At 64.3% G+C, this 57,671-nt stretch carries 43 protein-coding genes, 3 pseudogenes and 2 riboswitches (2 of these 48 running past the window's edge); of the genes and pseudogenes, 21 read left to right on the plus strand and 25 right to left on the minus strand.

The genetic code is table 11. The features are described 5' to 3' along the window. Both HGK27_RS22070 and HGK27_RS22075 read left to right on the plus strand, forming a co-directional pair. Window positions 1–1,121: the 3' portion of an ATP-binding protein gene (locus HGK27_RS22070; RefSeq protein ID WP_206245000.1), read on the plus strand. It extends 472 nt beyond the left edge of the window; 1,121 of the gene's 1,593 nt are visible here — the last part of the coding sequence; the start codon falls outside the window, past its left edge; it ends in the stop codon at window positions 1,119–1,121. Further along, entirely contained in the window at window positions 1,121–3,406 is a 2,286-nt protein-coding gene (locus HGK27_RS22075) for a TonB-dependent receptor (protein WP_206245002.1), read from the plus strand. The genes HGK27_RS22070 and HGK27_RS22075 overlap by 1 nt, the downstream gene beginning before the upstream one ends. 21 nt (window positions 3,407–3,427) lie before the next feature. Here HGK27_RS22075 and HGK27_RS22080 read toward each other — a convergent pair whose 3' ends face one another. Further along, window positions 3,428–4,990 (minus strand): PAS domain-containing sensor histidine kinase, encoded by a 1,563-nt coding sequence (locus HGK27_RS22080; protein WP_206245006.1) that lies wholly within the window; start codon window positions 4,988–4,990, stop codon window positions 3,428–3,430. Between the two features lie 383 nt (window positions 4,991–5,373). Here HGK27_RS22080 and HGK27_RS22085 point away from each other — a divergent pair, with 383 nt between their 5' ends. Continuing rightward, entirely contained in the window at window positions 5,374–5,733 is a 360-nt protein-coding gene (locus tag HGK27_RS22085; protein ID WP_206245008.1) for a nuclear transport factor 2 family protein, read from the plus strand. Between the two features lie 169 nt (window positions 5,734–5,902). Then, entirely contained in the window at window positions 5,903–6,547 is a 645-nt protein-coding gene (locus HGK27_RS22090) for a response regulator transcription factor (RefSeq protein ID WP_241127739.1), read from the plus strand. Between the two features lie 68 nt (window positions 6,548–6,615). On the opposite strand, the gene HGK27_RS22095 is transcribed toward HGK27_RS22090, so the two are convergent. The 4 genes and pseudogenes from HGK27_RS22095 to HGK27_RS22110 all read right to left on the minus strand — a co-directional run bounded on the left by HGK27_RS22095 (window position 6,616) and on the right by HGK27_RS22110 (window position 10,385). Further along, window positions 6,616–7,674 carry a YeiH family protein gene (locus HGK27_RS22095; RefSeq protein ID WP_206245011.1) on the minus strand — a complete coding sequence of 353 codons (1,059 nt, stop codon included), beginning with the start codon at window positions 7,672–7,674 and terminating at the stop codon, window positions 6,616–6,618. Between the two features lie 194 nt (window positions 7,675–7,868). Continuing rightward, window positions 7,869–8,758, minus strand: a pseudogene (locus HGK27_RS22100) (LysR substrate-binding domain-containing protein). Further along, window positions 8,755–9,312: a cytochrome b gene (locus HGK27_RS22105; protein ID WP_206245013.1), complete on the minus strand. Its 558-nt coding sequence runs from the start codon at window positions 9,310–9,312 to the stop codon at window positions 8,755–8,757. The pseudogene HGK27_RS22100 and the gene HGK27_RS22105 overlap by 4 nt, the downstream one beginning before the upstream one ends. After that, complete coding sequence (locus HGK27_RS22110) at window positions 9,309–10,385, minus strand: catalase family peroxidase (RefSeq protein WP_206245015.1); 1,077 nt, start codon at window positions 10,383–10,385, stop codon at window positions 9,309–9,311. The genes HGK27_RS22105 and HGK27_RS22110 overlap by 4 nt, the downstream gene beginning before the upstream one ends. Before the next feature lie 268 nt (window positions 10,386–10,653). Here HGK27_RS22110 and wrbA point away from each other — a divergent pair, with 268 nt between their 5' ends. Continuing rightward, window positions 10,654–11,253, plus strand: coding sequence for an NAD(P)H:quinone oxidoreductase (gene wrbA / locus HGK27_RS22115; RefSeq protein WP_206245017.1), 600 nt, complete (start codon window positions 10,654–10,656; stop codon window positions 11,251–11,253). Window positions 11,254–11,492: 239 nt separating this feature from the next. Here the strand turns inward: wrbA and HGK27_RS22120 are convergent, their stop codons facing one another. Further along, window positions 11,493–11,753 (minus strand): hypothetical protein, encoded by a 261-nt coding sequence (locus tag HGK27_RS22120; protein ID WP_206245018.1) that lies wholly within the window; start codon window positions 11,751–11,753, stop codon window positions 11,493–11,495. 272 nt (window positions 11,754–12,025) lie between these two features. Next, window positions 12,026–14,842 carry a winged helix-turn-helix domain-containing protein gene (locus tag HGK27_RS22125; RefSeq protein ID WP_206245023.1) on the minus strand — a complete coding sequence of 939 codons (2,817 nt, stop codon included), beginning with the start codon at window positions 14,840–14,842 and terminating at the stop codon, window positions 12,026–12,028. 509 nt (window positions 14,843–15,351) lie between these two features. On the opposite strand from HGK27_RS22125, the gene HGK27_RS22130 reads away from it, so the two are divergent. The 6 genes from HGK27_RS22130 (at window position 15,352) to HGK27_RS22155 (ending at window position 22,581) form a co-directional block, all read left to right on the plus strand. Continuing rightward, window positions 15,352–16,194, plus strand: a complete 843-nt coding sequence (locus HGK27_RS22130; protein WP_407674694.1) for an alpha/beta fold hydrolase — start codon at window positions 15,352–15,354, stop codon at window positions 16,192–16,194. Between the two features lie 162 nt (window positions 16,195–16,356). Further along, on the plus strand, window positions 16,357–17,256 hold the full coding sequence (locus HGK27_RS22135; protein WP_206245027.1) for a CPBP family intramembrane glutamic endopeptidase: 900 nt from the start codon (window positions 16,357–16,359) through the stop codon (window positions 17,254–17,256). A gap of 74 nt (window positions 17,257–17,330) precedes the next feature. Then, window positions 17,331–17,837 carry an RNA polymerase sigma factor gene (locus tag HGK27_RS22140; RefSeq protein WP_206245029.1) on the plus strand — a complete coding sequence of 169 codons (507 nt, stop codon included), beginning with the start codon at window positions 17,331–17,333 and terminating at the stop codon, window positions 17,835–17,837. Window positions 17,838–17,924: 87 nt separating this feature from the next. Next, a complete protein-coding gene (locus HGK27_RS22145) occupies window positions 17,925–18,866 on the plus strand; it encodes a FecR family protein (RefSeq protein WP_206245035.1) in 942 nt (313 codons plus the stop codon). Window positions 18,867–18,991: 125 nt separating this feature from the next. Continuing rightward, on the plus strand, window positions 18,992–21,472 hold the full coding sequence (locus HGK27_RS22150; RefSeq protein ID WP_206245037.1) for a TonB-dependent siderophore receptor: 2,481 nt from the start codon (window positions 18,992–18,994) through the stop codon (window positions 21,470–21,472). 5 nt (window positions 21,473–21,477) lie between these two features. Beyond that, the gene (locus HGK27_RS22155) at window positions 21,478–22,581 is read left to right on the plus strand and encodes a PepSY-associated TM helix domain-containing protein (protein WP_206245039.1); all 1,104 of its coding nucleotides are present in this window, start codon (window positions 21,478–21,480) and stop codon (window positions 22,579–22,581) included. A gap of 165 nt (window positions 22,582–22,746) precedes the next feature. Here the strand turns inward: HGK27_RS22155 and HGK27_RS22160 are convergent, their stop codons facing one another. From HGK27_RS22160 to HGK27_RS22165, 3 genes and pseudogenes are all read right to left on the minus strand, one after another. Continuing rightward, on the minus strand, window positions 22,747–23,742 hold the full coding sequence (locus tag HGK27_RS22160; protein WP_241127741.1) for a TetR/AcrR family transcriptional regulator: 996 nt from the start codon (window positions 23,740–23,742) through the stop codon (window positions 22,747–22,749). Between the two features lie 105 nt (window positions 23,743–23,847). Continuing rightward, window positions 23,848–23,970 (minus strand): annotated as a pseudogene (locus HGK27_RS31460) (hypothetical protein); the annotation flags it as partial. Window positions 23,971–23,977: 7 nt separating this feature from the next. Next, window positions 23,978–25,168 carry a helix-turn-helix domain-containing protein gene (locus tag HGK27_RS22165; protein WP_206245043.1) on the minus strand — a complete coding sequence of 397 codons (1,191 nt, stop codon included), beginning with the start codon at window positions 25,166–25,168 and terminating at the stop codon, window positions 23,978–23,980. A gap of 351 nt (window positions 25,169–25,519) precedes the next feature. Here HGK27_RS22165 and HGK27_RS22170 point away from each other — a divergent pair, with 351 nt between their 5' ends. From HGK27_RS22170 to HGK27_RS22190, 5 genes and pseudogenes are all read left to right on the plus strand, one after another. After that, window positions 25,520–26,788: a metallophosphoesterase family protein gene (locus tag HGK27_RS22170; protein ID WP_206245045.1), complete on the plus strand. Its 1,269-nt coding sequence runs from the start codon at window positions 25,520–25,522 to the stop codon at window positions 26,786–26,788. Further along, window positions 26,788–28,131: a spinster family MFS transporter gene (locus HGK27_RS22175; protein ID WP_206245047.1), complete on the plus strand. Its 1,344-nt coding sequence runs from the start codon at window positions 26,788–26,790 to the stop codon at window positions 28,129–28,131. The genes HGK27_RS22170 and HGK27_RS22175 overlap by 1 nt, the downstream gene beginning before the upstream one ends. Before the next feature lie 169 nt (window positions 28,132–28,300). After that, window positions 28,301–29,752: pseudogene (locus tag HGK27_RS31465) on the plus strand (TonB-dependent receptor); the annotation flags it as partial. A gap of 124 nt (window positions 29,753–29,876) precedes the next feature. Next, window positions 29,877–30,674 carry a TonB-dependent receptor domain-containing protein gene (locus HGK27_RS31315; protein ID WP_274617189.1) on the plus strand — a complete coding sequence of 266 codons (798 nt, stop codon included), beginning with the start codon at window positions 29,877–29,879 and terminating at the stop codon, window positions 30,672–30,674. Window positions 30,675–30,694: 20 nt separating this feature from the next. Continuing rightward, window positions 30,695–31,978 (plus strand): metallophosphoesterase, encoded by a 1,284-nt coding sequence (locus HGK27_RS22190; RefSeq protein WP_206245055.1) that lies wholly within the window; start codon window positions 30,695–30,697, stop codon window positions 31,976–31,978. A gap of 307 nt (window positions 31,979–32,285) precedes the next feature. On the opposite strand, the gene HGK27_RS22195 is transcribed toward HGK27_RS22190, so the two are convergent. From HGK27_RS22195 to HGK27_RS22220, 6 genes are all read right to left on the minus strand, one after another. Continuing rightward, entirely contained in the window at window positions 32,286–33,647 is a 1,362-nt protein-coding gene (locus HGK27_RS22195) for an efflux transporter outer membrane subunit (RefSeq protein ID WP_206245057.1), read from the minus strand. A 17-nt stretch (window positions 33,648–33,664) separates the two neighbouring features. Beyond that, window positions 33,665–35,596 carry a MacB family efflux pump subunit gene (locus HGK27_RS22200; RefSeq protein WP_206245060.1) on the minus strand — a complete coding sequence of 644 codons (1,932 nt, stop codon included), beginning with the start codon at window positions 35,594–35,596 and terminating at the stop codon, window positions 33,665–33,667. A gap of 2 nt (window positions 35,597–35,598) precedes the next feature. Beyond that, window positions 35,599–36,798, minus strand: a complete 1,200-nt coding sequence (locus tag HGK27_RS22205; RefSeq protein WP_241127744.1) for an efflux RND transporter periplasmic adaptor subunit — start codon at window positions 36,796–36,798, stop codon at window positions 35,599–35,601. A gap of 334 nt (window positions 36,799–37,132) precedes the next feature. Then, window positions 37,133–39,574 carry a TonB-dependent receptor gene (locus HGK27_RS22210; RefSeq protein WP_206245062.1) on the minus strand — a complete coding sequence of 814 codons (2,442 nt, stop codon included), beginning with the start codon at window positions 39,572–39,574 and terminating at the stop codon, window positions 37,133–37,135. A gap of 153 nt (window positions 39,575–39,727) precedes the next feature. Continuing rightward, entirely contained in the window at window positions 39,728–40,678 is a 951-nt protein-coding gene (locus HGK27_RS22215) for a FecR family protein (RefSeq protein WP_206245067.1), read from the minus strand. A 94-nt stretch (window positions 40,679–40,772) separates the two neighbouring features. Continuing rightward, window positions 40,773–41,303 (minus strand): sigma-70 family RNA polymerase sigma factor, encoded by a 531-nt coding sequence (locus HGK27_RS22220; RefSeq protein WP_206245069.1) that lies wholly within the window; start codon window positions 41,301–41,303, stop codon window positions 40,773–40,775. Between the two features lie 215 nt (window positions 41,304–41,518). On the opposite strand from HGK27_RS22220, the gene HGK27_RS22225 reads away from it, so the two are divergent. Beyond that, window positions 41,519–42,376 (plus strand): class I SAM-dependent methyltransferase, encoded by an 858-nt coding sequence (locus HGK27_RS22225; protein WP_206245071.1) that lies wholly within the window; start codon window positions 41,519–41,521, stop codon window positions 42,374–42,376. 76 nt (window positions 42,377–42,452) lie between these two features. On the opposite strand, the gene HGK27_RS22230 is transcribed toward HGK27_RS22225, so the two are convergent. From HGK27_RS22230 to acnD, 6 genes are all read right to left on the minus strand, one after another. Next, on the minus strand, window positions 42,453–43,853 hold the full coding sequence (locus HGK27_RS22230; RefSeq protein WP_206245072.1) for a short-chain fatty acyl-CoA regulator family protein: 1,401 nt from the start codon (window positions 43,851–43,853) through the stop codon (window positions 42,453–42,455). Window positions 43,854–44,050: 197 nt separating this feature from the next. After that, the gene (prpB, locus tag HGK27_RS22235; RefSeq protein ID WP_206245074.1) at window positions 44,051–44,971 is read right to left on the minus strand and encodes a methylisocitrate lyase; all 921 of its coding nucleotides are present in this window, start codon (window positions 44,969–44,971) and stop codon (window positions 44,051–44,053) included. A gap of 10 nt (window positions 44,972–44,981) precedes the next feature. Beyond that, on the minus strand, window positions 44,982–46,142 hold the full coding sequence (gene prpC, locus HGK27_RS22240; protein WP_206245076.1) for a bifunctional 2-methylcitrate synthase/citrate synthase: 1,161 nt from the start codon (window positions 46,140–46,142) through the stop codon (window positions 44,982–44,984). A gap of 34 nt (window positions 46,143–46,176) precedes the next feature. Then, a complete protein-coding gene (locus tag HGK27_RS22245) occupies window positions 46,177–46,482 on the minus strand; it encodes a hypothetical protein (RefSeq protein ID WP_206245078.1) in 306 nt (101 codons plus the stop codon). Beyond that, complete coding sequence (prpF, locus tag HGK27_RS22250; RefSeq protein ID WP_206245080.1) at window positions 46,460–47,632, minus strand: 2-methylaconitate cis-trans isomerase PrpF; 1,173 nt, start codon at window positions 47,630–47,632, stop codon at window positions 46,460–46,462. The genes HGK27_RS22245 and prpF overlap by 23 nt, the downstream gene beginning before the upstream one ends. Further along, window positions 47,632–50,250, minus strand: a complete 2,619-nt coding sequence (gene acnD / locus HGK27_RS22255; protein WP_206245085.1) for a Fe/S-dependent 2-methylisocitrate dehydratase AcnD — start codon at window positions 50,248–50,250, stop codon at window positions 47,632–47,634. Before acnD ends, prpF begins: the two co-directional genes overlap by 1 nt. A 256-nt stretch (window positions 50,251–50,506) precedes the next feature. Next, a riboswitch (cobalamin riboswitch) is annotated at window positions 50,507–50,735 on the plus strand. Window positions 50,736–50,838: 103 nt separating this feature from the next. On the opposite strand from acnD, the gene HGK27_RS22260 reads away from it, so the two are divergent. From HGK27_RS22260 to HGK27_RS22270, 3 genes are all read left to right on the plus strand, one after another. Beyond that, window positions 50,839–51,513 (plus strand): epoxyqueuosine reductase QueH, encoded by a 675-nt coding sequence (locus HGK27_RS22260; protein ID WP_206245086.1) that lies wholly within the window; start codon window positions 50,839–50,841, stop codon window positions 51,511–51,513. Window positions 51,514–51,607: 94 nt separating this feature from the next. Further along, a riboswitch (cobalamin riboswitch) is annotated at window positions 51,608–51,846 on the plus strand. Window positions 51,847–52,216: 370 nt separating this feature from the next. Further along, window positions 52,217–53,203, plus strand: a complete 987-nt coding sequence (locus HGK27_RS22265) for a DUF1852 domain-containing protein (protein ID WP_206245489.1) — start codon at window positions 52,217–52,219, stop codon at window positions 53,201–53,203. A gap of 28 nt (window positions 53,204–53,231) precedes the next feature. Further along, the gene (locus HGK27_RS22270; protein WP_206245089.1) at window positions 53,232–54,260 is read left to right on the plus strand and encodes a methionine synthase; all 1,029 of its coding nucleotides are present in this window, start codon (window positions 53,232–53,234) and stop codon (window positions 54,258–54,260) included. 270 nt (window positions 54,261–54,530) lie between these two features. Here HGK27_RS22270 and HGK27_RS22275 read toward each other — a convergent pair whose 3' ends face one another. The 3 genes from HGK27_RS22275 to alr are packed head-to-tail and all read right to left on the minus strand — an operon-like array spanning window position 54,531 to window position 57,298. After that, a complete protein-coding gene (locus HGK27_RS22275) occupies window positions 54,531–54,878 on the minus strand; it encodes a RidA family protein (protein ID WP_206245090.1) in 348 nt (115 codons plus the stop codon). A 36-nt stretch (window positions 54,879–54,914) separates the two neighbouring features. After that, entirely contained in the window at window positions 54,915–56,171 is a 1,257-nt protein-coding gene (locus HGK27_RS22280; RefSeq protein ID WP_206245092.1) for a D-amino acid dehydrogenase, read from the minus strand. Next, complete coding sequence (gene alr, locus HGK27_RS22285) at window positions 56,168–57,298, minus strand: alanine racemase (protein WP_206245094.1); 1,131 nt, start codon at window positions 57,296–57,298, stop codon at window positions 56,168–56,170. The genes HGK27_RS22280 and alr overlap by 4 nt, the downstream gene beginning before the upstream one ends. Window positions 57,299–57,419: 121 nt before the next feature. Here alr and HGK27_RS22290 point away from each other — a divergent pair, with 121 nt between their 5' ends. Then, on the plus strand, window positions 57,420–57,671 hold the 5' portion of the coding sequence (locus HGK27_RS22290) for an Lrp/AsnC family transcriptional regulator (protein ID WP_206245095.1). The gene runs 216 nt beyond the window's last position; 252 of the gene's 468 nt are visible here — the first part of the coding sequence; it begins with the start codon at window positions 57,420–57,422; the stop codon falls past the right edge of the window.

Raw genomic sequence — 57,671 nt, forward strand, 5'->3', positions numbered from 1 at the left:
TGGCTGAAACGGAAAGCCCCGGCCCGGCACTCGAAACCGACGTCTCCGCCCGCAAGCGCGAGCGCGACCTGATCTGGAAAACCTCCAGCGATCTCTTCGCCATCGCGAACACCCATTACGTCCCCATCGACCTCAACCCGGCATGGACGCACATGCTCGGCTGGACCGAGCGCGACATGCGTTCACGCCACCCCATCGAGATCTGCCACGTCGATGACCGCGCGCTCAGCATCGCCGCGCTCGACAGGCTGGTGAAGGATGGTGACCGCATCAGCGTGGAAAACCGCCTGCTTCGCAAGGATGGCGGTGTCGTCTGGCTGCAGTGGGACATCTCCCGCTTCGATGACAAGATCTATGCCACCGGGCGCAACATCACCGCCCTGCGCGAGCTGATCAAGGCGCAGAACGATCTGGCCCATGCCAGCCGCATCGCCACGCTGGGCGAAATGGCCGCCTCCATCGCGCATGAGGTTAACCAGCCGCTCAGCGCGATCTGCACCAATGGCATCGGCGCCCGGCGCTGGCTGAACCGTCAGGAACCCGATCTGGGCGAGGTCAGTCAGGCGCTGGAGCGAATGGTGTCGGAGGCCAATCGCGCCTCGGAGATCATCTCGCGCATTCGCTCGCTCGCCTTGCGGGGAGAGCCCGATCGCGCGCCCTGCGATATCGCCACGCTGGTGGCCGATTGCGCCGAACTGGTGCGCGGGCAGCTGCGCACGCTGGGCGCCTCGATCGAGATCGCGCATGCGGGGGATCTCGGGCAGCTTGTCGCCGACCGGGTGCAGTTGCAGCAGGTGATCATCGTGCTGGTACTCAATGCGGCGCAGGCCATGGCCCATGCCGGTTCGCCCGAACGTCAGGTCACGCTGAGCGTGGCGGGGCAGGCACGGAGCATCGCCTTCACCGTTGCCGATACCGGCCCCGGGATCGATCCGGCGCTGGCCTGTTCTGTCTTCGATGCCTTCTTCACCACCAAGACGGACGGGATGGGCATGGGCCTGTCCATCGCCCGATCCATTGTGGAGGCCCATGGCGGCACGCTGGCGCTGGATGCCACCTGCGCGGGCGGAGCGAGCTTTTCCTTCACGGTCCCCCGGCACCCCATTCTGGCTGGCGACTGATGAAACATCTTGGATTGCTGGCCTTTTCAGCGGCATTGCTGACCGCTGGCAAAGTGCATGCCGAAACGGACACTACACCGGTGGACGACATCGTCGTCACCGCGCAAAAGCGTGAACAGGCGGCGCAGGATGTTGGCGCATCCCTCATCAGCCTGTCCGGTGAGGCCGCAAGGGAACGCGGTATCAGTTCCATTGAGGACCTCGAACGCGTGGTGCCCGGACTGACCTTTGCACGGACCACAGCCGGGCCGCCGGTGCTCACGCTGCGCGGTGTGGGGTTTTATGACTCGACCCTGTCGGCCTCCCCGGCGGTCAGCGTCTATCTGGATGAGAGCCCGCTGGCGCTGCCCAGCTATCTGCAGGTCGGCGTGATCGACATTGCGCGTGTGGAAGTGCTGCAGGGGCCGCAGGGCACGCTCTATGGCGAGAACTCTACCGGCGGTGCCATCAACTATATCGCCGCCAAGCCCACCGACAGGCTGCATGAAGGCGGGACAATCAGCTTCGGGCGCTTCAACACGCTGGAAGCCGAGGGCTATGTCAGCGGACCGCTGACCAGCACAGTGAAGGCGCGACTGGCACTCAAGACGGTTCAGGGCGGCGATTGGCAACGCAGCTACACCAGCGCGGCCACCAATGGCGCGACACGTCAGGGAGCCGCGCGCGCCATCGTGGAATGGGAGCCATCGGCGAGCGCCAAGCTGGCGCTGAACGTCAATGGCTGGATCGACCGTTCCGACACGCAGGCCGTCCAGCTGATCGAGGTGGCCTGCGCCAATGCATCGACCTGCGTGCCCGCCTTGCAGACCTATCCCACGGCGCCCAGCAATGCGCGCGCCGCCGACTGGACGCCCGGCTATCCCGCCGCGCACGACGCCTTTTTCCAGACCACCCTGCGTTCCGACATTGCGCTGAGCCATACCGTGACGCTGACAACTCTTGGCGGCTATCAGCGCTTCCATCAGGACAAGCATCTCGATGAGGATGGCACGGCGCTTCAGGCGCTGAATTTCCGCCAGCTGGGGCGCGTTGAATCCTTCAATCAGGAGGTGCGTCTGGCAGGAGAAGCAGGGCGGCTGCGCTGGCTGGCCGGAACCTATGGCGCCTGGCAGACATCAAATGAGACCTTTTTCGGCGATGTGGTCGATGGCTCACTGGCCCAGCCGCTGCCCGGCATCATGCCCCGCTTTACCACGGTGGGCGGCGCGTTCCGGTTCCACAAGCGCGATCTGGCAGCTTTCGGCAATGCCGAAGTGAGGCTGAGCGAGCATCTCACGCTGATCGGCGGGCTGCGCTACACCAATTCGCTCCAGACATTTTACGGCTGCCAGTTGAGCGGGGCCGACCCGACGCTGGGCGAAACACTTGCTTTCCTCAGCGCTGCCGCGCGTGGCACGTTGCCGCAGATCGATCCGGTGCCGCAAGATGGCTGCATCCAGATCGATGCGGCCACGCTGAAGCAGGGCGCCACCCGCAACCGCCTCGCGCAGGACAATGTCTCATGGCGCGGCAATGTGAACTACAAGACCGATGGCGGCGCGCTGCTCTATGCCAGCGTGGCAAGGGGCTACAAATCCGGCAGCTTCCCCTCGCTCAGCGTGAGCAGTTCCATCCAGTTCGCCCCCGTCACGCAGGAATCGCTGCTGGCCTATGAGGCGGGCGTGAAGGCGCCTCTGGCCGGCGGCGCCGTGCGGATCGAGGCCGCCGGCTTCTATTATGACTATCGCGACAAGCAAGTGCGCGGCCGGGTGGTCGATCCGGTTTTCGGTGTCGTGGAGGCGCTGGTCAACATCCCCAAATCGCGTGTCCTCGGCTTTGAGGGAACCGTGCGGGCGCGCCCCGCTACCGGCATCGATCTTTCAGTCTCGGCCACCTATGCCGACAGCAAGGTCCAGCGCTTCACCGGCTACGACCAGAACGGCGCGCTGAGCGATTTTGCGGGCTCTGCCTTTCCCTATTCGCCCCGCTTCCAGATGGTGGCGGATGCCGCCTATGAATGGGCCATCGGCAAAGGGCGCAGGGCGTTTCTGGGCGCCAATCTTACCCATCACAGCGCCACCAGCGCCGGTCTGGGGAACGATCCCGAACTGCGCCTGCGCTCCTACACCACGCTCGATCTGCATGGCGGCCTGCGCGCCGCTGACGACAGCTGGTCGCTGAGCCTGTTCGGCCGCAACGTGACCAACGCCTATTACTGGAACAACATGTACCGCTTTACCGACACGCTGGTGCGGATTGCGGCCAGACCGGTCACCTATGGCCTGATGCTGTCCTTACGCCACTGAGGCGGCGCTGAGGCCAGGCTTTCAGGCAATCGGCAGCTCCACCCGAAACATCGTTCCGCCTGCCACGCCCGGCAAGGCGCGGATGCTGCCGCCATGCGCCTCCACGATGCTTTTCGACACCGAAAGCCCCATGCCCATGCCATCCTTCTTGGTGGTGAAGAAGGCTTCAAACAGCTGATCGGCATCGATATCACCCAACCCCGGGCCTGTGTCGATCACCGCGATGGCGATGCCCTTCTCCAGCCTTTGCGCCGTGACGGCAATGCTGCGCGTGCCGTCGGGTTGATCCTCCATGGCCTGCGCGGCATTGACGATCAGATTGATCAGCACCTGCTGCAGCTGAATGCGATCGCCCGCCATCGTTACTGACGGGCAGGCAAGATCGCTGGTGAGAGTCGCGCCAAGATTGGCGATCTGCCGGCGGGTGATGCTCACCGCCTCCAGGATCATCTCGTGGAGGGCGAAATTGGCGCGCTCACCGGCGCTTTTCACCGCCATCCTGCGGGTGCTGGCAATGATCTCGGACGCACGCTGGCCTTCGGCCACGATGCGCCGAATGGCAGACTTGGCTTCCTCGACATCCGGCATCGGGCGGTTGAGCCAGCGCAAGGCGGCATGGCCATTGGCCACCACGGCGCTCAGCGGCTGGTTCACCTCATGGGCAATCGAGGCCACCATCTCGCCCAGCATCGAGACGCGCGCGGCATGCACCAGTTCGGCCTGCACGCGCGCCAGCGCCTGCTCCTTGGCGACGCGCTCACTGATGTCGACCAGCCCCACGACCACCAGCACCTGCTCCTCGGGCCGCTTGGGAAAGGCGGCGCTGAGGATGACATCGAGCAGGCTGTCATCCCGGCGTGAGATGACCGTCTCCTCCTCATAACTCACCGCGCGGGCGAGATAATGGAGGAAGATGTTGTTCCACGCCCCCAGGCTGGCATCGGGGCACCAGCGCCCCAGCCTTGTGCCGATCGCTTCGCGCGGTGAGGCGCCCAGCATCTGGCTGGCCTTTTCGTTAAGCCCGACAATCGGGGTGATCTCAAGCGCGCGGCGCACCACGGAAAGATCGCCGGCGATATGGGTTTTCAGATCGTCCACCCTGCTTTCCAGCTCCTCGACCAGCGCGCGCACAGGCGTCAGGTCGATTTCGAGAAAGCCGACCACCGTGCCATCGAAGACGCTGTGAAAGCGGTGCTGCTCACGCGAGAGATCGAAGACCAGAATGTGGAAGCCCTCGAAGCCCCGCGCGCCCATGCGCGGCACATAGCGGATCGCCGCCTCGCGCCAGTTGCCGGACCAATGGGGAACCTCCGCCTCGAAGGAAATGCTTTCACCGGCAGCGACCCGTTCCAGATAAGGCCGCCGCGAGGCATAGGCCTCCTCCCCCAGAAACTCCCGCATATGCAGGCCCACCAACTCGCCGGGGCCGCGCCCATACCAGTCAATATGGTGATCGTTGGCGAAGCGGCAGATGTGGTCGGCATCGAAGAAGGAGATCAGCGCCGGCACCGCATCGGCCGTCGAAATGCCATAGTCGCGGGGCGGATGGTCCTGCGGTGGATGGGCGATCAGCAGATCATCCATGGCGCCTTGCTCCATGCGATCGTTCCGCTCGGCCCTTCCCCCACGCCTGATGGCTGATGTGCCGGGCGCGGAGGATGGCATCGACGACAGACCGCATGGCTCTCCATCCTGTATGCTGGAAACGAAAAATCCGACCCGATCAGCCGCAAGGTACTTATTTTACGCCCCGCTCGCAGGCGCAGCAATTACCGGGCCGGGGGATTGCTCCACCTCCCCATTCGGGGGAGCAGCAAAGAGCAGCCGCGCGGCCATCGCAATCAGACGAGCGTATAGTCCATCGCAACCGAAGTTGGGCAGACCGCTTGTCGGCAGACAGGTAAGCATCGGCAGGCAGATAGGCTCCTTCCACCGCGCCAATCTGGCGAAGCGATCAGGAAAAACCGATGTTCGATTACGATGCCCTTCTGCAGGCCAACGTCATGCAGGTCTTCAACGAGAGGAACCATAGCCTGCGTGAGGACGCCATGGCCCGGCTCTGGACCGATGCCCCCTCCATGATCGAGGCGGAGGAGGTCCTGATCGGTCGCCATGCCATTTCTCGCCATGTCGCTGCTCTGCATGAGCGCTTGCCGGCGGGAACCCGCTTCACGCCGCTGGCGCCTGCCATCGGGCACCATGATACGGCGATCCTGCGCTGGGCCGCGGCGATCCCCGGGCAGAACCCGCATGTGTTCGGCACCGATCTGGCCCTGATCAGGGATGGCCGGATCGACCAGCTCTATGTGTTCCTGGACAGGCGCTGACCGCGCGACAGCCTCTCACGCAGCCTCTATCCCGGGCCAGCCAGCACAATTTCCGTTCCCTTGACATCATCCATTCGTTTAGGTGACGACACCGCATCGAAGGATGATAAGCCATCCTTGATGACGCGCCCTCGGCGCGGCAACAGCGATGTCCAAAACCGGGGAACCCATGCAAAGCGCACCGTCAAAAACCGATCCTCAGGCTTTGCAGGCTGTGCATGTGATCGATGACGATCAGGCCCTGCGCGTCGCGCTCGACAGCCTGTTCCGCTCGGTCGGCTATGCGGTTCACACCTTTGGCAGCGCCGCGGATTTCATGGCCTCCGATCGCGTTGCGGCGGCGGGCTGCCTGGTGCTCGATATCCGGCTGCCCGGGATCAGCGGGCTGGATTTTCAGGCCAAGCTTGCCGATGCGGGCGTCACCATGCCGGTGATCCTGATGACCGGCCATGGCGATATTCCGATGACCGTGCGCGGCATGAAGGCCGGTGCGGTGGATTTCCTGCCAAAGCCCTTCCGTGAGCAGGACATGCTCGATGCCGTGGCCACTGCCATGGCTCAGGATCAGGCCGCCCGTCTGGAACGGGAAGGGTCGCAGGACCTGCGCAGCCGCTTCGAAACGCTGTCCACCCGCGAGCGGGAGGTCATGACTCGGGTCGCGACGGGCAAGATGAACAAGCAGATCGCCTTCGACCTGAGCCTGAGCGAGATCACGATCAAGATCCACCGGGGCAATGCCATGCGCAAGATGGGCGCGAAAACTCTCGCCGATTTCGTGAAGATGGCCGAAACGCTGAAGCTCACCGTTGAATGAACATGGTTTCGGGCTGGCTACCGTATGATGCAGCCAGCCCGAAACCATGTTGCCATCTGCATATCGGCTCATGCGATATGCAGCAGATGGATCAGGCCGAGGCTGATCGCCCCCAGCGTCAGCAGTGACAGCACCACCGCTGCCGTCACCCGTCCGCCCGCCGAGGCCACGCTGCGCACATCGACACCCAGCCCCAGAGCCGCCATCGACACCACCGTCAGGAAGGTCGCGACGCTGCCCGCCGGAGCAATCAACGCATGGGGCACCAGACGGAAGGAGCGCGCCGCCAGCAGCAGCAGGAAACCGACAATGAACCAGGGCACGAGATGGTGCAGCGCGGGGCGCTCTCCGGCGACCACATGAGGCGCAGCCTCGCCACCCTCCTCACGCAGGCGGGGTGACACCACCGAAAGCAGCAGACACACCGGCCCCAGCATCAGCACGCGCACCAGCTTGACCAGCGTGCCCATCTGCACGGCACTGGCGCCCATGGGTGCCGCCGCAGCCAGCACCTGAGGCACGGCATAGACCGTCAAGCCGGCCAGCGCGCCATATTGCAGCCCGTCGAGATGCAGCGCGATCCCCAGCAAGGGCAGGCCCAGCACCACAAGCACGCCCAGCACCGCCGTAAAGCCGATCGAGGCGGCGACATCATCGCCATCCGCGCCGATCACCGGAGCCACGGCGGCAATGGCCGAATTGCCGCAGATCGAGTTGCCGCAAGCCACCAGCAACGCCATGCGCGGCGAGAGATGCAGCAGGCGCCCGATCAGGAAGCTGGCACCGATGGCCATGATCACCACGCCGGCAATGCCCAGCAGCATCCATGGCCCCGCCGCCCAGATCGTTCTGGCGCTGACCGAAACACCGAGCAGCACCACGGCTGCCTCAAGCAGGAATTTGGCGCTGAAGGTGATGCCGGGAAACCAGCGGCTGTCCGGCGTCCAGAGCGAACGCAGCGTGGTGCCGATCAGAATGGCCAGCACCAGCGCTTCCAGCCAGGCGCGACCGAAAGCGAATTCCTCCACCCGCTGCGTCGCGAAAGCCGCGCCGGTGACAGCAAGGCAGAGGGCAAGGCCGGGAAAGAGACGCCTTGCCGCAGAGCGAAGAGGAAAGATCGAAGCCATGATATTCTCCTTGGGACAAGAAGCACATGGGCCTGCCGGCACTGCCCTTCCAACGGTGGTTTCCTATGGTTCCGATCACTCTGGACGATGGTTTCCCAAGGGTGCGGATGACCGCTGAAGGGCGTGCTGGCAGGCATGGCAAAAAGCGAATTGCCGCCGTTGAACCGATCAGGCTGGCAGATGACTGGCGCCTGTCAGATCATCCGATCGGCGGACCTGTCATGGCTGCGGATGACCTCCAGCAAGGCATCGGCCGCCTTGCTGCGATAGCGTTCCTTTTGCCGGATGCCGAAGAAATCGCGTTCGGGCAGATGGAAGGGAAACACATGCAGCGCATGCGTTTCCACCGCTGAAGACACCACCTGCGCGGAAAGCACACCATAGCCCACACCCGCCCGGACGGCGGCCAGCACCGCCTCGTTGGATGGCAGGGTCAGCACGATGTTGAGTGCGGCAGGATCGAGGCCGCGATCACGGATCGCCACCTCGAAGGTGGAGCGCGTGCCAGACCCTTCCTCGCGCATGATCCATGGCGCCCTGGCCAACCATTCATGGGTCACCGCAGCGACGGGCGCCTGCCCCACCATGACCATCCGGTCCTTTGCCAAGGGCCAATGCGCCAGAGCCGGATCGTCGATGGCGCCCTCGATAAAGCCCAGTTCCGCGTCGCCATCATGCACGGCGCGGGCCGCCCCTTCCGTGTTCGCGATGGCCACCGAGAGTTCGATGGCAGGATAACGCCGATGGAAGGCGGCCAGCCTTTCGGGCAACCAATAGCCCGCAATGGTCTGGCTGGCGACCAGCCGCAGGGTGCCGCGTTTCAGCCCGCCATATTCGGCAAGAGCGCGTTCCGCGCTGCCGGCCCGCGCCAGCACGGCGCGCGCTTCACCCAGAAACATGCGCCCCGCATCGGTCAGTTCGATCCCGCGACCAACACGGTTGAAAAGCTTGACATCATGCCGTGCCTCAAGCGTGGCGATGGCGCCGCTGGCAGCCGATTGCGTCACATGGAGCACGCTGGCGGCGCGGGTGACATGCTCACGCTCAGCCACTTGACGAAGATGCGCAATTGTTCGAGTGTCATGGGTCAGCCCTGCCTGCGCGGCGATGCCCGCTGGTCATGCTGCGCAGTACGCCATCGCGGCGGATCAGGCCGTGGAACAGTGCGGCGCTCAGATGCAGCAGCACCAAAGCGAAGAACAGCAGCGCGATTACCGTGTGGGCCCAGCGCAACAGCGCGTAGATCTGCAGATCATGCGGCAGGATCGGTGGCAGCACCAGGCCGCTCACCACCACTGGGTATCCACCCGCCGACAGCATCGCCCAACCGATCAGCGGCATGCCCACCATGCTGGCATAGAGCAGCACATGCGAAGCCTTGGCCACCAGCTTCTGTGCGGGAGCCAGGTCTTCCGGCAAGGGCGGTGCCCCCGTGGCCAGCCGCAACGGCAGGCGGATCAGCACCAGCACGAGAATGGCAATCCCCACCGGTCGGTGCAGCGCCAGCAGTGCCGGATAGAGCGGACCGGCGGTCGAAACCATGCCCACGCCGATAAACATCATCGCCAGCACCATCAGCGCCATCAGCCAATGGAGCAGTCGCAGCAGCGGATGGAAATCCTGAGGGTTGCGGCTCATTGGCCTTTCTCCTTGGCCAGATCCTGCCCGGCGGCGCTGGGATGGACGCCCTCCCCGGCCCTACGGTTGAAGGAGGAGGAATAGGTCTTGGACCGCGCCCCCAGCAGCGGATCATCCGACAGGCTGATGCCGGGCGGCAGGATGGTGGGATCAAAGTTGAGATCGCGGCAGGCGCCGTTCTCTTCCGGCTGCACGCTGGTGAGCGTCAGAACACCGGCATCCACGGTGCGGTGGGCGCCGGTCCAGGCGACAGTGGCCTTGTCCGTCACATCGCCCGGATTGGCGACCACCAGCTTCAGATGCCAGCGCGATGGCCCCTTGGCCGTGCGCGCGATCATCTCCTGAAACAGGGCATCGCGTGGCAAGGCGTCGAGATGCTTCTTGTCCAACCCGCTCAAAGGCGCTTCAGGGTCGAACTGCCAGCGCACGAAGCGGGTGGTGCCTGCCGCATCGGTGAAGCGGAAAGCGCTGATGCTGTAATAGGTCGCATTGGCGAAGCTGTCAGGCAGGATCGCTGCGGCGATATAGGTCTGGAACGCCTTGACCTCGGGATGCTGCGCCAGAAACGGCTTCATCGCGGCAGGGTCCGGCTTGCCGGTTTTGGGATCGGGCTTCGTCGCGCGCTGCAGCGCGATGAAGGAGGCGACATCGGCAACGGGGAAGATCGGCGTGTGATCCATCGCCATGCGCCATTCATGCCCGTCCGGCGTGCGAAGGCGCAAGGCCATCGCATGGAAGACATTGCGCCCATCGCCCGCCAGCGGATTGCCGCCCGCCAGCGAGAAACGCCCGATCACGGGATAGGTCCCTGCGCGCAGGGCCGAGGCCCTCGACAAGGCTGTTCCGTTTCCATTGGCCTCGAAGGAGCCGCTGAAACACAGGCCCTTGGCATGGGCACGGCGATAGCCGGGATGCAGGCCGCCATTGTCCTCCAGCGCTGCCGTCACATCGCCGCCGTTGATGCGGTGCGGGCCGATCAGCCCCCCGGCCCACGCCAGGCCAAGCGGAAGTGCCAGGGCGACAGCGCCAATCACGGCCAGCGCGCCAAAGGACATGGGTTTGGTGGGGGGCATGGGTTCTATCCTGTCAACTGCATCTTCCTGACGAATGACGACCGGCCAAGCGTCCGTCCATTATACGTCGAGATGTTGCTGCAGGATGCGAGAGACGCACAATTTTCCTGGCTTTTCAATCACGTCTTACGACAAACGGGCCCTGCTTGAACCGCCTTCGTTGCCCACCCTCATCCTCAGGTATGAGACCGCCATACGGCCGACCGATTTCATGCGCCCGAGGCGGCTGTCATGACCTTGTCCGCATCCCCCATGTCGGAGAAGACTGATGAGCAAAGTCCTGGTTCTCTATTATTCCAGCTACGGCCATATCGAAACCATGGCCCATGCCATTGCCGAGGGCGCCCGCGCCGCCGGTGCCAGCGTCGATGTGAAGCGCGTGCCCGAAACGGTGCCCGATGCCATCGCCCAATCGGCGCATTTCAAGCTGGATCAGGCGGCGCCCGTGGCCACCGTCGCCGAGCTGGCCGATTATGACGCGATCGTCATCGGCACGGGCACCCGTTTTGGCCGCATGTCGAGCCAGATGGCCGCCTTCCTCGATCAAGCCGGTGGCCTCTGGATGCGCGGCGCGCTAAACGGCAAGGTGGGCGCGGCCTTCACCTCGACCGGTTCGCAGCATGGCGGACAGGAGGTGACACTCTTCTCGATCATCACCAATTTGCTGCATTTCGGCATGACCATCGTCGGCCTGCCCTACAGCCATCAGGGGCAGATGAGCGTCGATGAGATCGTGGGCGGATCACCCTATGGCGCCACCACGGTCGCCGGGCCTGACGGTTCGCGCCAGCCCACGGCGATCGATCTGGAAGGCGCTCGCCATCAGGGCGAACTGGTCGCCAGAGTTGCGAACAAGATTTTCGGCTGACGCTGATCATCTGACTGCCATGTCGGAAGGCGGCACATCTAGCCCGCCAGACTTGCCCATCCTGCGCCGGAGCGTTGCCGAGTTCCTCCCCCGCTCTATCCTCCGGCGCATCTTTTCTTTCGCGCCGGGCTGGATTGGTCAGACTTCCAAAGCCACAAAACCGGCCCGGACAATGTCCGGACCGGCTTTGCTGTATGGCTGCGCCTTCAGGTTACCGCCAAAACGGCGACCTCATCGGCCTATCGCCGTCCGTTGCCTTGCAGCCCCTGCACATTGAGCGACTTGTTTTGCTCGGCTTCAATGGCGGCCCATTCCGCTTTCGTATGGCAAATACGCTTGGCCACGATCGAGCTTGTGTCATCGTCAAGCCGGCAGGTCCGCTTTTCCTTGACGGGAGCCGCGGTCGCCGCGGCGTCCGATGCCGCAGGCTTGGCATCCTGCGCCTGCACCGCAGGGCCCATTATCAAAAGGGACGCAGCGACGATCAATCCAGATTTCATTCAGCCTACTCCTGAATACACCCGATAAGGGTAACGACCTCAAGGATCGCAAAGGGGGGGGAAATAAAAGAAAATGCGCCAGGATTTTTGTGACATCTGCCGCCCGCACCCAAATTCATGGCGTGCAGATCTGTCTCGCCACAGCTATCCCGCTGCGAAGAGAGCATAGTTGCTTCCGCAGCCGAGTATATCGGTGTAAACGTCTGCTTTACGCCCTTTTATCCATGCTCCGATCGGACACTGTGGAGCATGCGGGCGCGCCCGGCTGTTCGTCAGCGGATCTTGAACTCTATCTCTTCAGCCAGACGCCTGATGTCCGACATGCCCGGCAGATCCTCATCGGCCGGGGCGGAAGCAAGGGTGGATCGCAGAACCGTCAAAGCCTCGTCATAGCGGCCGTGAGAGCATTCGAGCCGGGCCAGATCCATCACAGCGGGAATCTCGAAAGCCAAAGTCCGGTTTGCACGCGCCACCGCGATGGACTGCCGATAGAGAGCGGCCGCCATGTCCTCTTCTTGCGGCTTTCCCAAGGCAAGAGTGCCCCGCACGCGATGCACCTGCGCGGCGATGAAGGGATCACGGTCGCTCGTTCTGCGCGCCCAGGCATCGGCCAGCGCCGCCAGCGCGCCCTCCTCGTCGCCCAGCCGCCCCCGAACCTCCGCCAGAATCGTCAGGAAAATGCCGTCCAGCGAGGCCGAAGGCACGCTGGCCGCAAAATACTGCTCAAGCAGGTCTCTTGCATCGGCATAGCGCCCCTCAAGATAGGCCAGCCCGCCACGATAGGCGCTGGCGGTGATCGCCCAGAGCGCGAACTCACGCGCATGAGCCTCAAGCAGCGCGAGATAATGGCGCAATCTCTCCCGATCACCGCAAAGAATGGCCGAACTGCAGCCACCGAAGCACAGCACCTGAAACCGGTTCTGCGGCGAACCATTCTGCTCGGTGAGGCGCAAGGCCTCCTCGATCAGCGCCGTGCCACGACGTGCATGGCCCTGTATCCAGATCAATCCGCCCAGCTCGAAGAGGGCCAATGATCCCACATCCAGCCCCAGACGAATGCTGATCGGATCGGGCAGCGCAGGTGGCGGGCTGGCAAGGGTCGCTTCGAAACAGGCCATCGCCTGCTCCCAGTCCCCGGTCTGAACCTGCGCAATCGCCACAGCCACACTCGCGAAACCGAGCAAGGCATGATTGCCGGACATCTTCGCGCGGTCATGATAGGCGCGGGCAAAGCGGAGCGCCTCACCGCCCCTATGCCGGATCAGATTGAAATAGACGCCGTGGAACAGGTTGCGCATTTCCAGAATATCGTCGCCGATCTGGCTTGCGCTCTGCACGGCGGCCCCAACCAGCTCGATCAGCCGGTCATCCGCCGTGTTGTAAAGAACGCTGTAAGCCCGGCCCGTCAACACGGATGCCGCGAGAGGACCGTCCTGCGGCGCGGCGCCAAGCGCCTCTTCCGCCCGCCGCATCCAGCGGGCATGTTCATCATAGAGCCCGAGCGCCAGCCACAGGCTCTCGGCCGCCAGCGTCAGTTCGATCCCCAGAAGGCTTGCCTGACTGTCAGCGAAGATCCGCTCCAGAGCCGCATGGACATCGCGGGCAAAGGCGGCGGGGGCGTTATCCTCGCGCAGGACCGAAAGGATATTGGGCTCCCATGCCCGCAGCGTTTCCAGCACATATCGGGCATGCCTGCGCGAGAGGTCCGATCGCTCCTCCAGATCGGTCAGGCGACCTTCGGCAAAATACCGTGTCGTCTCCAGAAGCCGATACTGGGCCCCGCCCGAAAGAATTCGACTGGATAGCAGGGATTTTTGCGCCAGAGCGGCAATCGCCCTTGTCGCGGTCGCATTATCGATCTCACCATAGGCGATCACCTTCTGCGCTGCTGTCAGCGAGAAATCCCCGGCGAAGATGCTCAGGCGGCGCAAGGCCAGCGCCTCGATCTCCCCCAGCATATCGTAGCTCCAGGTGATCGTGGCATCGAGCGTGCGATGCCGTGCCGGACCGCCACGCCGCGCGGGGGCAAGGCCAGAGATGCGCTCATCCAGGCTTTGCCGGATCTGCTGCAGCGCCAGCGTGCCCGACAGGCTGGCCGCCAGTTCGATGGCGAGCGGAATGCCATCGAGACGCCGGCAAATGTCGGCGATCAACGCCACATCGCCCCTGTCGGCAAGCAGGCCGGCAAGCGGGCCAGCGCCAGCCGATGCCGCCGCGCGCATAAAAAGCGCAAAGCCGCCGAAGCCCATCGCCTGATCGAGCGGGCAGTCTGACTCAGGCACCGCCAGCCCATCGGCATGGAGAACGAACTCTCCGGGCAGCCGCAAGGCCTCGCGGCTGGTGGCCAGCACGCTGACGCCGGGCGCATTGGCGAGAATGGCCTCGGCAAGATGCGCCACCGGCTCGATCATGCGCTCGCAGCAATCCAGCACCATCAACACGCGGCGGGTGCGCAGACAGGCGAGGATATCGGCCTGACAATGGCTCTGAACCGGGCGCTGCAAGGCCGCCGCGACGGCGGCAAGCACATCGCCCTCCTCGACCGCTGCCCCCAGATCGACAAAGCAGATGCCATCGAGGAAATCGGGATCGACCCTGCGTGCGACCTCAAGCGCCAGGGTCGTCTTGCCAATGCCCCCGGGGCCGACGATCGACACCAGCCGATGCGAAGCAAGCCCCTGTTCCAGAGCGGAGATATCACGTTCGCGACCGATCGGTGACGTCAGATTGGCAGGCGCGTAAAAGCGCTCCGTAATCTGGGCGGGGCGGGAAAGCGGCGCGAGCCGGACATCGCCCTGAAAGCTGTATCCCAGCGACTGCTCTGTCACGATGTCCTTGCCGGAGGGGCCCAGCAGGCGACGGATGTTGCCGATCTGCACCCGCAGATTGGCCGCATCGACACTGATGCCGGGCCATGCCCGCTCGAACAGTTCCGATTTGGTGACGAGGCGTCCGGGGTTCTCGACCAGCAGCGCCAGTATCGCAAAGGCGCGATGCCCGACGGGGACATGGGCATGCCCCTGCCACAGCATCTTGCGCTCAAGATCGAGGGTGAAGTCTCCGAATGTGAATTCCGGTCCCTGCGGCATGCCCCCTGTCAAACCTTCCGGATGACGGAACGACTGCCCGGCGATGTGGAGCAGAAGCTGGCATCCAGGGCTGGATCACGGGCGGAAAGGGGCAGCATGGTGTCCACAAGGCTGAAGAAGACGTGATCTCTACCATGCCGCCCCTTCCCTTGCCCATTCCCCCGATCGAGGGAGTGAGAACACCCTCCTTCGGACATCGCCGCAGGGAGCGCAGTCGCACTGAAAACAGCCGCAAGCCAGCACGAGGGATGGTGATGCACAAACCTGCGTATAGTGTCCCGGCCTGCACAGTCGGGCTAGATTTCAGCGCATGGCAAGGGGCCCTGATGCGGTTGCCCCTTCCACCAGTCCAGCACACACAGACGGGAACGCGCATGTCACACTCAGCCTTCACCCTTTCACGGCGTCATGTCATCGTGAGCGGTGCGGTTGCTGCCACCGCGCCATGGCTTCCCACGGCAGCGCTCGCCAAGGCCTCATCCCACCCCACACCTCACGGAGATACGATCATGAGCAGCGGTTTTGTGAAAACTCAGGACGGCACCGAAATCTTCTACAAGGACTGGGGCCCCAGGGACGCCCAGCCCATCGTCTTCCATCACGGCTGGCCGCTCAGCTCGGACGATTGGGACACGCAGATGCTGTTCTTCCTCGGCCATGGCTACCGGGTGGTGGCGCATGATCGCCGTGGTCATGGCCGCTCCACGCAGGTCGATACCGGCCATGACATGGATCACTACGCCGCCGATGCCGCAGCGGTGGCCGAGCATCTCGACCTGCGCAATGCCGTCCATATCGGCCATTCGACCGGTGGTGGCGAGGTGGCCCGCTATGTCGCGAAGCATGGCCAGCCGCAGGGCCGCGTGGCCAAGGCGGTGCTGGTCAGCGCCGTGCCGCCGCTGATGCTCAAGACGCCCGCCAATCCCGGCGGCACCCCGCTGGAGGTCTTCGACGGCTTCCGCGCCGCTCTGGCCGCGAACCGCGCCGAATTCTTCCACGCCGTGGCCGCAGGGCCCTTCTATGGCTTCAACCGCCCGGGCGCGAAGGTCTCCCAGCCGGTGATCGACAATTGGTGGCGGCAGGGCATGATGGGCAGCGTCCTGGCCCATTATCAGGGCATCAAGGCCTTTTCCGAAACCGACCAGACCGAGGATCTCAAGGCCATCGGCGTGCCAACCTTGGTGATGCAGGGCGATGACGATCAGGTCGTGCCCTATACCGATGCGGCGCTGCTGCAGATCAAGCTGCTGAAGAATGGCACCTCGAAGATCTACAAGGGCTTTTCCCATGGCATGCTGACCGTGAATGCCGAGACGATCAATCCCGATCTGCTCGCTTTCGTGAAGGCCTGACCTCGCCCGGAAACGGGCGACAACACGGGGTGCGGGGCAGGATGACGTGCTGCAAGGCACGGCGATTGCCCCGCAGCCACAGATACCATGCATGGCCAGCCCGTCGCGAGCACTGGCAAGCCATCCATCCAGCCGACGATGTCAAAAACAGGGGCAACGAAGATGCGCGCCGAATTGCTGGGAACAGCATGGAACCGCCAGAGCCGGATCATCCTTGGCAACAAGGGCGTTCTGCGCCCCGGCCCCTGGATGGTGCTGCGCAGCCTGCTGTGGATGATCGCCCTGTTGATCGTAACAGGCGCGATCCTTTCCCTGCAGTCGCTCGTCACCTCTCTGATCCCGCATGCCACCGTGACCGTCGCTATGGCCTTTATCTGCACCGGGCTGGGCTTTACCGCCTATATCGCCCTCGTGCGTCAGGGAGAAAAACGCTGGCCCGTCGAACTGTCCACGGTCGGCTTCCTGCGCGAGTATCTGGCCGGTTTCCTGACCGGTGGCCTGATCATCGCCATGACGATAGGCTTCCTCTGGCTTGCTGGCGGCTATGAGATCAAGCCGGGGCGCTGGACAGACTGGCCCCATGACCTTCGCGAGGCAATCGGCACCGGCCTGCTGGAAGAACTGCTGGCGCGCCTGATCATCTTCCGCCTGCTCTCGCGTGCTTTCGGCATGGCAGCCGGGCTGCTGCTTTCGGCCGCAGCCTTTGGCGCAGCACATCTCTCCAATCCGCACGCCACGCCGCTGGCTGCTTTGGCCATCGCCGTGGAAGCCGGACTGCTTTTCGCCGGTTTCTATATGCTGACAGGCCGCATCTGGATGTCGGCCGGCATTCACGCCGGCTGGAACCTGATGCTGGGCGGAATTTTCGGGGCACGCGTTTCGGGCATGGCCAGTGACGGCAGTCTGCTGGTCAGCCTGCCCAGGCACGGATCGATCGATGCCCTGACGGGAGGAGGCTTCGGACCGGAAGCCTCGCTTCCGGCTGTCATCCTCGGCTTGGGCGCCTTTGCACTCATTGTCCGATTTCTGCCGAAATGCAGGCAGCCCCCAAAAAGCGATTAACCAGTTCAAGCGCCGCCATCTTGCGATTCACTCTCAACTCAGGCTAACCGGAGCGGCTCCATCTGGACCTGCCGGTGACAACCAACGCAACTGCCCTTTCCCGCCTGCTCATCGCCGAGCGCCAGATGCTGCTGCGCGCGGTCCGGCGGATCGTGGGCAGCGAGCCTGCGGCCGAGGATGTCGCACAAAGCCTGTGGCTCAAGATCCAGCGGATCGATGACGAACCGCCCATTCGCAACCAGCGCGGCTTTCTCTATCGCCTCGCCCGCAATCTGGCGCTGGACCAGATGCGTGGCGAGAAGGTTCGCGGGGCACTCTTCCTCGCAACCGATACGCCGCCCGATGTTGCCGCCGACGCGCCCTCCGCGCTGGCCACATTGCTGGGGCAGGAAGACCTCGCCCGCGTCGATGCCGCGATCGAAACCCTGCCGCCGCGCTGCCGCCAGGCGCTCTATCTGCGCCGGATCGAGCAATTGCCTGCCCATGAGGTGGCCCAGCGCATGGGCGTCAGCCGCCAGATGGTCGCGCGCTATATCGCGCAGGCCATGGAGCATCTGATGGATGACCCCGATGATGATTGATCGCAACCCCGCGGTTTCCATGGGCGCGCCGGAAACGTCTTACCTTTCAGCAGCGGTGCTCTACCGCCTCCGGCCGGACTTGCCTGCATGACTGACGCGCCCTCCCCTTCCCGAGCCATCCGCCGACAAGCCGCGCAGTGGCTCGCCCAGCGCGAAGCCGCAAGCTGGACGCCCGAAGCCGAGGCCCGCTGCGCCGCATGGCGCGCCGCCGATCCGCGCCATGAACAGGCCTATGCCCAGGCGCAGGCCTTGTGGGACAGTCTGGACGCCACAGTGCTGACCGAAACCATCGATCCCGAAGCACCGCTCGCCCGGCATCGTTTCAGCCCGCGCAATCTGAACCTCTGGGCGGCGATGGCCGCCGCGCTGGTGCTGGCCGTGCTGGGCGCCCCCGAACTGGCCGTCAGGCTGCGCGCCGATGCCATCACCGCCGTGGGCGAGCGACGCTCGGTCGCGCTGCCGGATGGCTCGATGGCGATGCTCAACACCGACAGCGCGATTGCGGTGGACAGCGCCAACCCGCGCACCATCCGCCTGCTGCGCGGCGAGGCGGCCTTCAGCGTCGCACCCGATCGGGCCCATCCCTTCACCGTCCTGTCGGGCGGAGGCAGCACCACGGCGCTGGGCACGCGCTTTATCGTGCGGCAGGACCATGACAACACGCAGGTCACCGTCACCGAGCATGCAGTGCGTATCACACGGGAAGCCCAGACGCGCGTGCTGCATGAGGGGGCACAACTGACCTATGGGCCGCACGGCATCGGGCCCACGCAAAATGTGGAGACAGATGATGCCGACGCCTGGATGCGCGGCCATCTGCGCGTGGTCAACATGCCGCTGGGGGCTGTTGTGGCGCAGCTCAACCGCTATCATCGCGGCTATATCGGGGTCAGCGCGGATCTGGCGCAGCGCCCTGTCAGCGGGGTGTTCGATATTGACGACCCGGTCGGCGCGGTCGATGTGATCGAGCGCACGCTGGGCCTTGGCTCCACCCGGCTGACCGATCATGTGATCCTGATCCATAGCTGACGGGCGACCTTCTCGCGAAAAAATTTGAGCGGCGTGGTTTCCCTTTTTTGCCCGCCATCGTCCTGCTTGTTGAAGGCAAGTCGCATTAGCGATAGCCCACATTCAAGAGCAGGACTTCAAAGACAGTGACGCCAAACCACACGACAAACCTCCGCGCCCGCCGGTTGAGGCGCGCCCTTGCCGCCAGCCTGCTGCTCTTGCCCTGTGGCGCGGCGCTGGTTCCGGCCCCCGCCGTGGCACAGGCGGCGCGCAGCTATGACATTCCCGCAGGCGCTCTAGCCACCGCGCTCAACCGCTTTGCCGAGCAGAGCGGCGTGCAACTGCTTTACGATGCTCCCCTCGCCCGCAACCGCCAGACCCCCGGGCTGCATGGCAGCTTCGGCACCGCCGAGGGCCTGTCGCGCCTGCTCGCCGGATCGGGCCTGGCCTATCGCCAGACCGGGCCGGGCATCTTCACGCTGGAGGCGGCGCCTGCCGCCCAGTCGGGCTCCGTCCCATCGGGCACGGTCCAGCTGGGCACGGTGACCGTGGAGGGCAGCGCCATCGATGATGGCAGCACCGCGCCCCAGACCGCCACCGGCCATGTGCGCGGCTATGTCGCCACCCATGCCGCCAGCGCCACCAAGAGCGACACACCGATCCTCACCACGCCTCAGGCCATTTCTGTCGTCACCAGCGATCAGATCAGGGCGCAGGGCGCGCAAAGCGTGCCTCAGGCGCTGCGCTACAGCTCGGGCGTTCAGGCCGAGCAGCGCGGCGTCAACACCGATGGCGAGGAGTATGTCTATGGCCGGGGCTTCCGGCTGGAGGAGTATCTCGACGGGCTGATCCTGCCCGATGTCGGCTACAACATCGCCTCTTACGAGCCCTATACGCTCGAACGCATCGAAGTGCTGCACGGGCCTGCCTCGGTGCTGTATGGGCAGGCCTACCCGGGGGGCATCGTCAATCTGGTCAGCAAGCTGCCGGGTGATACGCCGGTGCATGAGGTGCAGATCGGCGGCGGCAGCTATGGCCGCATTCAGGGCGGCTTCGATCTGGGTGACAGGCTGGATAGCAATGGCGATGTCACCTATCGCGTCACGGGTCTGGCGCGCAGCAGCGGCTCGCAGATCGACCATATCCGCACCGAGCGCTATGCCATCGCCCCCAGCCTGAAGATCAAGCTGGATGCGAACACCGATCTGACCCTGCTGGCCAACGCCCAATATGATCCCAAGGCCGGTTTCTACAATTTCGTGCCCTCGCAAGGGACGGTGACGGCCAACCCCAATGGCCGCATCCCCACCAGCCTCGACGTGGGCGACCCGACCTATGATCGGCACAGCCGCATGCAATGGGGCGGCGGCTACAGGCTGGAACACCGCATCGGCGAGACATGGGTGCTGCGCCAGAACCTGCGCTACACCCATATCGAAGACAAGCTGGATGCGCTGCTGGCCTATGGGCTGGGTTCGGACAATGCGACGCTCAACCGCTATGGCTTTATCAACCACGAGAGCCTCGGCCAGATCGCGCTCGACAATCAGGCGCAGGCCAAATTCAGCACCGGGGCGCTGAGCCATACGGTGATCGTCGGGCTGGATTACCGCAAGATCAACTACACCCAGAGCTATGGCTTCAACTTTGCCGCCCCTGCGCTCAATGTCTTTGCGCCCGTCTATGGGGTCAGCCTTGCCGCGCCTGCCTATTCCGGGATCGATGTGGTCGGGCAGGACCAGCTGGGCCTCTATGCGCAGGATCAGATCCATGCCGGACGCCTCGATGTGCTGGCAGGCCTGCGGCAGGACTGGGCCGGATCGACCGATCATGAGCTGGTCGGTGCCACCACCACAAGGCAGGTCGATCAGAAGCTGACATGGCGGGTGGGCGCGGTCTACAGCCTGCCTTTCGGGCTCTCGCCCTATGTCAGCTATGCCACCAGCTTCCAGCCCACGATCGGCGTGGCGTATAATGGCGCCACCTTCAAGCCGACCACCGGCCAGCAGGTGGAGGCCGGGCTGAAGTATCAGCCGCAGGGCTTCAACGGCTTTGCCACCATCGCCCTGTTCAATCTGCGCCAGCAGAATGTCACCACCAGCGATCCCGATCCCACTCACACCGGCTTCAGCGTGCAGACCGGCGAGATCCGTTCACGCGGGGTGGAGTTTGAGCTGCATGCCAATCCGGTCAAGCAGCTCAGCCTGATCGCGGCCTACACCTATCTCGACAACCGCGTGACCAAGAGCAACGACACCACCGGCGCCTTTGCCAACAATCTGGGCACGACGCCCTATGGCGTGCCCGCCAATCAGGCCTCTGGCTGGGCCGATTACCGCTTTGATGCGGGTGCCCTTGCCGGGCTGAAGCTTGGCGCGGGGGTGCGCTATGTCGGCTCAAGCTATGGCGACAGCCTGAACGACTTCAAGGTGGGCGCCTACACGCTGGCCGATGCCATGTTCAGCTATGAGCTGGGCCATGCCATCCCGGCCATGCAGAACTGGGTGCTGAGCGCCAATGTCAGCAACCTGTTTGACAAGCGCTATGTCTCCTATTGCCAGAGCGCGGCGCTCTGCGCCTATGGGCTGCGACGCAATGTGCTGGCCACGCTGGCCTGGCGCTGGTGAGCGGCATGACGGCCAGATCGATCCGGCGTTGGGCTTTGATCCATCGCTGGTCGAGCCTGGCCTGCACGCTTTTCCTGCTGCTGCTCTGCGTGACAGGCCTGCCGCTGATCTTCCATGACGAGATCGACGCGGCCGGCGGCAGGCTGGCTCGCGCGTCCTCCACGCCGGGCAGCCCGCCCGCCCCGCTGGATCGCGTGGCATGGCGGGCGGCGCAGGCCATGGGCACGCCCGTGCAGGTGTTCTACTGGAAGGATGAGGAGCCCGGCGTGGTTCATGCCGTCACCGGCGGAGGCGCTGACCTGCCGATGGATATGCATGCCGCCCGGCCCCTGTCCCCGCCTGACCGCAAGGGCTTGGACCTGATGGGCGCCATGCTGATGCTGCACAGCCGCCTGTTTATGGGGCTGGCGGGCTATGCGCTGCTGGGTCTTGCCGGGCTGCTGACTGTGCTGGCGGTGGTGTCTGGCGTGGTGCTCTATGGCCCCTTCACCCGCGATCTGCGCTTTGGGGAGATCCGTCAGGGGCGCTCGAAACGGGTCGCATGGCTGGATCTGCACAATCTGACGGGCATCGCCACCGCCATGTGGCTGGGGGTGGTGGCGCTGACCGGTGTCGTCAACACGCTGGAAGACCCGCTGTTTTTGCTGTGGCACGCCGGGGCGCCGCCTGTCGCGACCCGGTCCGGGCCCATGATCGCCATCCAGCAGGCCTTCGAGCATGCGCGGACCGCCGCCCCGGGCATGGTCCCCAACAGCATGATCCTGCCCGGATCGCCCCTAGGCAGCGCCAATGCCTTTATCGTCTGGGTGCATGGCGACAGCCCCCTGACCGCACGGCTGTTCCAGCCGGTCTTTGTCGATGCGGCATCGGGCAAAGCGGCGCTCGATCCCGGATTTCCATGGTACCTTAGGGCGCTCAATCTGGCCCGCCCGCTGCATTTCGGGGATTACGGAGGCTGGCCGCTCAAGATCCTGTGGGCCTTGCTCGATCTGGTGACCATCATGGTGCTGTGCAGTGGGCTCTATCTGTGGTGGGGCAAGCAGCGGCGCCCCCCAAACCCGGAGCGCCAGCATCGCAATACCGCCCCGACGCTGGAAACCGCAGCGTGAACCATCCAGACGTCGGTTTTATCGGCCACCATCGCTTTGGCCATGTTGTCGTGCTCGGTCGATGCAGCAATGATGGCACAATTTCGCCAACATGGCCGACATTCGCGAGGCACTACGGGCCTTCCCTGTTAACTACCGGCCATTCACCAGACCGGCAGCGGAACCTCAAAAACCCCACCCTTTTGCAGCGTCCGCCATCGGCCGAGATCGCAGCAAGGTCCGCAACGCTGCCCATTCAGATCCGTCCCGATCGAGATCGCCCGGTTGGGACAGGTCAATCCCGGCTCGCTGCATGCCAGAAAGAAGATCGGAAAAAATGGCGGCATCCAAAGGGGAAACCGTCACCTCCATACCCAGCATGTCTTGCAAAATCCGGCCGCTCGTGCGCCCGCGCAGATAGCGCAATTGCGAGGCAAAGGATTGAGATGTGCTCTCCCGGGCAACGGCAAGCATCAACTCCTCCATGGCCAGGCGCCGCGACACATGAATTTGCCCTCTGGAAAGATCCGCCTCATGCGCCTCAAGCGGCATCACCAGCCGGCTGTAAATGGTGTCGAAAGCCAGACGCGCCAGATCGGCGCTGGTCCGAAATCGACCTGAAACCATCCCGAGCGAGACATCCGCCCGGGCCGCGACCGAGCGATGCGTCAATCCCGCCATCCCCTGATGCTCCACGACATCGGCCGCAGCCGAAGCAATCCGTCGGGCCACGTCATCATGGTCAGGCAGGTGAGGCAGGGCATCCAGCGCTCGCTGGCGCGCCCTGAAGCGCCAGGGGCCTTCGACCGTCAACCGACCAATCAGCCAGTCGGCCCAACCCTGACAAAGTTCATCGAGGCAGGCCCGGTCGAGCACGCGCCGCCCGGGCAACATGTGCAGCGCCGCCTCCCCCTCGAAAACAGAACTTGTCCAGCGAGAATATGCGCCCACGCCGCACATATCGCATATGGCCTGCCAAAAGCCGCTCCACAGGGCCTGCCATTCTGCCCCGATGCCCTGATAGCCCTTTTCGCGTTGGGACAGCAGAAGGCCTTCGCGCCAGGCAAAGGCGAGGCGCCTTTCGCTCCACACCCATTCATCGATCAGGGCTGCCATGATCCGGCCCAGCCCATCCATGTGGAACGGCTGAGAGGCCGGATCAACCAGATGGCTCAGTTGCATGCTGCACCATTGCCTTGCCTCCTCCAGCGCCCGTTCCTGAGCGCTGACGAAAAGGTCATCGAGCGAGGCAAAGTGGTTGTAGAGCGTCGAAACCGGCACCTCGGCACAGCGTGCCAGCGCCCGCGCCGATATCGCCGCATGGCCCTTTGTCTGCCACAACGACCAGACAGCGTCGATCAAGCGGAGCCGAGGCGATGCCGCTTCGCGAGATGACGGGGTTCTGGACATGTCTGCCTCAGCGGGCGAACAGCGCCTCAAGCCGGAACCATGCCGCCTGCAGCATGGCCTCCTTCCGGTCTGCAGCAGGCAGGTGCGAAACGCGCCGATGGCGGCCTGTCACCATTGAGATCCACAGATAGCCGTCCAGCCGGTCAACGGCAAAACCGAGCTGCGCCAGCAAGGCCTCGGAGCCGACACCGCGAATGGCCAGCATGCGGTCGACCACCGGGCCAAGCACCGGATGGCGCATGCCCGAGCGCATGAGGACATCCAGAGTCGTCAGCGAGGTGCTGCCCTCTGCGGCGCTCAGGCTCTCGACCATTTCGGCGCGGCTGCGTTCCCGGCCTTCGTCGGTCATGGCGCGATAGGCACGGCTGCACAATTCCTCGAAAGCCGCGCTGATCAGCTCCTGTTTGGAGCCGAAGAAATAGGTGACGGCAGACAGGGAGACGCCGGCGCGCGCGGCGACATCCCGCTGGTTGAGGCGATCGGCACCCTTTTCGGCCAGCGCGGACAAGGCGATGTCGAGGATGCGCAGCGCCGTTTCATTGTAGCGGTCGGATGAGGCGTCGAATTGGGCCGCTTCCTGCATCCTGCTGGGTATCAGCACGATACTCTGGCCGGCCAGCCGCTGCTGCAGGCGCACAGCCGCACCCACAATCCAGGCTGACCGCAGCGCGCTGGTCGAGATCGACAAGGTGGTCGAGCTGAGCGCCAGCGCCAAATCCGCCCATAAGGCCCCCTGCTCCGGGGATGCGCCGAACATGGCCGTATAATCCTGCCAGAACGCCGCTTCCGCTGCCATCTCGTCCACGATGGCGGCTGCAACATCCGGCCAGTCGCTGGCAACGGCTTCCTGTTCGAGTTCGCGCAACAGCGAGAGCAACGGGCGCCCGTCCTCGATCCGGATCTGGAGCAGGGTGGCGAAGGCTCCGGCCAGATCGAGCCAGATCGGCAATTTGACGCTGGTTTCCTCGCGATGATGGGCGCGCCAGCCTTGAGAGGCCTCAAGCGCCTGAGCGCAAACGGCGGCGATCAGCTGCTCGCGATTGCCGAAATGGTAGTTGATGGCCGAAGCGCTGCCTCCCACGCGGCTGGCCACTGCTCTGGTGCTGAGCGCGGCCAGCCCTTCTTCCAGCGCGAGGTCATAGGCGGCGGCTTTCCAGCGATCGATGGCGGGAGAGCGAGAAGATTCAGACGCGAGCATCCCTGTTCTGTCGTTCAATTTCCCGCATGGCGCAAGCAAAAATGTCACTGAACAAATGGCCTAATTTTTCAACGCCATGCGGAGAGGACCATCGGACAAAGCTGTCAGGCCGATCTAAGAAAATTTTTGTGTCTTCATTTATATAACTGATATTTATGTATTTTATTTTCCAACCCTCTGTGCATCGCAGATTTTTCCGGTCAATACCCCACCAAGATCGCGCCGCTATGTCATGGAACTGTCAAGCGCCACACCTACTGAACAATCGTTCTGTTTATCGAGTCGAACAAGCGGCACCCCCATGCATGCCGCCAGCTCGCTCGAAACCCGATCGAAAGGATAATGACGACCATGGCAGGCAACACGCGCCCCACCCCCTTCAGCGTGGCGGTCATCTGCGACACGCAGAATTACGTCGACCATAACAACCAGCGCGAAGCCGGTTTTCCGCTCAATGCCCGCGAAATGCTGTGGGATATGATGAGCCATATCGCCCGCAACGCGCGCTCCAACGGCGGCGATATCGCCTTCGTCACCGGCCTCGGCGACAATTGGCAGCACCCCAGCGTTGCGGGCCCCGACGCCAGCCACGCCACCATCGGCGCCATTGCCAACCCGGTGATCGAGCGCATTCTGCCCGCCTCGCCCGAAGCCCTGCGTGAGGTCGAAATGCCCGCGGTCCGCCGCGCGTGGGAGATCGTGGCACAGGCCATGCCCTTCTCGGTCGTGCCCGGCAATCACGATCACGACCATCTCTGGACCGACCCCAATCACCCGCCGCTGATCTCCGACGCGCAAGGCGATGTGATCGATCTGATCGACCAGATCGGCGGCCTGCATGTCGGCGAACTGAACAACTGGACGCAGGTCTTCGGCAGCGACACGCCGATGTTCCGTGACAAGCCATGGTATGTGTCCTCCTTCCGCGATGGCGCCAACAGCGCGCAGCTGTTCGAAGGCGGCGGCTATCGCTTCCTGCATCTGGGGCTGGAAATGTGCCCCGACGATGCCGTGATCGCCTGGGCGCAATCCGTGATCGACAGCCATCCCGGCCTGCCCACCATCCTGTCGATCCATGAGTTCATCAACGAGGCGGCCGAGCGCAAATCCATCGCCGCGCTGGACCTCACGCGCATGGACCCGGAGCGCAACAGCCCGCAGGATCTGTGGGCCAAGCTGATTGCCACCAACGACCAGATCCTGATCACGCTGAACGGCCATTTCCACGGCGTCAACCAGCGGATCGACAACAACGACCATGGCCACAAGGTCTATCAGTTCCTTGTCAACTATCAGTCCCGCAAGCAGGCGCTCAAGGTCTCCGCGCCCGAGGCGAAGGTTCTCGATGGCCTCGGCGATGGCTGGATCCGCCTGTTGACATTCGATCTGGCCGGCGCAACACCGCGCCTGCGGCTGCGGGCCTATTCCGCGCATTACAAGGCCTTTGCCAGCGATCTGCCCTTCTACACGCAATGGTATGGCTATGAGCACCCGGAGATGAGCCCGGCCGACTTCCTCGCTCTCGACGAGGCCGAGATCCTGCTGGACGATTTCCGCGCGCGCTTCACGCCCATCGCCGACCCGGCTGGGCATGACGCCGCGCTGCTGGTCGCAGAATAATGTTCCGCCAAGCCGATCCTGTCGCGATGCCGGTGGAAAGCCGCGCATCGCTGGCTGCCCTGCCCGCCCCGGGCATGAGGATGGCACTTTACGTGCTGCTCCTCATGTCGCTCATCTCGCTTATCGGTTCGTATGACCGCTATCTGGTCGGCATTCTGGTGGAAAGCATCAAACATGATTTGAAGGTGAGCGACGGGCAGGTCGGCCTGTTGACAGGACTCGGCTTCGCGCTGGTCTACTCCTTGCTGGCGGTGCCGGTGGCGCGTCTGTCCGATGGCGGGCGGCGCGTGCCGGTGCTGGCTTGCGCACTCATCCTGTGGTCGATCATGACGGCCCTGTGCGGGGCGGCCATCGGTTTTCCCATGCTGCTGCTCGCCCGCATGGGCGTGGGCGTGGGTGAGGCGGGTTGCGTGCCCACCACACAGGCCATCCTCTCCGACCATTTCCCCGAGCGCTGGCGCGCCACGGCGATTGCCATCGCCACTGTGGCCAGCGGCATCGGCCTGATGCTGGCCGGGGTCTGCGGCGGCTGGGTGGCGGACCATTGGGGATGGCGCGCGGCCTTTCTGGTGGGGGCGGTGCCCGGCCCCGCGCTGGCATGGCTCCTCTGGGCGACACTGCGCAAGCCGGTGGCAGGCAAGACATCGCTGGAAGCGCCCACCCTCCCCATGACCATGCCTAACGCGGTCGGCACGCTGCTGCGCGTGCGCAGTCTGCGCCTGATCTATCTGGGCTATTCTTTGGCGACCATGGCCGCCTATGCCGCCATCGGCTGGATTCCCGCTTTCCTGATGCGCAGTCAGGGGCTGTCGGCCAGTCAGGTGGGGGCAGGCTATGGCTCGATCAACGGGATCACCATGATTGTCGCCTTGTTCGCGGGCGGCCTGTTGGGCGACATGCTGGGCCGGCGTGACCGGCGCTGGGTGATCTGGCAGATGGCGGGATGCTGCATTCTGGCCTGCCCGGTCACCGTGGTCTTCCTCCTGTCTCATGACCTGCACATGATGCTGTGGCTGACCGTGCCGATGACCTTGCTGGCGATGGGCAGCGGCAGCACGGTCTATGCCACCATTCAGGATCTGGCCGGGCCCCGCCTGCGGGCCACGGGCTCGGCGCTGTTCCTGCTGTTCTTCAACCTTGCCGGTGTGGGCATCGGCCCCTCGCTGGTCGGCTGGCTGAGCGATGCCCTGCATGGCCGGTTTGGCGGCGATGCGCTGCGCATGGCGCTGGTCGGCATATCCTTTACCTATGTTCTGGGCGGGCTGATCATTCTGCTGGCCCTCCCCTCCATCCGCCGGGACATGACCGAGGCCAGCCAGCGCGGCGCCCCCTCGATCGACTGACCCGGCCCCGATTTACTCACGACCCACCCCTTCATTCCGCCCGGTGACGCCGCGTCACCGGGGTGGCCGGACGCGCGCATGGCGCACCGGCCTTCCCTCACACACCAAGGAGCAGGCCATGGCCCGCATCGCATCATTCCACAGCTTTCCCTCTTGTTGCGCTCTGGCCATGGCCGCCGCGCTGATCGCCCCGGCGGCCCATGCGGAGGATGCGGCCACACCCGCCGCGCCCGCCGCAACCCAGAGCGGCGCCATCGACGACATCGTCGTCACGGCGCGCAAGGTGAAGGAGCGCGCCGCCGATGTGCCGATTGCGATCTCCGCCATCGGCGGCGACCGCCTGAGCCAGAACCAGCATATCCGCCTTGAAGACCTCAACCAGCTGGCCCCCTCCACGGTGGTGGTCATCACCAACGGGCACCAGACCACCATGTCGATCCGTGGCATCGGCAACAATCCGGGCTCGGACGGGCTGGAAAACAGTGCAGGCGTGTTTGTCGACGGTGTGTACCTCGGGCGCCCCGGCATGGCCTCGATGGACCTGATCGATATCAAGCAGATCGAGCAGCTGCGCGGGCCGCAGGGCACGCTGTTCGGCAAGAACACCACTGCGGGCGCAATCAACATCACCACCGAACTGCCCGATTTCAAATGGGGGTTCAAGGGCGCGGCCACTTACGGCAATTATAATTACAAGCAGTTTCAGGGCTCGATCACCGGGCCGATCACCCCGCAACTGGCCTTCCGCCTGACGGGCTATTCCACCACCCGCGATGGCGATGTCTATAATGTTTCCAACGGGCAATGGGTCAACAACCTCAACCGCAACGGCGCGCGGGCGCAGCTGCTGTGGACGCCAAGCAGCGATCTGAGCCTGCGCCTGATCGGCGAATATTCAGCCGAGCAGCAGAGCACCGGCGCCCTCGCCTCCATCCCCACGCTGGGCTCGCAAGGGGCGACGCTGGCGGCCAAGCAGGCGGCCATCGGCGGCACGATCATCACCAACCCCTATGTCGGCATGATCGCCAAGGGGCTGGTGGTCGATCCCACCGGCGCTTTCACCGCAGCGGGCGGCCCCTTGCAGACCGGCACCCGCCAAGGCGCGGGCTCGGCGGAAATCAACTGGAAGTTTGGCGGTTTCACGCTCACCTCGCTGACTGCTTTCCGCTATTGGCAGTATGACTCGCGCGCCGACAGCGACAGCAGCAGCGCCGATGCCCTCTATGGCGGCTATCACATTCAGGACCGCCAATGGACGCAGGAGATGCGGCTGGCATTCCCAAGGATCGGCAATGTCGATCTGATCGCAGGCGTCTATTACTTCAACCAATACGTCAAAACCGACGCCCATACCGAATATGGCGTGGATGCGCCGGCCTATCTGTCAGGCCAGTCGAATGCGACGCTGCAGAGCGAGGCGGCGCTCTATGCCTCGAACCCCACGGCCTATGCCGCCTATGCCTCCATCCCCACCGTGCTGGGCTATGCGGGCAAGAATGTGAACACCTATGCCGATCCGCTGACCCGCTCCATCGCCGCTTTCGGGCAGGCGACATGGCATGTCATGCCGCGCTGGAACATCACCGGCGGCGTGCGCGTGACGCATGAAACCAAGCAGGAAAACGTCTGGAGCGGCACCACCAACAATGATTGGCACGTCACGCCCGGCGCCGTCTTCGTCAGGATTTCAGACACGGCGCCAAGCTGGCTGATCTCAAGCGACTATCACCCCACCCCCTCCGCTGATGACCTATTTCACCGTCTCGCACGGGGAAAAGGCCGGGGGGCTCAACACGACGCAGGCGCCCGGCACGCTGCCGCTCGACCAATATGCCGTGCGCCCGGAAACCGCGACCAATTACGAGATCGGCCTCAAAGGCGACTGGTTCCACCACAAGCTGGCAGCCACCTTCGACCTGTTCCGCATGGATATCAGCAACTATCAGGCCAATGTGACGCAGGTGGTCGCCAATCCGTCTGGCGCGGGCGGCATGTCGATCATCAACCCCATCGTCAGTGCGGGCGCCGCGCGCACGCAGGGCGCGGAATTCGAGGTCACCGCCGCCCCGATGCGCGGGCTGAGCCTCCATGGTTTCGTCGCCTATAATGACGCCAAATATCTGTCCTACACCAGCGCGCCATGCCCGATTGAAGCGCCGACCGGCTCAACGACCTGCGACCTGTCCGGCAAGCCCATCGTTGGCGCGCCAAAATGGACGATGGGGTTGAACGGCACAGCCGAAACCCCGATCGGCAAGACGCGCAACGTCTATTTCAGCCCCGAAGTGTCATGGCGCTCTCACTATTATGGATCGAACGATGATTCGATCTATTCGATCACCGGCAATTACGCGGTGGTGAACCTGCGGCTCGGCGTCCGTGATCGCGATGGGCGTTGGGATCTTTCGTTCTGGGGCCGCAATGTCGCCAACAAGCGCCGGATCAACAATTACTTCAATTACGGATCGCTGGTGCCCGGCACGCTGGTCGCCTTCTTCGGCGATCCCGCAACCTATGGCGCAACCCTGCGCGTCAATCTGTGATCTTCAAAGGAAGCCAACCGATGACATTTGCCAAAGCCCTGCTCGCGGCCTCTGCGCTGATCGCCCTCTCTCCCGTGACGACAGCGCAGGCACAGGCTGCCAGTGACCAGAGTTTCACCATCGCGGTGATCCCCGACACGCAGAACTATGTCGATTTCAACCATCAGAAAAATGCCGGTTTTGCCTTCGATGCTGCGCCGATGCTGCTGGAACAGATGCAGTTCGTCGCCGATCACGCCCGCAGTCAGGGTGGAGACATCGCCTTCGTCATGACGCTGGGCGACGCCTGGCAACATCAGACCCTGCCGATCGACCCGCACAGCCAGGCCCTTGGTCTCAAGCGCGGCAACAATCCGATGATCGACGCCTTTCTGGCCCCCACCCCCAAGGTGCTGACGATCGAAGCCCCCAAGGTGAAGGAAGCCTATGAGCTGATCAACGGCAAGGTGCCCTTCTCCGCCGTGCCGGGCAATCACGATTACGATGCGCAGTTTCCGGATTCGAACCACCCGCCCAAACCGGTGATCAAGTCGGAGGAAAACATCGGCATGCTGCATGTCGGCGGGCTGGACAATTGGCGCTCGGTCTTTTCCGACCAGTCCGACTTCTTCAAGGGCAAGCCGTGGTATGTCGCCAGCCATGATGGCGGGGCGGACAACGCCCAGATCTTCACCGCGGGCGGCTACACCTTCCTGCATATCGGCCTGCAGTTCGACGCGCCCGAGGCCTCGCTTCAATGGGCGGAGGAGATCGTGAAGCGCTACCCCGGCCTGCCCACGATCATCTCCATGCATGATTTCCTGCAAACCGGCGGCGCCCGCGAACCCAATCCCATCGTCGACAATCACGCGCTCGATCCCGATGCCAACACGCCCCAGATGATGTGGGACAAGTTCATCGCCAAGCATGACCAGATCTTCATGGTCCTGTGCGGCCATGAACATGCCCAGTGGTTCCGCACCGATCCCAACCGTTTGGGCCATCCGGTCTATCAGTTGCTCTCGGACTATCAGGGGCGCCAGCAAACCGTGATCGACGCCGGGGCCAAGAAGACGATGGAAGGCATCGGTGACGGCTGGATGCGCCTGATGACCTTCGATTTCGCGAGCAGCGTGCCCAAGGTCAAGGTCCGCACCTATTCGACCCATTACAAGAAGTTCAGCAGCGAGATCCCGGACTATGCCGCATGGTACAAGAAGCAGGAACATCCCGGGATGACGGATGCCGAATTCAACGCAATGGATGATTTCAGCTTCGACCTGACCGATTTCCGGGCCCGTTTCGGAATGCCCAAGAGTCTTTGAATCCGGTCACTCGCAAGCACAGTTCTGACTAGAGCAGCTCCATGCGACTGAAGTCGATGGAGCTGCTTTCTTGCGTTGATGCGATGGAGTCGGGAAACCTGTATTGGAGATTCCAGCTTGCTCCTTATTCTTCCGCCAACAGTCGTGCACTTTTCCAGGGCACGCCCCCGAAAGCTGGCTTCCCTTCATCGCCCGCTGGACAGGCTTAGGTGTCGCAATGCGACAGCTATCACGAACTGCCGGGTCCCTGCTCTGCCTCTGGACCATGCCTCCCGTCAGAAGTCGCTGACGGTCCATGGCGGATCGTTCATACGCGCCATCCACCACCCAGCGCCGCATCCAGCGCCACCACCTCACGCAACTGCTCCGCCCGCGCACTGGCCAGCGCATCGCGCGCGGCAAACAGCGTGCGTTGAGCGGCAAGGATGGCTGTGATGTCCTCCTTGCCCGCCGTGTATCGCAGCTTGGCTTGATCGACCGCGCTCTGTGCCTGCTCGGCAGCCTCCTGCCTTGCCGCCACCTCGCGGTCGAATTGGCGCGTCGCCTTGAGGGAACGCTCCACATCGCCCAGCGCGGTGAGCACGGCCTTGCGATAGTCAGCCTCGCGCTCGCGCCTTCGGGCGATGGCGGAATCGCGCTGCCCGGCCAGAGCGCCATGGTCGAACAAGGGCTGGGCCAGACCGGCCATCAGCGTGTAGAGCGCCTCGCTGGGCCCGGTGCCCACCTGCCCCCCGCCGCTGGCCGACAAGGTGATACGCGGCAGCATGGCGGCCCGCGCCGCAGCCACATCGGCTCCCGAAGCCGCCAGCGCGGCCTCGGCGGCGGCAACATCCGGACGCCGCGTGAGCAGCTGGGCAGGCAGGCCGGGATGGGGCAAGGTGGGCATGGTGATGGCCTCCAGACCCGCACCACGCACCGCAAAGCCCTGTGCCGGGCGGCCGAGCAGAATGGCCAGACTGACCCGCGCCTCATTCTCGGCCCGTTCCAATGCGGCCATCTGCGCCTCAACCTGCGCCACCAGAGCACGCTGGGCCGCAACATCGCCGGGCAAGGCCTCACCCGTTTTCAGCAACGCCCGGGTCTGGGCAAGCAACCCCTGCGCCGCCTCCAGATCGGCGCGCGCAAGGGCCTGCCTCTCGCGCAGTTCCATCAGGGTCAGCCACCCCTGCACCACCTGCGCGGCAACGGAGAGGCGCACCGCCTGCGCATCGAAGCGACTGACCGCCAAAGAGGCCCTTGCCGAGCGCGCCTGCGCCCGCAACCGGCCCCACAGATCGGCCTCCCAACTGGCGGCAACCTCGGCATAGGCGAAATTGCCGCTGGAGGCCCCGCTGCTGCTGTTGGCCCCTTGCCGCAACCCCTGCGCGGACAGGTTCACCGCCGGCAGCTGAGGCGCGCGCGCGATGCGCAAGGCCCCGCGCGCCTGATCGATCCGCGCCATGGCTGCAGCGATATCGGTGTTTTCGTCCAGCGCCTGAGCCACCAGACCATCCAGCTCCTCGCTGCCGAAGCCGTGCCACCATTCCGCATCGGGCCAATATGCCTCGGTTTCAGCAAGGCCGGGGGTGCCAAGGCTTACGGGCAAAGCCATGGCGGGAGGCGGTGCCTCCTGCGTGGTCGAACAGGCGGACAGGGCCAGCAGCGCCAGGCTTAAGGGAAAACGGCGCATCCTCATGTCCTCTGCCCTCATGTCCTTTGCAGTGCCACCACCGGATCGAGCCGCGCCGCGCGCCGCGCCGGGCTGTAACCGAAGACCACCCCCGCCGCCGCCGCCGAACCGAAGGCGATCAGCGCGGCATGCAGCGTGAAGATCACCCTCGTGCCGATCAGCACCGCCGCCAGCCCCACCAGATGGCCAAGCACCAGCCCGGCCACGCCGCCCACGCCTGCCAGCAACACGGCTTCGGTCAGGAACTGGCGCAGGATGTCTCCGGTGCGCGCGCCGGTGGCCATGCGGATGCCGATCTCGCGGGTGCGCTCGCTTACGGTGGTCAGCATGATGTTCATCACGCCAATGCCCCCCACCAGCAGCGAAATGGCGGCGGTGAAGCCCAGCAGCATGGTCATCGTGTCGGCGGTCTTGCTCTGGGCCTGCACGGCGGCGGCCTTGTTGAAGATGGTGAAGTCCTGAATGTGATGCTTGTCGGTCAGCACGGTGGTGATGATCTTGACCGTTTCGTCCGACTGCGCGGCATCCTCCATCAACACCGAAAGCCAGGAGACATTGGGCGTGCCGAAAATCCGCTGACTGCCAGTGGAAAAGGGGATGGCGATGGTGTCGTCATCATCGGCATCGCCCGACAGCGCGCCTTTCGACGACAGCACCCCCACCACCTGAAACGGCACATTGTTGACCAGAATAAACTGGCCCAGCGGATCGCTGCCATCGGGGAACAGCTTGTCACGCACCTTCACACCGATGGCGGTGACAGCGGCGAGGCCGCGCTCATCCTCGGGGGTGAAGAAGCGCCCCTGCCCCATCGGCCAGTTGAGGATCAGCGGATACTCGCTGGTGACGGCGGTGGCGCTGGTCTGCGCATCGATGTTGCCGTGGCGCACCGTCACATGGCCCGTCAGGTAAGGCATGGCGGCGCGGACATTCGGCAGGCCGCGAATGGCCTCGGCATCCTGCGCCGTCAGCACGCCGCCGGGACCGCGCGGATTGCTGCCGCCCGGCTCGACATAGAGGCGCGCCGTGCCGAACAGCGCCACCTGATCGACCACCGTTTGCCGCGCGCCCTGCCCGATGCCGAGCAGGGCGATCACCGCGGCCACCCCGATCACGATGCCCAAAAGCGTGAGCGCCGTGCGCGCCGGGCTGGAGGCCAGCGAGCGGCGCGCGGCTTTCAACGCTTCGGCCACATCGGCCATCAAGGGAGCATCGTGGTGATCGGAGGGAGCGGCGGCAAGGGCCTTGCCCCGCGAGGGCGCCCGGCCTGTGTCGCTCACGATGCGGCCATCCGCGATTTCGATGCGGCGGTCGGCGGCCTGGGCCACATGGGCATCATGGGTGATCAGGATCACCGTATGGCCCTGCCCGGCCAGCTCCGTCAGCAGCGCCATCACTTCGGCGCCGCTGTGGCTGTCGAGCGCGCCGGTCGGTTCGTCGGCGAGGATCACACGCCCGCCATTGATCAGCGCGCGGGCGATGGAGACGCGCTGCTGCTGCCCGCCCGAGAGCTGCGAAGGACGATGATCGGCGCGCGTCGCCAGCCCCAGCCGGGCGAGCAGGGCCTCGGCTTTCGCGGCGCGGATCTCTGGCGGGGTGCCGGCATAGATCGCCGGGGCCTCGACATTTTCGCGCGCCGTGGCGCTGGCGATCAGATTGTATTGCTGGAAGACGAAGCCGAAAGCCTCGCGCCGCAGAGCCGCCAGCGCATCACGGGAAAGATGGGCGGTATCTGCGCCCTCGAAGGCATAGGAGCCCGCGCTGGGCCGGTCGAGCAGGCCGAGGATGTTCATCAGCGTCGATTTGCCAGAGCCAGAAGCTCCGATGATCGCCACGAACTCGCCCGCATGGATTTCCAGATCGACGCCGCGCAGCACCTCCACCGCGCTGTCGCCGCTGCCATAGCTGCGGCGCAACCCGCGCAGGGCGATCAGCGATGTATCGCTCATCGTCACCAGCGCAGGCTCAGCAGGGATGGTTCGCCGCCCGGCTTGCGCCCCGTCACCACGCGCTCGCCCTCGGACAGGCCCGACAGCACCTGAGCGGTGAAGCGGTCATGCGTGCCGATGGTGATGCTGCGCGTCTCCAGCCTGCGCCCGCTGACGACCTGAGCGGTGTAGCGGCCCGGCTTGTCGGTCAAGGTCAGGGCGGTCATCGGCACGGTGGGGCGGCGATGCGCCGAGGCGGTGATGAAGAAGACCTGAGCGCTCATCTCCGGGCGCAGCAGGCCATCGCCATTGGGCACATCGAAGAGCGCCGTATAAAGCACCACATTGTTGGCCGAGGCGGCTGCGCTGGCAGGCTGGGCGCCGGCAGCATCGCTGGTGACAGGCTTGGGCGGCGCGGGCAGGATCTGGCGCAGGCGCGCGCTCCAGCGCCGCTCGCCATAGCCCAGCGTGGTGAACCACAGGCTCATACCGGGTTTCAACTGGCCGACATCGGCCTCCGAGACCTGTGTCCAGACCGTCATGGCGGAGAGATCGGCGATGCGCAGCAGCACCGGGGCGGTGTAATTGGCGTTGATCGTCTGCCCCTGCCGTACATCGACCGACACCACCGTGCCGCCCATCGGCGCATAGATGCTGGTGTAGCCAAGCTGGGCGGCATCCGACTTCAACGTCGACTCCGCCTGAACGATCTGGGCGCGGATGGCCTGCGCCTTCGCCTGCGCGGAGATGGCATCACGCCGGGCCTGATCGAAGACATCCGTGCGGGTGGCATTGGCGGCGCGCAATTGCTGCTGGCGGGCCAACTCGCCCTGCGCATAGTCAGCCTGCGCCTGCGCATCCTTCAGCGTGGCGATCAGCCGGTCACGTTCGGCGCGGTCGGACTCGAGCCGGGCGGCCTGCACCTGCGGGTCGATCTCGGCCAGCAATTGGCCCGCCTTCACCTGATCACCGGGCTGGACCAGCAGCCGCTTCAACTGCCCCGAGGCCTGAGCACCCACATCGACATAGGTGCGCGGCTGAAGCTTGCCCAGGGCCGAGACCGTCTCCTCCACATCGCCGCGCGTCACCGTGGCGGTTTCAAAACCCTCGGCGGGATCGGCCATCAACCGCGAGGCCCCCAGCCAGAGCAAGACCAGCAACCCCAACCCAAGGGCCAGCCACAGCCAGCGGCGGCGCGGGATAGAAGGAAGGAAAGCGCTCATGGCCGGGCCGCGCGGGGTTGGAGGCTGGGCAAGGAAGGTGCTCCGGCACTGTCAGTGGATAAAGAACTCGACCGGCACGACCCGTTCGAGGGTTTCGCCCGGCCTGTCCTCAGGCGGCTTGGGCAGGGCGTCCGTCCATTGCAGTCCAAGACATCATCACCTTTGTTCCATCGCGGCTGATGCGGCATCCCGGATATGAGATCGCCTCGCATTAGCCCTTCAACAATCAGACGTTTGAGCGTCGCTGATTTTCAGCATATTCGTCACGGCATGCCTGCCCGCGCGGCAAGGTGGCCGGATCGCGGGCAAACCGCTGACCCGGCCCGATCCGCCCTTAAAAGTTGAACGTCGCCGAGGCCGAGATATTGCGCGGCAGCCCCTCCATCACATAGGCGCTGCAGCAGCCGGAGGCCCAATAGCTGCGGTTGGCGATGTTCTGCACGTCCAGCCGCAAGGTCACCGGCTTGGCCAGCAGCCTGTCCAGCACATAGCGCACCCCCAGATCCACCCGCGTCCACGACGGGATGATGCGGCGGTCATAGCCGGTGTCGAGATCGAAATACTGCCAGCCGGTGTAGATGAAGCGCCCGGTCAGCGTCAGGCCATGCAGGCGGGGAACATCCCATTCCAGCGCGACATTGCTCTGCACGCCCGGCGTCATGCTGGCGGTCTTGCCATTGTCCAGCCCGTCCTGCGTCTGGGTCAGCACCGGATCGATCAGGCTGACGCCGCCGGTCACGCGCAGGCCCTTCACCGGCTCGCCGAAGATGTTCAGCTCCAACCCGCGGTTGCGCTGCTTGCCGATCAGCTTCATCGTGTTGCTGGGCGTATCGACCAGCAGGCTGGGCTGGGCCAGCTGATAGAGCGACAGGGTGGTGGCAAAACTGCCCAGATCCAGCTTGATCCCGGCCTCATACTGGCTGGTCTTGTAGGGCGGGAAGACGGTTCCGGCATTGGCATAGGGCTGAGTGACGGCCGTGCCCTGCCGCAACCCCTGAATATAGTTCACATAGAGCGAAAGCGGTTTCAGCGGCTTGACCAGCAGCCCGAAGGAGGGGCTGAAGGTGCTGCGATCATAGGACGAGCTGACCGCGCCCGTATCGTTGTCGTAATTGATCGCCTGCACGCGCTGCAGGCGGCCACCCAGCGTCAGCTGCACACGCTCGTCCAGCACCGAGAGCTTGTCGCCCACGGCCAGACTGTAAAGGCGGGTGGTGTATTGCTTGACCGCAGGCGCCTCGGGAATGTCGGGCCCGGGATAGAAGCTGGGCGCATAGATGTTGGAGGTGAGATCGGGGCCCGTATTGCCCGTCCAGCCCCAGAAGGTGGTGCCCAGCGCCGTGCCGTCGAGGCTGAGCTTGTGATGCACCGGCCCGGTGTCGACCCAGCCATTGGCCCCCGCCGCCACCGACCACGTCTTCTGTCTGCCCGGAATGTTCCATTGGTTGACGGTGACATCGCCCTGCGCATCGGTCAGCGTGTGATTGCCGTCCTCCAGATCATGCTGCTTCCAGATGTCGCCGCCCGCGGCGGCATGCAGGGTGATATGGTCGGAGAGATCCGCCTCGGCGCGCAGGGCACCGAACCAGTCCTGACTGGAAAAACGGCTCCAGGGTTGGCCGCTGTTCAGGCTGGCGCGGGGCGGCGCGGGAATGTCCTGCCCCGGATTGAGCACCAGATAGGGCGAAATGCCTCGGATCACCCGGTCCTGATAGCCCAGATCGGCGGAGAGCCGCACCGTATCGCTGCGATAGTCCAGCCCCAGCGAGGCCAGCGCCGTGCGGTCGCGGTTGTGATCAATGGCGGTGTTGCCGTCGCGATAGACGCCGTTGAAACGCACGCCGAACTGCCCCGCGTCACCAAAGCGGCGGCCCAGATCGACATGGCCGCCCAGCTGCGACTTGCCCGAGAAGCTGGCCGTCACCTGCGTGATCGGCACATCGGTGGCACGCTTGGGGACGAGATTGACCGCCCCGCCCACCGAGCCGCCCGGCGGCATGCCGGTGAGGAAAGCGGTGGGCCCTTCGAGCAGTTCGATCCGCTCGGCCAGTTCGGGCGCCACCGACCATGTCGGCAGCACGCCATAAAGCCCGCCATAGCCGATATCGCCCGAGCCGACGCTGAAGCCGCGCAGATTGACCTGACTGGCCGAGCTGCCCGCGCTGTTCCACTGGTTGCGCGCCGAGGGCGAGAGCGTGCTGAGCACATCCATCACCGTCTGCGCCGAAGGCGTGTTCTGCACCGCCTCCGTCGTATAGGTGGTGACGGTGTAGGGCGTGTCCATGATGTCCTGATTGCCCTGGATGCCCACACGCTGGCCGCGCGCCAGCATGCCCCCGGCGTAGGCGGGCGGCAGGCCGCGGATCGCTTCGAGCGGGGCGACCGAGGGGGTAGCACTGTCAGCGCCCTGCCCTTCCACCTGTACCGGCCCCAGCGCAATGGCGGAGCCCTGCGCCTGAGGTGCAGCTTCAAGGCGCACCGCATGGTCGGCCACGAAACGGAAGGTCAGGCCCGTGCCCGCCAGCAGCTGGCTGAGCGCCGCCGCCGGCGCAATCGCGCCGGAGACTGCAGCGCCGCTGCGCCCGCTCATCAGCCCGGCATCGGCGGTGACCTGCAGGCCCGATTGCTGGCTGAAGATCACGATGGCATCGGGCAGAGGCTGGGCCGGGATGGCAAAGCTTCTGGTGGCAGCGGCGGTCTGGGCCATGGCCCCGCCGGGCGTTCCGGCCAGCATGCTGCCGGCCAGCAGCCATGCCGCCGTCATGGCCATTGTCATTCTGTCTCCGCGTGCAAACCCCGTCATGTGATACTCCCTGAAGAGACGCTTATTTTTGATAATGCGTCTCATGAACGTCAATTTATCAGGAAGACAAACCCCGGCGCGGCTTTTTCAAAAAAGATCGAAATTTCCTGTGGCTGGACCGAAAGCCTAATGCGCGGAGACGATCATCAGCCATGGCGTCACATGCCGCACCACGCCCCCGCGCGACAGCACCAGCGCGTCCAGCGCCACGGCCGGGGATCGGGCATCATAGACGCCATCGATCCGCTGTTGACCGAAAGCGGCATCGGTCAGGATGATCCCGCCGCCATACCAGGGGCGCAACTCCTGAATCGCCTCGGACAGGGTGCGGTTGCGGATGACGACGGTGCCGTTGCGCCATGCGCCGACCAGTCCGGGCGCCTCCTGCCCCTCGATCAGTGCGTGATCTCTGGCGATGGAGACCCATTGCCCGGCGGTGAGCGAGCGCGTGGTGGCGGGCGCCGTGCCCAGATCGAGCACGCGCACCGCGCCCTGCGCCACGGCCACGCTGGTCACCTTGCCCATGCGCCGCACATCGAAGGCCGTCCCCACATCGATAGCCGTGATGTGCCCGGCCCTGACGCGGAACGGTGCGGCGGGATCATGCTTCACCTCAAACCACGCCTGCCCTGCCAGCAGGCGCACCGTCCTGTCATGTCCCTGCCCGGGCAGGGCAAGGGCGCTTTCAGGGCCGAGCCGCACCCGACTGCCATCGGCGAGGCGCAGATCGCGCGTTTCGCCGGCGCCGGTGATCACATCGGCCTGCCAATGCAACCGCGCCCATGGCAGGATGGCGAACGCCAGACAGGCCGCCAGCGCTAGCCCCGCCGACGCCCCCACCAAGCGCCGGTTCGGCCAGCGGCGCCGGGCAGGCTCCGCAGTAGCGGCGGGGGGCGGAGGGTGATCGCCTATGGCCTCGAACACGCCCTCCACGCTGGCCCAGGCGCGGACATGCAGGGGATCGGCATCCAGCCAATGTTCGAAATGCTGGGCCAGCCCGGCATCCTCGGGCTCCTCGCGCAGCAGGATCAGCCAGTCGGCGGCCTCATGCTGGGCCTTGCGCCAGGCGTCATCCATGGGCGCGCGCCCGCAGGGTTCCGCGCAATCCTGACAGGAACAGAGCAAGGCTGGCGCGCATCATGACTCAAGGACATCCACCGAACCGCGTTTTTCAGCGATTTTTTGCGGAAAGCCGCTCCAGCCCGCAGCGCTCCGAGCAGATCGCCAGCCCTTCGGAGACCAGCAGATGGACCAGCGGGATCGACACGCCCAGATGCTCGGCGATTTCGCGCAGCTTGTGGCCGCCGAAACGGTACATCTCGATGGCCACACGCTGGCGCTCGGGCAGGGTGGCCAGCACGCCCATCACGCAGGCCAGTTCGGTCCGCGCGATCACATCGGCCTCGGGCGAAGGCGCGTCCTGAGCCACCTCCAACACCGAGGCGTCCAGCTCTTCCCCGCCGATCTTGCGCTCCCGCACCTTCCGGCGCAGCGCATTGATCGCCAGATTGCGGATGGTGCGGCGCAGATAGGCACGCGGGTCCAGCACGATCACATCGCCGCCCTGCGCCGCCAGCGCCAGCCAGGCATCCTGCACGATGTCCTCGGCCAGAGCGCGATCACCGGTGATCTGCATGGCATAATCCACCAGCATGCGGCGATGCGCGGTGTAGAAGTTCAAGGTGGCAGGCTGGTTTTTCAAGCTTGGCCTCATGCCGATCCATCAGAAGGGGCGAAGGGATCAGACATTTGCGAACCTTTCGCAACTTGCGGTAGCGGAAAGAATCCCCGGCAACAAGCGGCATAAAGGATTTTCTGCAAGAGCGACGCCCGCTGCCTCTATGCAAAAAGTAATTTACAGGCCGGGTTTGAAAACGAGCCGTTGAATCTGCGATTTGCTTGCAATAACCTTCCCCTATGACTCAGCCCACCATCTATCAGGTCTCCGACTGGAACGGCACGAGCGGTCAGCGCTGGGTCGATCATCAGACACGTCTCGACGCCATGCTGGCGCTTTTCGGAGAGGCTGCCATCACCGCCGCCGCGCCCCGGCGGGATGAGGCCATCCTCGATATCGGCTGCGGCGCAGGAACCACGACGCGCGCGCTGGCCGATCATGTCGGGCCGCAGGGGCGCGTGCTGGGGCTGGATATCTCCCAGCCGCTGATCGAGCGTGCCCGCAGCCTTACCGCCGACCAGCCCGCCATCGCCTTCGAACTGAGCGATGCGGCCCGGGCCGAGTTGCCATCGCAAGGGTTTGACCTGCTGTTCTCCCGCTTTGGCGTGATGTTTTTTGACAATCCGGCGGCCACCTTCGCCCATCTGCGCCTTGCCCTGAAAGCGGGCGGGCGGCTGGCTTTCGTCTGCTGGCGCGGCGCTGCCGAGAATGACTGGGTGCGCCTGCCGATGGGGGCGATCAAGGGTCTGGTGCCCGCCGCCCCGCCGCCCGATCCGGAGGCGCCGGGCCCCTTCTCCTTCGGCGCGGCGGATCGCATCACGCGCATCCTTGCCGCCGCCGGCTTTGCCAACATCGCCTGCGCCGCGCTCGACCATGCCATCCCCTTCGGCAAGGGTGCCTCTCGCGAGGAGGCGCTGGACGATGCCGTCCGCATGGCCTTCGAGGTCGGCCCTCTGTCGCGAGCTCTGGCCGAACAGCCGCCCGAGATTCAGGAGCAGGCAGCGGCAGCGGTGCGCAAGGCCTGCGCCACGCGGCCCGGCGATACCGCGATCATGTTCGAGGGCGCCGCCTGGGTCGTCACCGCCCGCAATCCGTAAGCGCCGGTTCAATGGCGGGAAGGCGCGTTCGCCTCATCGCGCGGCCCGGATTGCCATCATCTCCAGCCCGATCCCGTCATGCCACCGGATAAGGCGTCGCACTACTCTGGTTCTCATCGACCGCAACGGATCGGCCGATGGGCGGAAAGGCGCGCTGCAGGCAGTTGGGCCTCTCACAGACCTTGCATCCAGCACCGATCGGCGTCGCAATGCCCGGATCATTGAGATCGAGACCACGTGAATAGACCAGCCTTGAGGCATGGCGGATGTCACATCCCATGCCCACGGCGAAAGTCTTGGCGGGCATGCCATATCCCGCATTGCCGCTGCCCACCGTGCGCGCCACCCACAGATAAGTGCGCCCATCCGGCATTTGTGCCACCTGCGTCAGAACGCGTCCCGGCTGCGCGAAGGCCTCATAGACGTTCCACAAGGGGCAGGTACCGCCCACGCGCGAAAAGTGAAAATCCGTCGCCGATTGCCGCTTGGAGATGTTGCCCGCCCGGTCGACACGGATGAAGAAGAAGGGCACGCCCCGCGCCTCGGGCCGTTGCAATGTCGAGAGGCGGTGACAGATCGTCTCGAAACCGACACCGAAGCGGCGCCCCAGCCTTTCGATATCATAGGCCTCCGCCTCGGCGGCGGCCAGAAAGGGGCCATAGGGCAGGATCAGCGCGCCCGCGAAGTAATTCGCCAGTCCGATGCGGGCGAGCTTGCGCGCCTCCTCGCCTGCCAGAATGGGATTGTTGGCAAGACGGTCGATCTCATCCGCCAGTTCCAGAAAGGCCAGTTGCGTGGCCATCTGGAAGGTCTGCTGCCCCGGCTTGAGCCCGGCCGAAACATGAAGCGTGCGGCTGTGCGGATCGTAGCGCCGGGGTGCTGCGCCATCATCAAGGCGCAGCACCGTGACGTCATGCCGATGTTTCAGCCAGGCGATCACCCCCTCCTGAAGACCGCGCGGTGAGAGATTGGCCTCGCGATAAAGCCGCTCGGCAGCTTCATCCAGCTCTTCGACGTGATTGTGGCGTGCATAGAAGAAGTCGCGCACCTGCTCAAAGGGCATGCGCGGCGGCCCGCCCGCAATCCATGCATCGCCCAGCTGCGCGGCCATCGCCTCGGACCGTTCGACCACCTCGCGATAGCGGCGGTGCAGAGCGGTGAGCGTGCGGCCCACGGCAGGCATGTTCATCGCCAGCTCGCGCACCTCGGCCAGCGAGATCGCCTCGGCCCCATCGGACAGAGCATCGCGCAGATCGGTGATGAGGCGCGCTTCCTCATCCTCGGAGAAGAGCTGCACGTCGATGCCGAAGACCGCATTGATCTTCACCAGCACCGGCACGGTGAGCGGGCGCTGGTTCTGCTCAAGCTGATTGAGATAGCTGGCCGAGATGCCCAGCGCCTGCGCCAGTTCGATCTGCTTGAGGTTGCGTTCCTCACGCAGTCGGCGCAGCCGCACGCCCATGAATGCCTTGCGCATCGCTCACCCTCATCTTCGCAAAGTTTGCAAATTCTGCGAAAAACCTTCACAGAATTTCACAAATCCTTGCCTATTCAGTGATTAGGCTAATGCGGATTTTGCGAAAAGTCGAGATGAAGATGTGAACGGCCTCCCGATGCGCAGATGCGGGAGGCCGTTCGGGCCGACGGACCTTGACAGAGGAGGTCAGCCCCGGATCAGCCCTGTGGGATCGCCTCGGGCACGATGGTCTTGACGATCGAGGCATCGAGCGCCTCGTAATCATGCAGGCCGATGGTGTCGTAAAGCTCGGCGCGGGTCTGCATGGCGTCGACCATGTTGTGCGCCCCGCCATCCTTCGCGATGGCGGCATAAAGTTTGGCCTGAGCCTTGTTGGCGACCCGCAGCGAAGACACCGGCCAGATCACCATCTTGTAGCCCATCGCCGCGAATTCATCGGCGGTGTAGAAGGGCGTCTTGCCGAATTCGGTCATATTGGCCAGCAGCGGCACGCCCGGCAGAGCCTGCGCGAACTTCTCGAACATCTCGCGCGTGTTGAGCGCCTCGGGAAAGATCGCATCGGCCCCAGCTTCCACATAGAGCTTCGCGCGCTCCACGGCGGCATCGAAGCCTTCCACGCCCGCCGCATCGGTGCGCGCCACGATCACGATGTCGCGCGCGGCCTTCTTCGCGGCGGCCACCTTGGCGGCCATATCATGCGCGCTCACCAGCGCCTTGCCGTTCAAATGCCCGCATTTCTTGGGCAGGATCTGGTCTTCCAGATGGACCGCGCCTGCCCCGGCGTCCTCAAAGGTGCGGACCATATGCATGACGTTGAGCGCCTCGCCATAGCCGGTGTCGCCATCGACCAGCAGCGGCAGGCCGGAGGAACGCACGACCTGGCGGATGAAGAAGGCCACCTCATCCACGGTGATGATGCCCAGATCGGGCAGGCCCATCGAGGCGGTCATCGCCGCGCCCGAAAGATAGAGGCCATCGAAGCCCGCTGCTCTGGCCTGCAGCGCCGCCTGGCCATTATGCGCGCCGGGCAGCCGATAGATGCCGGGAGCAGACAGCCTTTCGCGAAAGCGCTGGCCGGCGGGAACGCGGGGCAGATCGTCGGCGATGAGATAGGGCATGGTCACTCCTTTACGCAATCCGGGCTTCGCCGCGCTGGTCGAGCGGTACGAATGTCAGGTTTTCGGGGCCGGTGTAGTTGGCGGATGGTCGGATGATCTTGTTGTCCTGCCGCTGCTCGATCACATGCGCGGCCCAGCCCGAGGTGCGGGCGATCACGAAAAGCGGGGTGAACATGGCGGTGGGCACGCCCATCAGATTGTAGGACACCGCCGAGAACCAGTCGAGATTGGGGAACATCTTCTTGGCATCCCACATCACGCTCTCGATCCGCTCGGCTACGGCGAACTGGCGGCGGGCGCCCGCTTCCTCGGCCAGAGCATGCGCTACGCGCTTGATCACCACATTGCGCGGGTCCGAAACGGTGTAGACGGGATGGCCGAAGCCGATCACCACCTCCTTCGCCTCCACGCGGCGGCGGATATCGGCCTCGGCCTCATCGGGCGTGGCGTAGCGCTTCTGGATATCATAGGCGACCTCGTTGGCGCCGCCATGCTTGGGCCCGCGCAGCGCGCCGATGGCCCCGGCAATCGCCGAATACATGTCCGACCCCGTGCCCGCGATCACCCGCGCGGCGAAGGTGGAGGCGTTGAACTCATGTTCGGCATAGAGGATCAGTGAGGTGTGCATGGCCCTCACCCAGCTTTCGGGTGCAGGCTTGCCATGCAGCAAATGCAGGAAATGGCCGCCGATGGTATCATCATCGGTCTCCACCTCGATGCGGCGGCCATGATGGGCGAAGTGATACCAGTAAAGCAGGATCGACCCCAGCGAAGCCATCAGCCGGTCGGCGATGTCACGCGCATCGGGCAGATTGTGGTCATGGGTTTCAGGCAGCACACAGCCCAGCGCCGAGACGCCCGAGCGCATCACATCCATCGGATGGGCGGCGGCAGGGATCGCCTCAAGCGCGGCCTTCACCGAATGCGGCAGACCGCGTAGCGTCCGCAGCTTCGCCTTGTAGGCGGTGAGTTGCGCCGGTGTCGGCAATTCGCCATGGACCAGCAGATGGGCGATCTCCTCGAATTCGCTCTTTTCGGCGAAATCCAGAATGTCATAGCCACGATAATGCAGGTCGTTGCCGGTGCGGCCCACCGTGCAGAGCGCGGTGTTCCCGGCGGCGACGCCTGACAGCGCGACCGACTTCTTGGGCTTGAAAGCGATGTCGTTCATGCAAATCCCCTCGCACGGATGGGGCGGGTGCGCGTCAGGCGCCTGTGTCCCGCCGGTGAGACAGAGTGGTGAAGGTGAAGCGCCCGGTGGCGGCGGTGGCATGGCCGCCTTCGCCGCGAGGCGCGGTCGCGAAAACCGAGATGGTGATGGTGTGCCGATCCTGCCGGACGGGCCATGTCTCGATGCTCACATCGGGGGCGGCAAAACCCTCGTTGAGCTGCACCTGCTCGCAGCGGGCCAGACGCAGAGCGCCGGGGAGATCGCCGCGGGCGCGGTTTGCGGCGGCATCCACCATGGCGCCCAGCAGATCGGGGCCTTCAGAAGGCATCGTGGGGGACATGGACCCGGCCCTCCATCAGGATGCGCGCGCTGCGGCTCATGATTGCCTTGGTCGCGGTCCAGCGTCCATCGACCAGTTTGGTTTCGGCTCCGACGCGCAAAGTGCCCGAGGGATGGCCGAAGCGCGCCGACTGGCGCGCGCCGCCCCCCGCAGCCTCGTTGACCAGCGTGCCCGGCACGGCGGCGGCTGTGGCGATGGCGACCGAGGCGGTGCCCATCATCGCGTGATGCAGCTTGCCCATCGAAAGCGCGCGCACCAGCAGATCGACATCCTGCGCGGCAATCGGCTTGCCGCTGGCGGCGGTGTAATCCCGAGGCGGCGCGACAAAGGCGATCTTGGGCGTATGCTGGCGGGTGGCGGCCTCCTCGGGCCGGGCGATCAGGCCCATGCGCAGGGCGCCGATGGTGCGCAGCGCCTCGAAACGGGCGAGCGCGGCGGGATCGGTGTTGATGGCTTCGCGCAGTTCGGTGCCCGTGTAGCCGAGGTCTGCGGCGCGCACGAAGATCGTCGGAATGCCGGCATCGATCAACGTGGCCTGCAGCAGCCCGCCGGAAACCAGCGCCTCGGGCACTTCAAGCTCGTCCACCAGATGGCCGGTGGGGAACATTGCGCCCTCTCCATCGGAAGGATCGAGGAATTCCAGCACGATCTCGGCGGCGGGGAAGGTCACGCCATCCAGTTCGAAGGTGCCCGTTTCCAGCACAGCGCCATCCTTGACGGGCACATGGGCGATGATCGTCTTGCCGATGTTGGCCTGCCAGATGCGGACAGTTTTCACGCCATCGGCCCCGGCCTGCACATAGCCCGCATGGATGGCGAAGGCGCCCGCCGCCGTGGAGAGATTGCCGCAATTGCCCGACCAGTCGACAAAATCACTGTCGATGGAAACCTGCCCGTAGAGATAGTCCACATCATGGCCCGGCTGTATCGAGGGTGAGATGATCACCCCCTTGCTGGTGCTGGAGGTGGCGCCGCCCATGCCGTCGATCTGCGCGCCATAGGGGTCGGGACTGCCGATCACGCGCTGGAACAGCTCGTTGCGCGCCTCGCCGGGCATGCGGCAACGCTCGGGCAGGTCTTCCAGACGGAAGAATACGCCCTTGCTGGTGCCGCCGCGCATATAGGTGGCCGGGATGCGGATCTGGGCCATCAGGCGTTCTCCACCGTCGAGGCGAGGAAATCCTGAGCGAAGCGTTGCAACACGCCGCCCGCCTCATAGATCGAGACATCCTCGGCAGTGTCGAGGCGGCAGGTGACGGGCACCTGTGTGACGGCGCCATCCTTGTGATGCACCATCAAAGTCAGCTTCGCGCGGGGGTGGCGTTCCCCGATGACGTCGAAGGTCTCGGTGCCGTCCAGACCCAGTGTCAGGCGGGTGGTGCCGGGCTGAAATTCCAGCGGCAGCACGCCCATGCCCACCAGATTGGTGCGATGGATGCGCTCGAAACCCTCGGCGACGATGGCCTCCACGCCCGCCAGACGCACGCCCTTGGCGGCCCAGTCGCGCGAGGAGCCCTGACCGTAATCGGCCCCGGCGATGATGATCAGCGGCTGCGCGCGGGTGAGATAGGTCTCGATGGCTTCCCACATGCGGGTGACCTTGCCCTCGGGCTCGACGCGGGCCAGCGAACCCTTCTTCACCGCACCATCGACCACCGCCATTTCATTGACCAATTGCGGGTTGGCGAAAGTGGCGCGCATGGCGGTGAGATGGTCGCCGCGATGGGTGGCATAGGAGTTGAAGTCCTCCTCGGGCAGGCCCATGTGCGCCAGATATTCGCCCGCCGCCGAACTGGCCAGAATGGCGTTCGAGGGCGAGAGGTGGTCGGTGGTGATGTTGTCCGGCAGGATCGCCAGCGGACGCATGGCCTTCAAACGGCGCGGATGGGCGGCCAGTGCGCCGATGCCCTGCGTGTCCCAATAGGGCGGGCGGCGGATATAGGTCGATTGCGGGCGCCAGTCATACAGCGGGCTCGCCTCCGAGCGCAGTTGCGGCGCGAACATCGGATCATAGACCTGCCGGAACTGATCGGGCGTCACCGAGGCGGCGACGATAGCGTCGATCTCTTCGTCGCTCGGCCACAGATCGGCGAGGCGGATCTCCCTGCCCTCCACCACGCCCAGCACATCCTTTTCGATGTCGAAGCGGATCGTGCCCGCCAGTGCATAGGCCACCACCAGCGGCGGCGAGGCGAGAAAGGCCTGCTTGGCATAGGGATGGATGCGCCCGTCGAAATTGCGGTTCCCCGACAGCACGGCGGTGGCATAGAGGTCGCGGTCGATGATCTCCTGCTGGATCGTCGGATCGAGCGCGCCGGACATGCCGTTGCAGGTGGTGCAGGCATAGGCGACGATGCCGAAGCCGAGCCTTTCCAGCTCGGGCAACAGCCCGGATTGCTCCAAATAGAGCCGCGCGACCTTCGATCCCGGCGCGAAGGAGGTCTTTACCCAAGGCTTGCGCGTCAGCCCCAGCGCATTGGCCTTCTTGGCCAGCAACGCGGCGGCCACCACATTGCGTGGGTTCGATGTGTTGGTGCAACTGGTGATAGCGGCGATGATCACTGCGCCATCGGGCAGCAAGCCTTCGCGTTCCTCGGCCTGAGCCTTGGCCAGACCGACGGCGATGCCGCGTTCCTCCAAAGCTGCCGTGGGCAGGCGGCGATGCGGGTTTGACGGCCCCGCCATGGTGCGATCCACCGTGGAGAGATCGAACGCCAGCACCCGCTCATATTCGGCGGTCTTCAGCGCATCGGCCCATAGGCCGGCTTCCTTCGCATAGGTCTCGACCAGCGCGACCTGCTCAGATGAGCGCCCGGTCAGCAGCAGATAGTCAATGGTTTGCTGGTCGATATGGAACATGGCGGCAGTGGCGCCATATTCGGGGCACATGTTCGAGATGGTGGCGCGGTCACCGATCGAGAGGCTGTCGGCGCCCTCACCGAAGAATTCCACCCATGCGCCGACCACACGTTCGCGGCGCAGGAATTCGGTCAGGGCGAGCACGATGTCGGTGGCGGTGATGCCCGGCGCCCGATGGCCGGTAAGGCGCACACCCACGATATCGGGCAAGCGCATCATCGTGGGGCGGCCCAGCATCACCGTCTCGGCCTCCAGCCCGCCCACGCCGATGGCGATCACCCCCAGCGCGTCGACATGCGGGGTATGGCTGTCGGTGCCCACACAGGTGTCGGGAAAGGCCAAACCATCGCGCAGCTGGATCACCGGAGACATCTTCTCCAGATTGATCTGATGCATGATGCCATTGCCCGCCGGGATCACATCGACATTCTCGAAGGCGCTCTTCGTCCATTCGATGAAATGGAAGCGGTCCTCGTTGCGGCGGTCCTCGATGGCGCGGTTCTTGTCGAAGGCTTGCGGGTCAAAGCCACCATATTCCACCGCCAGCGAATGATCGACGATCAGCTGCGTGGGCACCACCGGATTGACCCGCGCCGGATCGCCGCCCTGATCGGCGATGGCATCGCGCAGCCCGGCCAGATCGACCAGCGCCGTCTGGCCCAGAATATCGTGGCAGACCACGCGGGCCGGATACCAGGGGAAATCCAGATCGCGCTTGCGCTCGATGATCTGGGTCAGCGCATCGGTGAGCAGCGCAGGATCGCAGCGGCGCACCAATTGTTCGGCCAGCACGCGCGAGACATAGGGCAGCCCATCATAGGCGCCGGGGCGGATCGCCTCGATGGCGGCGTACGTGTCGATGTAGTCGACAGTGCTGCCGGGCAAGGATTTGCGAAAAGCATTGGTCATCGCTGTTGTGCTCTATGCTGGCGTTACGCCCCGGGAGGGCATCCGCCTTATTCGCCAGCATAGGCTCAGAGAAAACGGCTGAAATGGCGAGCCTTTGCGAAGAAAAACCTGCAAATCTGCGAAGTTTGCAAATTGGCGAGCGGCAGGAAACGGGTCCGACAGTGCCTCGCTGTACAGGGCAACGGCAATCACAGGCATCGCCAAGGCCCTCTGCCACCTTTCACAGCAAAGCGATTGACAAGCGCCGAGAGGTGGCGCTGAGAAAAAGCGTCAAGGTTCCCTGCTCGCATGCCATGAAAAGCGGGTGGCAGGGCTAAGACGGGAAGCCGGTGATGCCTGAGAAGGCAGAATCCGGCGCTGCCCCCGCAACTGTAAGCGGTGAGCGGTGACTCCATCCCGTGTCACTGGCCTCTCAAAGGCCGGGAAGACCGGAGTCGCCGTGATGACCCGCAAGCCAGGAGACCTGCCTTCGACATCATAACGTGCTTCCGGCGGGGTGTCCGGTGGGCCGCATCATCATGCGCTCGGCCTTGCCGGGCGTAACGGTCATGCGTTCCGTCAACCCGCTCTTTTCGATGTGGGTGACCCATGAACAATGATGCGACCAGACCGGCCATAAACCGCCCCATTCTCACCCCGCCCGAGGGGCAGAAGAAAGTGCTGCTGCACAGTTGCTGCGCGCCCTGCTCTGGCGAGGTGATGGAGGCCATGACCGCCAGCGGCATCGACTACACGATCTTCTTCTACAATCCCAACATTCACCCGAGGGAGGAGCATCTGCTGCGCAAGGAAGAGAACATCCGCTTTGCCGAGCAGCACGGCATCCCATTCGTCGATGCCGATTACGACACGGCCAACTGGTTCAAGCGCGCACGCGGCATGGAACAGGAGCCCGAACGCGGGATCCGCTGCACCATGTGCTTCGACATGCGTTTCGAGCGCACCGCGCTTTACGCTCATGAGCATAGCTTTCCGGTGATCACCTCCTCGTTGGGCATCTCGCGCTGGAAGAACATGGAGCAGATCAACGGCCGTGGTGAGCGCGCGGCAGCCCGTTACCCCGGGATCAGCTACTGGACCTTCAACTGGCGCAAGGGTGGCGGCGCGGCGCGCATGATCGAGATCTCCAAGCGCGAGCGTTTTTACCAGCAGGAATATTGCGGCTGCGTCTATTCGTTGCGCGACGCCAATGCCCATCGCGTCAGCCAGGGCCGCCCCGAGATCGACCCCGGCAAGCTGTTCTATGGCGACGAGCCTGCCTGACAGGCACGGCACCCCGGCCACCATGCGCGCGCCCTGCCCAAAGCATCATATAACGATATCTTTATATGATGCTTGACAGCGGCCTTCCAATGGTGTTGATAGACCCTGTCGAGGTTCCCCGCCTCAGGCGTGACGGCGGGGCTAAGACGGGAAGCCGGTGGTGCCTGCGCAATGTTCGCATTGGGAGGCAGAGTCCGGCGCTGCCCCCGCAACTGTAAGCGGCGAGTGGCGGTTCCATGTTGTGCCACTGATGCCCCGCAAGGGCATTGGGAAGGCCGGAACCACCGCGATGACCCGCAAGCCAGGAGACCTGCCTTCGGCGCCATAACGTTCCTCGGACGGGGGTTCCTCCGGTGGATCGCGCTTGCAGCAAGGCACGGGGCTTATGCGCCATCCGGGCCTGTTTAAGCCATGCGCGCTCTTCCTTCGGCCCTTACGCCCGGCAAAAGCAGGTGATCGGTCGATGTTTTCAGCCCTGTTCCATTCCGTCCCGCAGCGACGAATGCGTGAGCGCGCCGTGCTGCCGGGGCTGATCCCCGCCTGACGCGGCGCGCGCCAACCAACCCATCACCTCGACCATCATGACGGACCAGCAAACACGCTGGCCCGAAGGAGACTTCGCATGCCCGCAACCGGCGCCAGCCTCGCCCTCCCCCGTATCCGCCCCGACCGCGATCCGGGAACCGCTCAAGGACAGCAGGTCATGACCAGAAACGACCTTACCTTTTCGATCAAAAGCATCCGCTTTGATGAGCATTACCGCCCTGCGGACAACACCCGCATCACCACCAACTTCGCCAATCTGGCCAGAGGGGAGAGCCGCCAGGACAATCTGCGCAAGGCTCTGACGATGATCGACAATCGCTTCAATGCGCTGGCTGATTGGGACAATCCCGAGGGGGATCGCTATGCCCTCGAACTGGATATCATCTCCATCGAGATGACCATCGGCAAGGACGGCAGCAGCGAAGCTTTCCCGATGATCGAGGTGCTCAGCACCACCATCATCGACAAGCAAACCGGTGCGCGCCTTGAGGGCATCGTCGGCAACAATTTCTCTTCCTATGTGCGGGATTATGACTTCAGCGTCCTGCTGCCCGAACACAACAAGGGACAATCCGGCTTCAGCCTTCCCGATCATTTCGGCGACCTGCACGGGAAGATTTTCAAGCATGTCCTAAAGTCCGATGCTTATCAGGCAAAGTTCAACAAGCCGCCGGTCATCTGCCTGAGCGTCTCAAGCAGCAGGACCTATCACCGGACAGGAAATAAGCATCCCATTCTGGGCATCGAATACCGGCAGGATGAATTTTCCTCGACCGATGAGTATTTCAAGAAAATGGGCCTGCAAGTGCGCTATTTCATGCCGCGAGGCAGCGTTGCGCCTTTCGCCTTCTATTTCACCGGAGATCTGCTGAGCGATTACAGCAATCTTGAGCTGATCGGTACCATCAGCACGATGGAAACCTTCCAGAAAATCTATCGCCCCGAAATCTACAACGCCAATTCGCAGGCCGGTCATTGCTATCAACCCAGCCTGAAGCATCAGGACTATTCCTCGACCCAGATCGTCTACGATCGTGAGGAACGCAGCCGTCTGGCCGTCGAACAGGGCAAGTTCGCCGAGGAGCATTTCATGAAGCCCTACAGGGCTGTCCTCGAACAATGGTCCGCCGCTTACGCCTTTTGACCCTCCCCCAAGATCAAGGTTCTCCATCATGAAGACATTGTTGCCAACCTCAACCGCCGGCAGTCTGCCCAAACCCTCCTGGCTCGCGCAGCCCGAGACACTCTGGTCACCCTGGAAACTGGAAGACGAGGGTTTGATCGAGGGCAAGCAGGATGCCCTGCGCCTGTCGCTGGACGATCAGCGTCAGGCAGGCATCGATATTGTCAGCGACGGCGAGCAGACGCGCCAGCACTTCGTCACGACCTTTATCGAGCATCTCGATGGCGTCGATTTCGAGAAGCGCGAAACCATCCGAATCCGTGACCGCTATGATGCGAGCGTGCCGACAGTCGTCGGCGCCGTCACCCGCCCCAGGTCAGTCTTTGTCGAAGACGCCAAATTCCTGCGCCAACAGACCGATAAGCCGATCAAATGGGCGCTGCCCGGACCCATGACCATGATCGATACGCTCTATGACGACCATTACAAGAGCCGGGAAAAGCTGGCCTGGGAGTTTGCCAAAATACTCAATGAAGAGGCCAGGGAACTGGAGGCAGCCGGCGTCGACATCATCCAGTTTGACGAACCTGCGTTCAACGTCTTCTTCGACGAGGTCAACGACTGGGGCGTCGCCACGCTGGAACGGGCCGCCGAAGGGCTGAAATGCGAAACGGCTGTTCACATCTGCTATGGCTATGGCATCAAAGCCAACACGGACTGGAAAAAGACCCTCGGTTCGGAGTGGCGGCAGTATGAGGAAGCTTTCCCCAAGTTGCGGACATCCAGCATCGATATCATTTCGCTGGAATGCCACAATTCTCATGTGCCGATGGACCTCATCGAACTCATTCGCGGAAAAAAGGTGATGGTGGGCGCCATCGACGTGGCGAGCAACACCGTCGAAACGCCGGACGAGGTGGCCGATACGCTGCGGAAGGCCCTGCAGTTTGTGGATGCCGACAAGCTCTATCCCAGCACCAACTGCGGCATGGCGCCCCTGTCCCGTCGCGTGGCGCGAGGCAAGCTCAACGCTTTGGCTGCGGGTGCCGAAATCGTGCGAAAGGAACTCTCGGCTTAACAGCTGAAGGCAGGAATGGCAGCGATCCACAATCTCCATGCGGAAAGCTGCCGTTCCGGATCGCCTAGGGAACGTGAAGCTCAGATCGCTGAAGTCTTCTCGTTTGGCTGACAACTCCCGGCCCACGGGACGAACGGTCCTGGACTGGACCTTGCCCACAAAAACCAGGGGCAGATAATTTCTGCGATGATTTTTGTCGGTCCCGTAACCCTGAACCTCACCTTGAGATCCGCAGAAAACCACGGATCTCAAAATGGCTGTAACGCACACTCAGGCTTTGGCCGCGATCATGATAATTTCAACTTTATAACCCGGGTCCGCCAACCTGGCCTCGCCCGTTGCGCGGGTGGGCGGCGGGCAATCAGCGACCCATTCGTCCCACGCCGCATTCATCTCTTCGAAATCAGCCATATCGGCCAGCCAGATCGTGGCCTGAAGCAGATGGTTCTTGCTGCTTCCGGTGCGCGCCAGCAAGGCCTCGATCTCGGCGAGGGCCTCCCGGGTCTGCGCGCCGACGCTCTCGCCGGGTGTGCCGACCTGCCCGGCAAGATAGATCGTGTCGCCATGGATAACGGCCTCGCTCAAACGCGGGCCCTGGTCGATGCGGGTGATGGTCATTGCCTATCCTTGATTTGAGGGGCGCTGAAGCGGGGCCTATGCCCGATAACGGCTGATCGCAAGGTCGGCGGTTTCGATGGCCGGGCGGCGCCCGCTCATCAGATCGGCGATCACATGGGCCGATCCGCAGGCCATCGTCCAGCCCAGCGTGCCATGGCCGGTGTTGAGGAACAGGTTGGGGATTTTCGTCGCCCCGATCACCGGCGTGCTGTCGGGCGTCATCGGGCGCAGGCCGGACCAGAAGCTGGCCCCTGCAAGATCGCCCGCTCCCGGGAACAGCGTGCCGCAGCTGTGTTCCAGCGTGGCGCGGCGCGCTTCGGGCAGGCTGTTGTTGAAGCCGGAGATTTCCGCCATGCCGCCCACGCGGATACGGTCGCCCAGACGGGTGATCGCCACCTTGTAGCTTTCATCCAGCAGGGTCGAGACCGGCGCGCGCTCCGCATCGACAATCGGCACGGTCAGCGAATAGCCCTTCACCGGATAGACCGGCAGGCGCAGCCCCAGCGGCGCCACCACTTGCGGCGAGAAGCTGCCCATGGCGACCAGAAAGGCATCGGCGGCAACATCGCCCTTGCCGGTGCGGACATGGGTGAGGCGCCCGCCCTGCTCGACCAGACCGTGAATATCCGTGCCATACTCGAAACGCACGCCCTGCGCTTCGGCCAGTGTCGCCAGCGCATTGGTGAATTTGAAGCAGTCTCCGGTTTCGTCATTGGGCAGGCGCAGCCCCCCCGCGATGGTCGAGGCGCTGGCGGCCAGACCCGGTTCCGCCGCGATGCAGCCCGCGCGATCCAGCACCTCGAAGGGCACGCCATCCTGCTTGAGGACCGCAATATCCTTGGCCATGCCATCCAGCTGCTTTTCCTCGCGGAACAGTTGCAGCGTGCCCTGGCTGCGCTCGTCATAGGCGATGCCCTGATCCTGACGCAGCGCGATCAGGCAATCGCGGCTGAATTCGGCAAGGCGCACCATGCGGCTCTTGTTGATGGCATAGTCGCGCGCGTTGCAATTGCCCAGCATGGCGGTCAGCCAGCGCAGCATCGCCATATCCAGCTTGGGGCGCAGGATCAGCGGGGCATGCTCCATCATCAGCCAGCGCAGCGCCTTCATCGGAATGCCCGGCGCGGCCCAGGGCGAGGCATAGCCCGGCGAAATCTCGCCCGCATTGGCGAAGCTGGTTTCCAGCGCGGGGCCGCTCTGGCGGTCGATCACCACCACCTCATGCCCGGCCTGAGAAAGATACCAGGCCGAGGTGACGCCGATCACCCCGCTTCCAAGGATGGCGATTTTCATGGGGCGATGCTCCGGGTGATGGTGTCGTCAGAGAGAGGGCTGGCTGCGGGAAGCAGAACCCGCTGATAGCGGCGGCCAAGCTGGGTGAGGATTTCGTAGGAAATGGTGCCGGCGTCCGCCGCCAGCTGGTCCAGGCTCTGATGCGGCCCGATCAGCTCGACCGTCGCGCCGGGATAGAGCGCTTCTTCCGGCACATCGGTGACATCGAGCGTGATGCTGTCCATCGAGACGCGCCCGACCATCGGCACACGCACGCCCGCGATCCATGCCGCGCCCTTGTTGCCAAGGCAGCGCGGCAGGCCATCGGCGTAACCGACGGGGATGGTGGCGATGGTCGTGGCGCGCTCGGCATGGAAGGTCAGGCCGTAACCGACGCCCGCGCCGGCAGGGATGGTCCGCAATTGGGCAATGGCCGCTTCCAGCGCGATGACCGGGCGCATCGGGTTGCGTCCATCGTGAGGCGCACCGCCATAAAGCGCGATCCCCGCGCGCACGAGATCGAAATGCTGGCGCGCATGGAAAGCCCCGCCGCTGTTGTCCAGCGCGAGCGGCAGGCCGGGAAAGCGCCGGGCGATCTCGTGAAAGCATGCGGCCTGCATGGCATTGGCCGGATCGTCGGCCTCATCGGCGCAGGCCAGATGGCTGATGAGCAATGTGGGCTCGATGCCGTCGAGCAGGGCGGGGTCAGCCAGCAGCCTGTTCAGCTCATCGGCGGGCAGGCCCATGCGTGACATGCCGGTATCGACCTGCAACACGGCGGGCAGGCGGCGGCCCAGCACGGCGGCCTGCGCCGACCAGCGCGCGATCTGATCGAGCGAATTGAGCACCGGAATGGCCCCCAGCAACGCGCAATGCGCCTCCGTGCCCGGCATCAATCCGTTAAGGACATAGAGGCTGATGCCGTCAGCCAGATCAGGCACCAGGGCTTCAGCCTCGCCCAGCACGGCCACGAAGATATGGCGGCAGCCTTGCGCGATCAGAACCTGCGCAACCTCGCTGGCCCCCAGCCCATAGCCATTGGCCTTGACCACCCCGCCGACATCCGCCGGGGCAACCGCATCGCGGATCAGACGATAATTCGCCGCAAGCGCTTCCAGATCGATCGTCAGACGTGCCCCGCCAATCATATCCTCATCCCCTTCCGGGGGTGATTTTATCGCACATCCCTTCAAATAAGTTGCGAAACAAGCGCATGATCGACTAAAAATGACCTTATAACACACCAATCAAGCGAGCTTTCCGCAGATCATGCCATCCACACTCGACGACCTCGACCGCGCGATCCTGCGAATCCTGCGCATGGATGGCCGCCGCCCCAATGCCGAAATCGCGCAGGCCGTCTCCCTGTCGCCCTCAGCCTGCCTGCGCCGCATCAGGATGATGGAGAGCCGCGGGGTCATCGCCGGCTATACCGTGGTGATGGGCCGTGAGGAGGAGGAGGACCGGGGTGTCGATGTCGTGGTCCAGGTCACGCTCGACCGGCAGACCGAGGACTATCTC

Origin of the sequence: Novosphingobium terrae, from assembly GCF_017163935.1 — a bacterium.
GTDB classification, from domain to species: domain Bacteria; phylum Pseudomonadota; class Alphaproteobacteria; order Sphingomonadales; family Sphingomonadaceae; genus Novosphingobium; species Novosphingobium terrae.

What these genes read in the sequence shown, in the direction of transcription:
- HGK27_RS22075 (WP_206245002.1), top strand. Translation starts at nt 1,121, where the DNA reads ATGAAACATCTTGGATTGCTGGCCTTTTCAGCGGCATTGCTGACCGCT.
- HGK27_RS22080 (WP_206245006.1), bottom strand. Translation starts at nt 4,990, where the DNA reads ATGGATGATCTGCTGATCGCCCATCCACCGCAGGACCATCCGCCCCGC.
- HGK27_RS22085 (WP_206245008.1), top strand. Translation starts at nt 5,374, where the DNA reads ATGTTCGATTACGATGCCCTTCTGCAGGCCAACGTCATGCAGGTCTTC.
- HGK27_RS22090 (WP_241127739.1), top strand. Translation starts at nt 5,903, where the DNA reads ATGCAAAGCGCACCGTCAAAAACCGATCCTCAGGCTTTGCAGGCTGTG.
- HGK27_RS22095 (WP_206245011.1), bottom strand. Translation starts at nt 7,674, where the DNA reads ATGGCTTCGATCTTTCCTCTTCGCTCTGCGGCAAGGCGTCTCTTTCCC.
- HGK27_RS22105 (WP_206245013.1), bottom strand. Translation starts at nt 9,312, where the DNA reads ATGAGCCGCAACCCTCAGGATTTCCATCCGCTGCTGCGACTGCTCCAT.
- HGK27_RS22110 (WP_206245015.1), bottom strand. Translation starts at nt 10,385, where the DNA reads ATGCCCCCCACCAAACCCATGTCCTTTGGCGCGCTGGCCGTGATTGGC.
- wrbA (WP_206245017.1), top strand. Translation starts at nt 10,654, where the DNA reads ATGAGCAAAGTCCTGGTTCTCTATTATTCCAGCTACGGCCATATCGAA.
- HGK27_RS22120 (WP_206245018.1), bottom strand. Translation starts at nt 11,753, where the DNA reads ATGAAATCTGGATTGATCGTCGCTGCGTCCCTTTTGATAATGGGCCCT.
- HGK27_RS22125 (WP_206245023.1), bottom strand. Translation starts at nt 14,842, where the DNA reads ATGCCGCAGGGACCGGAATTCACATTCGGAGACTTCACCCTCGATCTT.
- HGK27_RS22130 (WP_407674694.1), top strand. Translation starts at nt 15,352, where the DNA reads ATGAGCAGCGGTTTTGTGAAAACTCAGGACGGCACCGAAATCTTCTAC.
- HGK27_RS22135 (WP_206245027.1), top strand. Translation starts at nt 16,357, where the DNA reads ATGCGCGCCGAATTGCTGGGAACAGCATGGAACCGCCAGAGCCGGATC.
- HGK27_RS22145 (WP_206245035.1), top strand. Translation starts at nt 17,925, where the DNA reads ATGACTGACGCGCCCTCCCCTTCCCGAGCCATCCGCCGACAAGCCGCG.
- HGK27_RS22155 (WP_206245039.1), top strand. Translation starts at nt 21,478, where the DNA reads ATGACGGCCAGATCGATCCGGCGTTGGGCTTTGATCCATCGCTGGTCG.
- HGK27_RS22160 (WP_241127741.1), bottom strand. Translation starts at nt 23,742, where the DNA reads ATGCAACTGAGCCATCTGGTTGATCCGGCCTCTCAGCCGTTCCACATG.
- HGK27_RS22165 (WP_206245043.1), bottom strand. Translation starts at nt 25,168, where the DNA reads ATGCTCGCGTCTGAATCTTCTCGCTCTCCCGCCATCGATCGCTGGAAA.
- HGK27_RS22170 (WP_206245045.1), top strand. Translation starts at nt 25,520, where the DNA reads ATGGCAGGCAACACGCGCCCCACCCCCTTCAGCGTGGCGGTCATCTGC.
- HGK27_RS22175 (WP_206245047.1), top strand. Translation starts at nt 26,788, where the DNA reads ATGTTCCGCCAAGCCGATCCTGTCGCGATGCCGGTGGAAAGCCGCGCA.
- HGK27_RS31315 (WP_274617189.1), top strand. Translation starts at nt 29,877, where the DNA reads ATGACCTATTTCACCGTCTCGCACGGGGAAAAGGCCGGGGGGCTCAAC.
- HGK27_RS22190 (WP_206245055.1), top strand. Translation starts at nt 30,695, where the DNA reads ATGACATTTGCCAAAGCCCTGCTCGCGGCCTCTGCGCTGATCGCCCTC.
- HGK27_RS22195 (WP_206245057.1), bottom strand. Translation starts at nt 33,647, where the DNA reads ATGCGCCGTTTTCCCTTAAGCCTGGCGCTGCTGGCCCTGTCCGCCTGT.
- HGK27_RS22200 (WP_206245060.1), bottom strand. Translation starts at nt 35,596, where the DNA reads ATGAGCGATACATCGCTGATCGCCCTGCGCGGGTTGCGCCGCAGCTAT.
- HGK27_RS22205 (WP_241127744.1), bottom strand. Translation starts at nt 36,798, where the DNA reads ATGAGCGCTTTCCTTCCTTCTATCCCGCGCCGCCGCTGGCTGTGGCTG.
- HGK27_RS22210 (WP_206245062.1), bottom strand. Translation starts at nt 39,574, where the DNA reads ATGACAATGGCCATGACGGCGGCATGGCTGCTGGCCGGCAGCATGCTG.
- HGK27_RS22215 (WP_206245067.1), bottom strand. Translation starts at nt 40,678, where the DNA reads ATGGATGACGCCTGGCGCAAGGCCCAGCATGAGGCCGCCGACTGGCTG.
- HGK27_RS22225 (WP_206245071.1), top strand. Translation starts at nt 41,519, where the DNA reads ATGACTCAGCCCACCATCTATCAGGTCTCCGACTGGAACGGCACGAGC.
- HGK27_RS22230 (WP_206245072.1), bottom strand. Translation starts at nt 43,853, where the DNA reads ATGCGCAAGGCATTCATGGGCGTGCGGCTGCGCCGACTGCGTGAGGAA.
- prpB (WP_206245074.1), bottom strand. Translation starts at nt 44,971, where the DNA reads ATGCCCTATCTCATCGCCGACGATCTGCCCCGCGTTCCCGCCGGCCAG.
- prpC (WP_206245076.1), bottom strand. Translation starts at nt 46,142, where the DNA reads ATGAACGACATCGCTTTCAAGCCCAAGAAGTCGGTCGCGCTGTCAGGC.
- HGK27_RS22245 (WP_206245078.1), bottom strand. Translation starts at nt 46,482, where the DNA reads ATGTCCCCCACGATGCCTTCTGAAGGCCCCGATCTGCTGGGCGCCATG.
- prpF (WP_206245080.1), bottom strand. Translation starts at nt 47,632, where the DNA reads ATGGCCCAGATCCGCATCCCGGCCACCTATATGCGCGGCGGCACCAGC.
- acnD (WP_206245085.1), bottom strand. Translation starts at nt 50,250, where the DNA reads ATGACCAATGCTTTTCGCAAATCCTTGCCCGGCAGCACTGTCGACTAC.
- HGK27_RS22260 (WP_206245086.1), top strand. Translation starts at nt 50,839, where the DNA reads ATGAACAATGATGCGACCAGACCGGCCATAAACCGCCCCATTCTCACC.
- HGK27_RS22265 (WP_206245489.1), top strand. Translation starts at nt 52,217, where the DNA reads ATGACCAGAAACGACCTTACCTTTTCGATCAAAAGCATCCGCTTTGAT.
- HGK27_RS22270 (WP_206245089.1), top strand. Translation starts at nt 53,232, where the DNA reads ATGAAGACATTGTTGCCAACCTCAACCGCCGGCAGTCTGCCCAAACCC.
- HGK27_RS22275 (WP_206245090.1), bottom strand. Translation starts at nt 54,878, where the DNA reads ATGACCATCACCCGCATCGACCAGGGCCCGCGTTTGAGCGAGGCCGTT.
- HGK27_RS22280 (WP_206245092.1), bottom strand. Translation starts at nt 56,171, where the DNA reads ATGAAAATCGCCATCCTTGGAAGCGGGGTGATCGGCGTCACCTCGGCC.
- alr (WP_206245094.1), bottom strand. Translation starts at nt 57,298, where the DNA reads ATGATTGGCGGGGCACGTCTGACGATCGATCTGGAAGCGCTTGCGGCG.